Source organism: Janthinobacterium rivuli (genome assembly GCF_029690045.1).
In the GTDB taxonomy this organism is placed as follows: Bacteria; Pseudomonadota; Gammaproteobacteria; order Burkholderiales; family Burkholderiaceae_D; genus Janthinobacterium; species Janthinobacterium rivuli.
In genome coordinates, this window is the sequence record NZ_CP121464.1 from 2,281,456 (window position 1) to 2,337,677 (window position 56,222).

Below are 56,222 nucleotides of genomic sequence, written 5' to 3' on the forward strand. Positions count from 1 at the left end.
AGCGACAGCGTCGGCAAGCTGGCCGATGGCGTGGGCAAGCAGGCCAGCGGCTCCTGGGACAAGCTGGAACAGGTGTTTGAAGAGCGCGTCGCGCGCGCCCTGGCCGCCATCGGCGTGCCCACGCAACAGGATATTGCCGCGCTGCATGCGCAGATCGACGCCTTGAGCCAGCAAGTGGCGGCGCTGTCGGCCAAGGCCGCGCCAGCGCCCAGGCCGAAGGCTGCAGCCAGGCCCGCCGTGAAGGCGGCGCCGAAAGCCGCACCAAAAACTGCGCTGAAAACCGCGCCCAAGGCGGCCGTCGCCAAGGCCCCGGCCAAGCCGGCGGCCAGGACCGCGCCGCGCGCCGCAGCCAGGCCAACGAGCAAGCCGGTGAGCAAACCGGCGGCGAAGAAAAAAGCGCCGGCCGCCTGAGCCGGCGCCGCATCCCTCCAGCCTGCGCGAGCAGGCTTTTTCTTGCCCGCGTTTTTCGCCCGCGCCTGGGGGCGGAGTGTTTCATTACAGCTATCATAGGTGGTATGCTTGAGGCAGAACACAGAGAGATTGCCCGCCATGCTACAAAAAGCACCACGCCGTACCCGCGAACGCATCCTGGAGTTGTCGCTGCGCCTGTTCAATGAGTTTGGTGAGCCGAATATCACGACGACCGTGATTGCGGAAGAGATGAACATTTCGCCCGGCAACCTGTATTACCACTTCCGTAACAAGGACGACATCGTCAACTCGATCTTCGTTCAGTTCGAGGCGGAAATCGAACGCATCCTGACCGTGCCCGACGGGCGCCGTTCGAATATCGAGGACGTCTGGCTGTATTTGCACCTGATGTTCGAACTGATCTGGCGTTACCGTTTTTTCTATCGCGACCTCAACGATTTGCTGTCGCGCAACCGCAAGCTGGAATTGCATTTCAAGCTGATCCTGGCGCACAAGATCAAGGTGGCCACGCAGCTGTGCGAAGACTTGCGCAGCGAACAGTCGCTGGAAGCTTCGGATATGGAAGTGGCCGCGATGGCGACGAATATGGTGGTTGTTGCCACCTACTGGCTGTCGTACGAGTATGTGCGCAATCCACGCAAGTACAGCGAGCAGCAATCGATGTCCGATGCGCTGGCGCGCGGCTGCTACCAGGTGCTGTCCCTGATCGGGCCGTATTTGCGCAATGAAACGCATTTGCTGTTTCGCAAACTGTCGGAAGAGTATGTGACCAAACTCAAGAACGACTGACGCGGCTGCTGGCGCCCCGTCGTCCATTACAGGAGAGATATATGGCTTGGAAACAATTCCCCTATCCAGACGAAGCATATGTCTACACGCCGCAAACCCTGGAAGCGGCCTGGGCGCGCCTGCATGCGGGCGACGTGGAACCGTTTCCCACCCACCCTGCGCTGGTGCAAGCCTGGCTGGCCTTCCATGCGGGCGACTTCGAACGCGCCGTGAAGCTGGGCCTGGCTGTCGGCGTACCCGGCTATGCGGTGGCGCACAAGGCGACCTGCATCTACGCCACGCACCTGGAAGTGGACGACAGCCGCAAACTCGACATGTACGAGGAGGTCGCCGAGCGCTGCGAGCGCCAGCAGAGCGAGCAGCCGGACAATCCGGCCGGCTATTACTGGCATGCCTACAGCCTGGGCCGCTATGCGCTGGGCACGTCCGTCGTCAAGGCGCTGGCACAGGGCATGGGCGCGCGCGTGCGCAACAGCCTGGACCGCACGATGACTGTAGCGCCCATGCATGCGGAAGCGCATATCGCGTTTGGGATTTATCATACGGAAATTATCGACAAGGTCGGCGCCATGATCGGCGGCCTGACTTACGGCGCCAACAAGGAAGACGGCTATCAGCACTTCAAGACGGCGCTGGCCCTGACGCCGTATTCGGCGCTGGCGCACAGCGAATACGCGCGCGCCTTGAACATGCTCGACGGAAAGAAAAAGCTGGCGGAAGCGCTGGCACTGTATGAAAAGGCGGCCGAGTGCGTGGCACTGGACGCCAAGGAACGCCTCGAGGTCGAGGCGGCGATCGATGAATTGAAAGGGTAGGGATTACTGTGATCAAGGCTTTATGTGTGTACTGCGGCGCCAATGCGGGCGTCTCGCCGGACTATGCCGTGGCGGCGCGCGAACTGGCGCGCGTGCTGGTGGCGGAAAATATCTCGCTTGTGTATGGCGGCGGCAAGGTGGGTTTGATGGGCGTGATCGCCGATGAAGTGCTGCGCCTGGGCGGCGAGGTGACGGGCGTGATCCCCACCCAGCTGGTCGAGCGCGAAGTGGGCCATACGGGCTTGACGCGCCAGTTCATCGTGAAGGACATGCATGAGCGCAAGGCGATGATGGCCAGCCTGTCCGACGCCTTCATCGCCATGCCTGGCGGCTATGGCACCCTGGAAGAACTGTTCGAGATGCTCACCTGGGCCCAGCTGGGCTTGCACGCCAAGCCCATCGGCTTGCTCAATGTCGACCGTTTTTATGACGGCTTGATCGCCTTCGTGCAAAACGGCAAGGAGCAGGGTTTTATTCGCCCGCAGCACGCGGCCTTCCTGAATGCCGATGCCGACCCTGCGACCTTGGTGCAGCGCCTGAAAGATTGTGCGCCGTAAAGATTCCTTACGGAACCTTACCCGCAGCCATGCACTGTGAAGTGCATGGCTTTTTTATTTCTGTACGGGAAAATTGATCAAGCTCAACAACTTAATTAATATAAATATGGCCATAATATTTCTTTAAAGGCATGTTTTTTTGAAAATGAAGATGCTTTTTGTATATGAATGTGTTCTACTGCACTTGTTCAAAAGACAGGCATGTCGGACACCCAGCGAGGCACCTCCCGTTTCCCGCGACGACGCCTAAGTATTGCAAGTTGCCACAACCTCGCTACTTCATCATCTTGAAAGGATGCTATTTTGAAAACCATGACCTTCCTGCGCGCGACCGCTGTCGCCGCCATCCTCGCCGCTGGCGGCGCCCAGGCACAAACCACGACCATCGGCTTCGATGCGCTGGAACATCCCGGCATCCTCGGTTCCGTCTTCAACTCCTACTCCGAAGGCGGCTACGATTTCGACAGCAGCTTCCTGGGCCTGTTGAGCTCCGCACATCAAAGCAACTTTGCCTACGCTGGCTCGGCCGGCCTGGGCGCCACGCTCCTGACGACGACAACCTTGAGCCGTACCGACGGCGCCGCTTTCTCGCTGAGCTCGATCAGTCTGGCTGACTTCGTGAGCTTGCCTGGCGCCTACGACGTGACCTTCGTCGGCCATCAGGTGGGCGGCGGCACGGTGAGCCAGACCTTCAGCCTCGATGGCAGCCATACCTTCAGCGATTACACGTTTACGGGTTTTAACAACCTGCTGTCGGCATCGTGGAAGGAAGGCGCCTTGCACACCTTCCAGGTCGACAATATCGCCGCCAGCGTGAGCGCCGTGCCGGAACCTGCCACCTACGGCATGATGCTGGGCGGACTGGGCCTGCTGGCCTTCCTGCGCCGCCGCAAGAACGCCGCCTGAATCTGAACTTGCTGCCGGCCCCGCCGGCGCATACCGAACAATGCCGCCTGGTGGATGCCTGGCGGCATTGTTTCGTGGACTTCAGGATCGGCCCGTTATGGCCAGGACTTCATGACCACAGGCGCTGGCCTGACAGGTCGAGCTGGGTCAGGTACAGGCGCACGTCGAATTCGTACTGGTGGTATTGCGGTTCCATATACGTGCACAGCTTGTAGAACGCCTTGTCGTGCTGCTTTTCCTTCACATGCGCCAGTTCGTGCACGGCGATCATGCGCAGGAATTCCAGCGGCACTTCCTTGAATATGGTGGCCACGCGGATTTCGTGCTTGGCCTTGAGCTTGCCACCCTGCACGCGCGAGATCGAGGTATGCAAGCCCAGCGCATGCTGGATCACATGGATCTTGCTGTCGAACGCCACCTTGTTGATGGGCTCGGCATTGCGCAGAAATTCATTCTTCAAGTCCTGTACATACTGGTATAAAGCCTTGTCGTTGCGTACATCGTGCGCGCTCGGATAGCGTTTCAACAGGACGTCGCCCAGCTTGTCTTGCGCGATCAGTTGCCGCACTTGCGCTTGCGTTTGTTCGGAATAGGCGCTCAGGTATTTCAGGGATGGCTGCATGCGGGGAAGGGCGGGGCGTGGCGCGGAGGTGTCTGTAAGGCGAGAATGTACCATACCGCCGCGCCACGCGCTGCCCCAGCCCTTGCATGGGGCCGCCAGAGCAGCCCCGGATCAGCCCTTGTCGTCCTCCTCCTTGTTGCCCTGCCGGCCAGTGCTGCCGCTGCGTGCCGCCGTGCTGCTGCGGTTTTCATTGGCGCGCTGGGCCGATTGCCGGCTTTCGCCGCCCTTGCGGCCAATTTCCGCCATGTGTTCGCGGTTGCGGCTGACGGCTTCGCCCCCTTTCTGCCCGGCCCGGCGTGCTTCTTCCGAGTCGAATTCATGGGCCGTGCCCTTTTGATGGGCTGCCTGGCCGCCCTTGCTGGCGATTTCGCGTTGCTGCTCCTCGTTCATGGCGGCAAAGCCGCGCTTGCTCGTGCCTTTGCCGCTGCCTGATTCGCCGGCTTTCTGGCTGCTGCCAGTGCCTTTGCCCTGTTCATTACCTTGATTGTTAGCCATGTCGCTCTCCTTGCTGTCGAGTGGGGTCTAGTGTTCAACTCAGGTGTTCAACTCAGGTGTTCAACTCAAGTGCTCAATGCGCCTGATCGGATTGCCTGCTGGTATCGCGGCTGTGGCCCGCGCCATTGCGGTGGCCCGCGGCGTGCATTTTTTCGATCATTTCACGCTGGCGCTGCGTGGCTTTTTCCGTTTCCTCGGCGGTTTTGCGCACCACTTCGTCCGCGAAGGCGACGGCCGTGCGGCTCGCTTCGGGGATATGCGTTTCTGCAGTGCGGTTCATCTCGACATTGGCATTGGCGACCAGATTGCCGAGCTGCTGCTGGTACTGGCGCAGCCTCACGCCGCCTGGTTGCAGCTGGGCCGCTGTCGACAGGAACTCGCCCGTGTCACGTGCGCACAGCAGTTGCTGATTGGTGTCGCTCCATTCCTGGAACAGGTCTTGCGCCAGCCGCACATGAAGCTCGCTCATTTTCTGCGCCGTGTCGAACATCTTGCGTGACAGGTCGGTGGCAAAATTGAGCTGGGCTTCCAGGTGGGACTTCAGCGCGGGGCTAATACTGTTAGGGAACATGTTCTACCTCAATGAAAATCTGGTCCGAAAAACACCCGGTGCACCGGGTGCGGCGTATGTTGAAACGAGCAAAGGGATAGACGCCGGATGGCGCGCCAGGTTCCACGCCAGGTGGTCGTTTAAGGCGCGAATGGCCCCTGGCTGCTTGAAAAATGCGATGGTTTTGCGCCAGATCAAACGAACGCGAATGAGATGGCGCGTCGCGTCCCCCATGATGGCTGTGTGGAAAATGCAGGTTTACAGGCCCGGCCGTGCGACAATAGCCGGCTCGCGGCAGCGCAGCCGATGGCCGGCGCGCGTGGCTGAGCCGAGCATCGCCTTACTTTTTTACCTATTTCCGCGACCATGACGCATCCCGAATACATCCTGACCCTGTCCTGCCTGGACCAGCGCGGCATCGTGCACCGCGTGTCCGGCTTCCTGGCCGAACGCGGCTGCAACATCCTCGATTCCGCCCAGTTCGGCGACCAGGAATCCCAGCTGTTCTTCATGCGCGTGCATTTCGCGCTGGAAGACGGCGCCGTCAGCGACGCCCAGTTGCGCAGCGACTTCGCCGACCTGTCGCAAGCCATGCAGTTGAATGGCCCCTTCCATGGCCAGCTGCACGATGCGCGCGTCAAGCCGCGCGTCATGCTGATGGTGTCGAAGATCGGCCATTGCCTGAACGATTTGCTGTTCCGCTACAAGAGCGGCTTGCTGAACGTGGAAATTCCCGCCATCGTGTCGAACCACATGGAGTTCTACCAGCTGGCGGCCAGCTACAACATTCCCTTCCATCACTTGCCGCTGGCGGCCGGCGCGCCGGAAGCGGCCAAGCTGGCGCAGGAAGCGAAGATCATCGACTTGATGGACACGCACAAGATCGACCTGGTGGTGCTGGCGCGCTACATGCAGATCCTGTCGCCGGGCCTGTGCCAGGCGCTCGATGGCCGCGCCATCAATATCCACCATTCCTTCCTGCCCAGCTTCAAGGGCGCCAAGCCGTATGCGCAGGCGCATCACCGCGGCGTCAAGCTGATCGGCGCGACGGCCCACTTCGTCACGGGCGACCTGGACGAAGGCCCGATCATCGAGCAGGACGTCGAGCGCGTCGACCATGCGATGGATGCGGAAACCCTGACGGCCATCGGCCGCGACGTCGAGTGCGTGGTGCTGGCGCGCGCCGTGAAATGGTTCGTCGAGCACCGCATTCTGAAAAATGGCGACAAGACCGTGGTCTTCCGCTGATACCGATTTCACTCTTCACTTTACCGAGACAGAAACACGATGGCCCTCAAAGCAACAATTTTCAAAGCCGATCTGCAGATCGCCGACATGGACCGCAATTACTACCAGGATCACGCGCTGACCCTGGCGCGCCACCCGTCCGAGACGGACGAGCGCATGATGGTGCGCCTGCTGGCGTTCGCCATCCACGCCGATGAGGCGCTGACGTTCACCAAGGGCCTGTTCGATACGGAAGAGCCCGACCTGTGGCAGAAAGACTTGACGGGCGCCATCCAGCTGTGGATCGAAGTGGGCCAGCCCGACGAAAAGCGCATCCTGAAGGCCTGTGGGCGTTCGGAACAGGTGATCGTCTACAGCTATGGCGCAACCAGCCACATCTGGTGGAAACAGATCGCCAACAAACTGGAACGGGCGAAGAACCTGACCGTGATCAACCTGCCATCGGAAGCGGCGCAGGACATGAGCAAGCTGGCGCAGCGCAACATGCAGCTGCAGTGCACGATCCAGGATGGCCAGATCTGGCTGACGGACAGCGTCAACACGGTTCTGATCGACCGCGAACCGGTCAAGCCGGCCCGCTGATTTGACTGTTGGAAACGCAAAAAGCCCGGAACGCTCCGGGCTTTTGTCATTGCGGGCGCTTAATTCGGCGCGCTGCCCAGGCGGCGGATGCTGCTCGAACGCTGCATGCTGCGGCTGATGCGCGGATCGCCGTAGTAGCTCACTTCGCCAGAACCGCCGATGCTGATGGCCAGGTCGTCCTTGGCCCACACGGTGGCTTCGCCCGAGCCGCCGATGCTCACCTGCACTTCGCGCGCGGCCAGGCGGCCCGCTTCGATATTGCCCGAGCCGCCGATCGAGGCCGTCAGCTGCTCCGTCTTGCCGCTGGCCTTGAAGCTGCCGCTGCCGCCGATGGCGATGGAGACCTGGCGGCTGTCGAGGTCGCGTGCATGGATGGAGCCGGAGCCGCCCACGTCGAAGCGCAGGTTCTCGGCGCGCAAGCCCGTTGCCGTGATGTTGCCCGAGCCGCCCACGCTGACGCGCTCCACCTGGCGCGCCTGGATGACGATGGTCAGGCTGCTCTGGCGGAAGTTGGCGTTGCGCTTGGCGGGGCGGATGCGCAGGGTGCCGTTTTCCACGGCCGTCTCGATCAGCGGCAGGATATTGTCGTCCGCTTCGACGGTGACGCTGTCCGTGTTGCCGATGCGCAGCTCAACCGTGCCCGGCACGTTCAGCGCCACGGCGTGGAAGCTGCCCACGTCGCGCGTCTGCTTTTGCAGCTTGCCGCTGCCCTGGATGCTGTTGCCGGAAATCCAGTCGAGCGGCGACGCCAGCGCCGGCGCGGCCGGAATGGCCAGCGCGCAGGTGGCCAGCAGCAGGGCGATCGCGGCGCTGGCGTGGCGGCGGTGGCGGTGGCGGCGGTGGAAAAGTGGCTGTGTCATTCTTGCTCCCTGTTTTGAATTGGTATACTTGCATGGTATGCCAGCCGGGTGCGCCCGCGTACCGTCCTGCGACAGACTGCGCCAGCGGTGGCATGGAATGCAGGAGGATGCGACAGGATGGCATGAGGTATCATGCCGGTATTGGACATACGACGAGCGGCACGCGCCGCTCACACTACTGGAATTACATGCTGATCATCACCATCAAACAGGGCAAGGAAAAGAGCTTGCTGGGCCAATCGTGGATTTACGCGTCCGCGATTGAAAAAGTCGAAGGCAAGCCGCAGGAAAAAATGAAGCCCGGCTCGACGGCCATCGTGCAAAGCTCGTCGAAGCAATTCATCGCCCGCGCCGCCTACAATTCGAAGTCGCAGATCCGCGCGCGCATCTGGAGCTTCAAGGAAGACGAACCGGTCGACCACGCGCTGATCAAGCGCCGGGTCAAGGCCGCCATCGAGAAAAAACTGCCAGCCATCAAGAAGGCGGGTGAAAACCAGCTGCTGACCCTGATCAAGGGCGAAGACGAGGGCTTGCCGGGCCTGGTGGTGCAGCTGTTCGGCGGCGTGCAAGGCTATCTGATCTGCGAATTCAACGCCGGCGGCGTCGACGCATGGAAAGTGGCCATCGTGCAATCGCTGATGGCCTCCACCGGTTGCGCCAATGTGTACGAGCGCTGCGACGACCTGATGCGCAAGGGCGAAGGCCTGCCCCTGATCGACGGCGCCCTGGCTGGCGAGGAGCCGCCCGATGAAGTCATGCTGACGGACAATGGCGTGCGTTATGCGCTGGATTTGAAGACGGGGCACAAAAGCAAGTTCCGCTGAAAGCGGCTGTTTGAAATGAAAAACCGGCGCCGGTTTTTTTACGAGCTCATGCAATAAAAACACTGGTGGGGACGTCGAAACGTTGCGCCAGAGCCTTGATTTGCCGCACATTCAGGTCCCGTTTGCCGTTGAGCACTTCAGACACGACGCCTTGGGTTCCCACTTCCGGCAGGTCGGATTGTGTCAGCGCCTGTTGCTCCATCAACAGGCGAAGCGTGGCGGCAGGCGAGACGGGGGCGGGCGGAAAATGCTCCTGGTCGTAATCGGCTATCAGCCGGCCGACACTGTCAACCAGCCCGGCCAAAGGGTGCTTTTCATCGGCCGCCCCGGCATCCAATAGCTGATGCAATACGCTGACAGCTTGTTCATAAGCGGCCGCATCAGGAATCGCCTGCAGAGGAACCAGCCTGGACAAGGCTTGATAGTGGACAGTGATTTCTGTAATCATTTCACGATGCATCAAGGCTTCCATGCGTCGTACTCCTTATGCGTCAGCACTTCCCGGATGAACAGCAACTGGCGATTGAAGTGAATCGCGGCGATGATCCGGTACTTGTTACCGCCAATATTAAAAACATAGTAATCGCCAACATGATCGGTGGCGTTAAATGTCGACTTCATCACAGCAAAATTGGCAAATGACCGCGATTCGATGATCTTGCGCCATGCCTGCATGGGTTCGCCCGCCAGCGGATGCCTGCTGGCGAAATCCATCAAAGCTTTGTTGGCGACGATGCGCATATGCATGCCGAAGTAATGCCATGATTCTCAGATTATCTCAATTTGAGATAATCGTCAAACGATCTTACTCCAGCGGCACGCTGCGGTATTTATTCACCTCCAGCGCCGACACCGCCGGCGCATCATTGCCCCACGACGCGCGCAGATACGTGACCACGGCAGCCACTTCCGCATCATCCATGACGGGGCCGAACGGCGGCATGCCGTAGGGGCGCGGGTTGCCGCGGGTGCCGGGCGCGAAACCGCCGTTGAGCACGAGGCGGATGGCGTTCACGGCCGACTCCGTCGTCAGCGCGCGGTTGCCGGCCAGCGGCGGGTAGCCGGGCGGCACGCCCTTGCCATCGGCCTGGTGGCAGCTCGCGCATTGCGCCTCATACAGTTTCGCGCCCAAGGCCAGTTGCTGCGTGGCTTGCTCCGACGTGCCGCGCGGCGCCTTTTTCACCGCTTGTGCCGGGCCTGGCAGGCTCTTCAGGTAGACGGCCATCGCCTGCACGTCGGCGTGGCTCATGTGCTGCAAGCTTTGCCGCACGACTTCCGCCATGGGGCCGAAGACGGTGGCGCGCGGCGACACGCCTGTTTGCAGCAATTCCACGATATGCGCCGTGTCCCAGTCGCCCAGGCCCGCTTCCGCGTCCGACGTCAGCGACGGCGCGTACCAGCCCAGCACGGGGATCAGGCCGCCCGACAGGCCGTCGTCGCTGCCGCCCAGGGTGGTACGGCTGCTATGGCAGGCGCTGCAGTGGCCCAGGCCCTGCACCAGGTAGGCGCCGCGGTTCCATTCCATGCTTTTGTTTGTGAGCGGCTGGTACACGCCCGGCTTGAAATACAGGGCGCGCCAGGCGGCCAGCGCGACCTGCTGGTTGTAGGGGAAGCGCAGCGCATGCGGCGCGTTCGCCTGCCTGTGCGGCGGCACGCTCTGGAAATACGCGTACAGTGCGTCGCTGTCTTCGCGCTGCACCTTGGTGTAGTTGGTGTAGGGAAAGGCCGGATACAGCAGCCGGCCATCCTTCGACTTGCCGTTGTGGATGGCGCGCCAGAAATCGTCGGCCGTCCAGCTGCCGATGCCCGTTTCCTTGTCGGCCGTGATGTTGGGCGAGAGCACCTTGCCGAACGGCGTCTGCAAGGCCCGGCCACCCGCGTAGGGCACGCCGCCGCGCGTCGTGTGGCAGGCCATGCAGTCGCCCGCCTTGGCCAGATAGGCGCCGCGCGCGACCAGCTGTTCCTGGCTCAGGGGGCTGGCCACGGGTGCCGGGCCCAGGTCGTCGGCTGGATACAGCAGGAATGTGGCGCTGCCGCCGGCAATCAGCAGCAAACCGGCCGCGATCATCCATTTTTTCATGGCGCCACCTGCGCGCTGGAGCCCGGTACGCCGCCGCAATGCAGCGGCAAGGGCAGGGCGATGCTGCTGGCGGGACGCGCGTCGGCGCTGGCCACCTGCGTGCCCAGCCAGGCCGAGACGGCGCCCACGTCCGCGTCCGACAGGCGCTGCGCCACTTGCGCCATGCAGTCGGGAGAGTGGGCGCGGCGGATACCGTTTTTCCAGGCGCCCAGCTGGGCGTTGATATAGTCGCGGGGCAAGCCCAGCAAGCCGGGGATGGCGGGCGCCACGCCGGCCAGTTGCTGGCCGTGGCAGGCTATACAGGCGGGAATCTTTTTGCCGGCGTCGCCGTGCAGCACCAGTTCCTTGCCACGCGCCAGGGCCGTCGTGCCGGCGCTGCTGGGCTGTGCCGGCGGCGGGGCCGGGTGCTGCGCCGCAAAATAGTCGGCGATTTCGCGCAGATAATCGTCAGGCAAGTGTTCCACCATATAGTTCATCATCGGATACTGGCGCCGTCCCTCGCGAAAGTTCAGCAGCTGGTTGTACAGGTAGCCTGCAGGTTTGCCGGCGATGCGGGGAAAGAAGGCATCGTGCTTTTCCTGCTGCGCATGGCAAGACGTGCACGCCTTGATACGCTGCTCCAGGCTGTCGTGGCTGGCGGAGATGGCAGTGGGCGCGGCGATGGCCAGCACCAGCGCGAGGGGAGAATGCAGTAGCATGGAAAGTCGCATGGAAAGATCACCTGTCTCGTCGGTCTGTGTCGCGTGCCGGTGTTGCTGCCCGGATGTTGTTACCCTAGCATATAACGGGGGCTGTCACTGTGACAGGATCAGTTGTGCAATAAAACTACGGATCAGTTTGAGGAGCAGGGTTGAAACGATATGAGGAATTGGCGGAAGAAGTGGCCGCCATGATCAGCACGCAGCTGTTGTTGCCAGGCGATAAATTGCCTTCCGTGCGCCAGCAGCATGCGCGCCGGGGCGTCAGTCCGTCGACGGTGTTCCAGGCCTATTATTTGCTCGAAGCGCGCGGCATGATCGTCTCGCGGCCCCGCTCCGGCTACTACGTGGCGCCGCAGCGCGCCGCGCTGGCGCCCGAGCCGGACAGTTCCCATCCGCTCGACGCCAGCACCACGGTCGACGTCAGCGACCTCGTGTTCGAGGTGCTGGGCGCCGTGGGGGCGCGCGATATCGTGCCGTTCGGCTCGGCGTTTCCCAGTCCGCACCTGTTCCCGATGGAAAAACTGGCGCGCGCCGTGTCGGCCAGCATGCGCCGCCTCGACCCGTGGAGCACCGTCACGGATTTATCCTTGGGCAATGCCGAGCTGCGCCGCCAGATCGCCCTGCGCTACCAGCAGGACGGCGTGCCCGTTTCCAGCGACGACATCGTCATCACGAATGGCGCGCTGGAAGCGCTGAACCTGTGCCTGCAAGCCGTCACGCGGCCTGGCGACACGGTGCTGATCGAGTCGCCCAGCTTCTATGCGTGCCTGCAGGCGCTGCAGCGGCTGGAACTGAAGGCGGTGGAAATTGCCACCAGCCCGCGCGACGGCGTCGACCTGGCGGCACTGGAAGAATTGCTGCAGCGACACCAGCCCAAGGCGTGCTGGCTGATGACGAATTTCCAGAATCCCCTGGGCAGCCTGATGTCGCCGGAAAAGAAGCGCGCACTGGTCGAATTGCTGGCGCGCCATGGCGTGCCGCTGATCGAGGATGACGTGTATGGCGAGCTGTACTTTGGCAAGCAGCGTCCGGGCCTGACGAAAAGCCATGACGGTGCGGGCCTGGTCATGCATTGCAGCTCGTTTTCCAAGACCCTGGCGCCCGGCTTCAGGCTGGGCTGGGCCATGGCGGGCCGCTACACGCGCCAGGTCGAGCGCCTGAAGCTGACCACCAGCCTGTCGGCGCCGATACCGTTGCAGATGGCGCTGGCCGACTACCTGGCGCAAGGCGGCTATGACCGCCATTTGCGCCAGCTGCGGCTGACCCTGGCGGCGCAGCAAAACACCATGCTGCAAGCCATTGCCGTGCATTTTCCGCCCGGCACGCGGGTGACGCGGCCGCAGGGCGGTTATTTCGTCTGGGTGGAGATGCCTGCCGGTATCGATGCGCTGGCCTTGCACCGCAGCGCGCTGGCGGCCGGCATCAGCATCGCGCCCGGCCCCATCTTTTCCGCCACGCGCGCGTTTCGCCACTGCATCCGCCTCAATTACGGCCATCCGTGGAGCGCGCAGCTGGAGGCGGCCATCGCCGCGCTGGGGCGGCTGGCGGCGCAGCAACTGGCGCCGTAGGGGAAGTCAGCCGGGACGGCCGGGCAGGGCGAGAAAGGCGCTAAAGTCGGGCGCCACCGTGCTGGTGGTTCCCGTTTCGTGCGACCACAGCACGACCACCGGCTCGCCCGATGGTCCAGACTGGGCATAGTCGAAACAATAGTAATCGCCCGTGCCGAATTGCGCGAAGGGCAGCAGGCTGGCGTGATCGATGCCGCTGCCGGCGAAGTTGTCCAGCCATGCCTGCCAGCCTTCGCGGTAGTGGCGGTCTATCGATTCCCAGGTCTTGCGCGGATTGTCCGCGTCATAGACGGGAAACAAGGTCAGTGCGCCCAGTGCGCGGCCATTGTTGTCCAGCAGCCATGCCGCGTACGATGGCGGCAACGGGCGGCCCAGTGCCTGCGCGGCTGCGGCGATGGCTGCGGCGCTGGTACCGGTGCTGTTTTTCTTGCGCATGCGATGGACGGTGGAATCAGGCCGGGGAGGCGGGCGCTGCCGGTGGCGCGGCGGCCGGGCGCGGGGCTTTTTGCGGCGCGACCTTGCCGCCGTCGGCGATCCAGCGGCGGTACACGCGCAGGGCTACTTGCGCATCGTCGGCCGCGTACAGAATCTGCTTTTCCGTCAGGCGCGAGGTGGCCCAGTTGGTGGTGGAGATCTTTTTCGATTTCTGCAGGTGCAGGCCGAAGAACTTGGCCACGGCCGTTTTCGCGCCCAGATCGTTGCGCTGGCCGCCGCGCAGGGCGACGGACAGGTCGAGCACCTGGGCCGGCGCGATGCCCAGCTTGTTGCGCAGGCGCTTGACGTCGTCGGACAGGCCAAAACCCACTTTCAGGGTGGTGGTCGATTCGAGGATGGCTTTGAGTTCCGCCAGGGCCGGCGCCGGCGTGCTGCCCACCTGGAACAGGTAGGCGATGTCGTCGGTGGCCAGCTGGATCAAATGCGGTCCCGTGGAGGACTCGCCTTTGACGAACGTCGGCTTCGATTCCGTATCGAAGCCGATGGCGTCCGCTGCCAGCAGGGCGGCCATGGCCGCCTGTGCATCATCGCTGGTGCGTACCAGCTTGACGTGGTCGAGGGCGATGCCTTGATACGGGGGCAGTGGCGGTGCGGCAGCTGTGTCCATGAAACCGGATCAGCCTTTGCGCGAGAATTTCGCGGTCAGCTGATTCAGTTTTTCCAGGCGCAGACGGTTCGCTTCTTCGGCGGCGGCCGCGTCGCGTTCGGCTTTCTTGCGCTCGGCTTCCTTCTTGAAGCGCTGCTGCAATACTTGCGTGGCGTGGTCGCGGTGGGTTTGCGTCACTTCCGCGCCGGCCGTGCCGTCGAGGTCGTAGCGTACCTTGGCTTTTTCCATCACGCGCAGGTAGCGCAGCGAACCCGTGTGGATGCCCAGCGCCGTGCGCATCAGCTTGCGGTCCAGGTCCGGCAGGCGCGCCAGGATCTGCTTGTCGATACCGATCGACAAGGGCAGGCAATCGCGGAATGGCGGGAATTGCTCCTGGAACTGCTTCAGCAGGGCGCGCGCGGTCAGGCCGGCTGGCGCCGGCGTGGTCGCTGCGGCCGGTGCCGCCGCTGGGGCTGCATCGACTGGCGTGTCAGGAGTGGTGGCTTGCTGGTCTGGCGTGGAGCTGGTCATCGACATCATTGGTTGGGCTATAAAAGGGGAGCATAGCACGCGCCACAGGCAAGTGCATTGTCTTTTTTGGCAACTTGACCTGCAATAAGCGGCTGCGCGCGACAGTCGGCACAGCGCGAAATGCGGGAAATGTGTATAATGTCGGCTTGCGCTGATGACTGGACCCTGTTTTTAAAGGTCTGGCTCAGGTGTGCAGGGGATAGGAGCAGTGCGGTGCAGGCCCCCAATTATTAGTATTTTTGATATCAGATATTTTGTTTATCAATTATCCAGATAACTGGCCGTCGTGCATAATCTTGCTCTCCGCTGTGTCTTCACTGAACAACAATAGATTCAAGCCCGTTCTGGTACGGGCTTTTTTTCATTCCGCAATGTACATCGCTTATTTATCTGACCCGGCTTCGGCCCGCCGCTCCCCATGACGGATGCGCGGGCTTTGAACGTCCCGATAGACAGGCGCCGCTGTCGTTAACACGGCAGCCGCAACAATACGCTCCATCGAGTCCGGTTTCGCAGGCTTAGGTGGAATCATTCACTTCGCGCCGACACCATCTGGTCTCGCATTAAGAGATATCTCATGAAGAATACGCCAAAAACTTTAACGTTGTCCGCCAAGGCGCCACGCCCAGCCGCGGCGCCACTTGCCGTACCCAAAACGACTTTATCTTACTTCATCGATAATGCGCAAGCGAATCCGGAAGCCACCGTCACGACGGCGCCGACCGTCGTCACCGTGGTGAAGAAAAGCCGCTCGCGCCTGGCTGCCGTGCCAGCGGCCGAAACGGCTGCGGAAGCGGCCGTCAGCGCCCCGGCCGCCGAGGCTGTTGCCGACGTGACCGAGGCCGCTGAAGCGGCACCGGCCAAAACGCCGAGCGTGAAGATCGCCCCCGGCGCCAAGGCTCCGGCCGCGCCGCGCAAGGTCAGCGAAAGCGCCGCCACGAATAAAGTGGTGACGGCAGCCCGTTCGAAAGTCGTGCGCGCCAAGCCGGAAGCGGCGCCCGTGACCATCATCACCGGCGCGCAAGTGGTCAGCAAGACCACGGACGCCGATGCCCTGGCCGCCATCGATACCTCGAATTACTTCCTGCCAACCGTCAAGGTGCCAGGCCGCCGTGGCCGCAAGCCTAGCGAATTCACGCCGGAAAACGATGAAGTGGCAGCACTCAACGCCGTCGAACGCGCCGAACTGAAGGCCGTGTCGAAAGCGCGCGACCGCAAGGCCAAAGGTGGCCTGGCGGACGCGCTGGGCGATCCGGAAGCCTCGGCAGCGGACCTGGAACGCCGCCGCAAGCAGATCACGGGCCTGATCAACATGGGCAAGGAACGCGGTTTCCTGACCTATGCCGAGATCAATGACCAATTGCCGGAAAACATCATCGATCCGGAAGCGATCGAAGGCATCATCGCCACCTTCAACGACATGGGCATCGCCGTCTATGAGCGCGCTCCTGACGCGGAAAGCCTGTTGTTGACTGACAACGTCGCCACCGTCACCAGCGACGATGAAGTGGAAGCGGCTGCCGCCACCGCCCTGTCGACCGTCGACTCCGACTTTGGCCGCACCACCGACCCCGTGCGCATGTACATGCGTGAAATGGGCGCCGTGGCGCTGCTGACGCGCGAAGGCGAGATCGAGATCGCCAAGCGCATCGAAGGCGGGCTGAAAGACATGATCCAGGCCATTTCCGCCTGCCCGACCACCATCGGCGAAATCGTTGCGCTGTCGCAAAAAATCGCGCGCGATGAAATCAAGGTCGATGAAGTGGTCGACGGCTTTGTCGACTTGAACGAAAGCAATGCCCCGGCGCCCGCCGCTGCCGCTGCGCCAGCCGCCGCCAGCGGTGACGACGAGGAAGAGGAAGAAGAAGCCGAGGAAGAAGACGGCGACGCCAATGGCGGCGCGGCCGGTTTCTCCAGCGAGCAGCTGGCCCAGCTGAAAAAGAATGCGCTGGAGAAATTCAACGTCATTTCGACGCAGTACGACAAGATGCGCAAGGCGCCCGAGGGTTACAACTCGAAAGCCTACATCAAGGCGCAGGAAGCCATTTCGCAGGAATTGCTGGGCATCCGCTTCACGGCCAAGGTCGTCGAGAAGCTGTGCGACACCCTGCGCGGCCAGATGGAAGAAGTGCGCCACATCGAGCGCGCCGTGCTGGAACTGTGCGTGAACAAATGCGGCATGCCGCGCGCCCACTTCATCAAGGTGTTCCCGGGCAATGAATGCGATCTGGAATGGGTCGACCGCGAAGTCGATTGCAAGTATCCGTACAGCGCCATCCTCAGCCGCAACGTGCCTGCCGTCAAGGAACTGCAAAAGAAGATGATCGACCTGCAAGCGCGCGTGGCCCTGCCGCTGGCTGACTTGCGCAAGATCAACAAGCAGATGGCTGCCGGCGAAAAGCGCGCGCGTCACGCAAAACGCGAAATGACGGTCGCCAACTTGCGCCTGGTCATTTCGATCGCCAAGAAATACATCAACCGCGGCTTGCAATTCCTCGATCTGATCCAGGAAGGCAACATCGGCTTGCTGAAGGCCGTCGACAAGTTCGAATACCGCCGCGGCTACAAGTTCTCGACCTACGCCACCTGGTGGATCCGCCAGGCCATCACGCGTTCGATCGCCGACATGGCCCGCACCATCCGTGTGCCGGTGCACATGATCGAAACGATCAACAAGATGAACCGCATCTCGCGCCAGATCATGCAGGAAACGGGCAGCGAGCCGGACCTGGCGACCCTGGCCGTCAAGATGGAAATGCCGGAAAACAAGGTGCGCGAGATCATGAAGATCGCGAAAGAGCCGATTTCCATGGAAACGCCGATGGGCGAAGATGGCGATTCGCAACTGGGCGACTTCATCGAAGACAACACGACCCTGGCGCCGCTGGACGCCGCGCTGCACGCCTCGATGCGCAACGTGATCAAGGAAGTGCTCGATTCCCTGACGCCGCGCGAAGCGAAAGTGCTGCGCATGCGTTACGGCGTGGAAATGTCGAACGACCACACCCTGGAAGAAGTGGGCAAGCAGTTCGACGTGACGCGCGAGCGCATCCGCCAGATCGAAGCGAAAGCCATGAGCAAGCTGCGCCAGCCTTCGCGCTCGGACAAGCTGAAAACCTTCCTGACGCAAAACTAAGCGTAGGGCAAGCAAACAAAAAAAGAGGCGCAAGCCTCTTTTTTTTCGTCCATCCCTAGCGTTGGCTTACATGAAATACGTGCGCTGGCCACGCAGGCCGGCGCGGAGCTGGTACAGTGCCACGCCGCTGGCGCCGAGGATGAAGGTGAGGAACAGCCAGTCCAATGGATTGCTGCGCTGCGGTGCGGGCGCCGCTTGCGACGGCACGGCGAAGGCCTGGAATTTATGTCCCGTGTAGACGGCGCCGACCACCAGCCCGGCGTCCGTGATCTTGTTGGTCAGGTACAGGCCGTCGTCGCGGCGGCGCACCGTCATCACGCCTTCCTTGTAGACAAAGGTCATCGGTTCAAAGCCGTTGATGTTGACGCTGCCGACGACGTGGCCGGCCGCGTTGACCGCCGTGGCGTAGCTGTCGCCCTGGCCGATCATGGCGCCCAGGTCGAGCATGCGTTTGCCGTCCCAGGCAAAGGCGTGCCAGCGGCGCTTTTCCGTTTCCGAGGCGCCCACGATCAGGCCTGCATCATTGATGGCGGTGGCTGAACTGATGCGTCCGCCGGGCAGGGTGCCGATTTCCTGCATGCCCGTGCCGGGGCGGTAGACGAAGGCGCGGCGGTAGCCGTCGCCGCGCTGCGCCGTGCCCACCACCATGCCATGTGTGTTCAGGCCGCTGGCATAGCTGCTGGCGCCGCCCAGGGTGCCCAGGTCTTGCAGGCTGAGGTCGGCTTTCGTCACAAAGGCGTGGAAATCGCCGGCGCTGGTATCGGCATAGCCGGCGATCATGCCGTCGCGCGTGATGGCCGTGGCATAGCTGCTGTTGCCGCCCAGGGTGCCCAGGTCGCGCATGCCGCCTGCTGCTTCAAAGCGGAAGGCATGCCAGGCGCCGCTGGCCGTCTGCGCCGAGCCCACCACCACGCCATGGGTATTGATGGCTTTGGTGAAACCTTCATTGCCACCCAGGGTGCCCAGTTCGCGGAGGCGGCCATGCTGATAGGTCACGGCGCGGCGCCGTCCTTCCTCTTCCATGATGATGCCGGCCACCAGCCCTGCCGGGTTCAGGTCGGACGCGATGCTGCCATTGCCATCCTTTTCACCAAAGCCCCGTTCGGCATAGATGGTGGCGCTGGCGGTGGGGATAGCGGCCAGCAGGAGCAGACTGAGCAGTGGGGCGGGGAAGCAGGAGAACCGTGGCAGCATGATAGTTTCCTCAAGAAAAAACTTACTATACTTTTTAATGCTGCCAATGCATACTCAATTAGCTACTATTTTTGATAATTTTTGTATTTCGTCATGCCCGGCCGGCGCGCTTTTCCTGGCCCGCGGCAAGCGGATGGCCAGCGCCGTGCCCTGGCCCGCCTGGCTGTCGATGCGCAGCTCGCCGCCCAGGGCGTGGACGCGTTCGCGGATGCTTTTCAGGCCGAAGGCGGCTTTCTTGCCGTGGGCGTCCGGCTGCATGCCGATGCCGTTGTCGCTGATGCGCAGCACGATGGCGTCCGTATCCTGCGCCAGCGCCACTTCCACTTCGCTGGCCTGGGCGTGGCGCACGATGTTCGACAGCGATTCCTGCAGCACGCGGAAGATGGCCGACGTCTGGCGCTGGTCCAGGCCCAGGTCGGGCGCCTCGCTGTCGAGCTTGAGCCGGTAGCGGATGGCGCCGCGGCTTTCCATCTGGCGTATCAGCCATTCCGCCGCCGGACCCAGTCCCAGCTCCAGGGTGCTGGGATGCAAGTCATTGATGATGGTGCGCACCGAACGGATGGTGGCGTCGATGGTGTCGAGCACGCGCTGGGTGTGGCGGTGCAGGCGCGGGTGGGTCCTGGCCGTGCGCGCGTGCAGCAGCGACACGTCGATGCGCAGCACCATCAGGTTCTGGCCCAGGTCGTCATGGATGTCGAGCGCGATGCGGCGCCTCTCTTCTTCCTTGATGGTTTGCTGGTGGTCGCTCAGTTCGCGCAGCTGGGCCAGGGTGCGCTGCAGGTTCTCCTCGTTGCGCTTGCTTTCCGTGATGTCGATGGCCATGGCGATGATCATCTGCGGCTGGCCATCGTCGTCAAATACGGGTTTCTTGTGCGTCTGCACCAGGCGGTTTTCCTGCATCTGCGCATTCCATACCAGTTCTTCGCGGATCACCACCTTGCGGCTGGCAAAGGCTTCCTGGTCCGCCGCGTGGAATCCCATGTTCTGTTCCTTGGGGAAATGTTGCAAGTCGCGTCCTTCGGCGATGTCTTGCTGGCACACGCCCCATTGCTGCTCGCAGGCCTGGTTCATCAGCACGATGCGCGAATCGGCATCTTTCAGGAACAGCGACAGGGGCATCATGGAAATGATGTCCTGCAGCCGCTCTTCGCTGCGCGCCAGGGCCGCTTCCGTTTGCGCGCGCATGGCGATTTCCGCGGAGAGCTGGAGATTGACATCGAGCAGCTGGGCCGTGCGCAGTGCCACGCGGCTTTCCAGCTCCGCATGGGCGACGGTCAAAGCGTGTTCGGCCCGCTTGTGTTCCGTGATGTCGCTGGCCAGCACGAGGGCGCCCGTCAGGCTGCCTTGCGGGTCGTACAGGCAGCGGCCGCTGATCATGGCCCAGCGCTCCGAGCCGTCGCTGTGCCGGTAACGCAGTTCTCCCATGCAGCTATCCGTGGCTGTCTGGCGCAGCGGACACAGGCGCAGCAAGGTCGCCTCGTCGTGGAATTCCTCCATGGAATGGTTCAGCAGCAGCTCGGCGGGGATGCCCAGCATGTCGCACAGGCGCTGGTTGACGTGCAGGATGCGACCGTGCGCATCCGTTTGCCACATGCCGTCCTGCGCCGTTTCGCTCAGGTCGCGGTAGCGCATGGCGCTGGCGTCGAGCTGCTGGCGCGTGCTGGCGAGGCGGGCGCGCAGCCTGCGCATCAGCCACATGGCCGTGCCGGCGGACGCCGCCAGCAGCAGCGACAGCCAGATGTGTTCCCAGAAGTCGAGTTGCTGCCAGGCCGCGCCCGCCAGCCAGCCCAGCATGATCAGGATGAGGGCGGCGCATGCCGCACTCAGCGTTTCAATCGACCATTTGCTCATCCGCGTTCCTGGCGTCATGGTTGGCCGCTGCGGTGCGCCTGGCGCCGCAGAGGGGGAGTATCAACCGCTAGTGTAATACCAATTGTTGTTTTCTTGAGAATATTTTTCCATTGGGCAAGCAAAAGGGCCGGCCCTTGCGGCGCCGGCCCTGTTTGCCGATGGCAAGGTGACGCGATCAGCCCGTATTGCGCAGACCGGCCGCCACGCCATTGATCGACAGCTGGATGCCGCGGTGCACCCGTTCGTCGACTTTGCTGGCGCTGGACAGGGCGCGGTTGCGCTTGATCAATTCCACCTGCAAGTGGTTCAGCGGGTCGAGATAGGCGAAGCGGTTCTGAATCGAGCGGGCCAGCAGCGGGTTGCCCGCCAGGCGCTCGGTATTGCCGGTGATCAGCTCCAGGCAGCGCAAGGTGTTGCCATGCTCATCCGTGATGCGCTTGTAGATGCGTTCGCGCAAGCCCTGGTCCGCCACCAGTTCCGCATAGCGCGAGGCGATCGCCAGGTCCGTCTTGGCCAGCACCATGTCCATGTTCGACAGCAGGGTGGCAAAGAATGGCCATTCGGCGTACATGGCGCGCAGGGTGGCGATCCTGTCGTCCTGCGCGGCGCCGTCGGCCTGCTTGATCCACGCTTCGATGGCGCTGCCGAAGCCGAACCAGCCCGGCAGCAGCAAGCGGCACTGGCCCCAGGAAAAGCCCCAGGGAATGGCGCGCAAGTCTTCGATGCGCTGGTTGGCCTTGCGCGAGGCGGGGCGCGAACCGAGGTTCAATTCGGCAATTTCCGCAATCGGCGTGGCCGAGAAGAAATACTCCGTAAAACCCGGCGTTTCATACACGAGGTGGCGGTAGGCGTGATAGGCCAGGTCCGACAGCTGCGCCATCACCGCTTCGAACTGCGCCAGCTCGCTTGCGTGCGCGGGATTGGCCGCCTGCGGCGCCAGGCTCGCTTCCAGGGTGGCGGCGACCAGCAATTCCAGGTTGCGCCGGCCGATTTCCGCGTTGGAAAACTTCGAGGCGATGATTTCGCCTTGCTCCGTCAGGCGGATCTGGCCGTTGACGGTGCCCGGCGGCTGGGCCAGGATGGCTTCGTAGCTGGGTCCGCCGCCGCGGCCCACCGTGCCGCCACGGCCATGGAACAGGCGCAGCTTGACGCCGGCCTTCTGGAAGTCGGAGACCAGCGCCAGTTCGGCCTTGTACAGTTCCCAGTTCGACGTCAGGAAGCCGCCATCCTTGTTCGAATCGGAATAGCCGAGCATGACTTCCTGCAACTGTCCCTGCTTGGCGATCAATTGTTTTACCAGGGGCAAGGCCATCACCTCGCTCATGATGCCGGCCGCGCGCTGCAGGTCGGGGATCGTTTCGAACAGGGGGATGACCATCAGCTCGCAGCTGCTGTCACCGTCGCCGCCGGCTTTCCAGTCGGTGCGCAGCAAGCCCGTTTCCTTTTGCAGCAGCAACACTTCCAGCAGGTCGGAGACGGTTTCCGTGTGCGAAATGATGTAGTTGCGGATGGCCCGCGCGCCGTAGCGCTGGCGGATGTCGCGCGCCGCGCGCAAAATCGCCAGCTCGGAATCCGTTTCCGTGGCGTAGGCGATGTAAGGCGAGTACAGCAAACGCGGCTGGGCCAGTTCGCTCAGCAGCAGCGCCTGCTTGTCTTCCTCGGACAGGGACGTGTAATCGGCGGCCACGCCGCTTTGCGCGAACAGGTCGGCCAGCACGCGCTCGTGCACGTCGGACGTCTGGCGCATGTCCAGCGAGGCCAGGTGGAAACCGAAGATGTCGGCCGCGCGCGCCAGCGTGGCCAGGCGCGGACGCACGAGGGCCGCGCCGTGGTGCGATTCGAGCGAGGCGACGATGGTGCGCAAGTCGGTGACAAACGCGGCCGCGTCAGGGTAGGGCGCGGCCGCGCCCACTTCCTTGCGCAGGATATTGGTGGCGCCCAGCGCGCGGGCCGTGGCGGCCAGGCGCGCATAGATGCCGATCAGGGCGCGGCGGTACGGCTCGTCGCTGCGGTGCGGCGAGGCGTCCGGCGACTGGTCGGCCAGCGCTTGCAGTTCGGCGCTGACGCCCACCATCAGGGTCGAGACGGACAATTCCGCGCCCAGCGCGTGCACTTCGTCGAGGTAAAAGTCGAGGATGGTGGTGGCGTGGCGCGCCAGCGCGTGCTGCATGGTGCCCGCGTTGACGTTCGGGTTGCCGTCACGGTCGCCGCCGATCCAGCTGCCCATCTGCACGTAGGCGGCATTGATCGGTACTATCGTGCCGTCGCCGTTCGGGTACTCGGCGGCGATGTCATCCTCGATGTCGTCATACAGGCCCGGCAGTTCGCGCAAAAAGGTAATGCGGTAGTAGGACAGGGCGTTTTCGATTTCGTCGGCCACCGTCAGCTTCGAGTAGCGCAGCATGCGCGTCTGCCACAGGGTGGAGACGCGCGAGCGCAGCAGCTGCAGGTTGGCTTGCCGCTCTTTCGGCGTCTGCGGCAGGTCGCGCTCGGCCAGCAGGCGGGCGATGTCGTGCTCGGCGTCGAGGATGCTCTTGCGCTGCACTTCCGTCGGGTGGGCCGTCAGCACGGGCGCGATCAGGGCGTCCTGGAAAAAGGTGTCGACGGTCTTGCGCGGCACGCCGGCCATGCGCAGTTTTTTCAGGGCGAAGCTGACGCTGCCCTTTTGCGCGCTGGACCCTGCCAGCAGGTGGGCGCGGCGGCGGCGGATGTGGTGCTGGTCTTCCGCGATGTTGGCCAGGTGCGAGAAATAGGAAAAGGCGCGCACGACGGAAATCGTCTGTTCGCGGCTCAGTTCCTTGAGCATGGCGTCGAGCTCCAGGGCCGCGCCCGCGTCCGCTTCGCGGCGGAAGCGCACGGACGTCTGGCGTATGGTTTCCACCACATTGAAGACGGCGTCGCCCTCTTGTTCGCGCAGCACGTCGCCCAGCAGGCGGCCCAGCAGGCGGATGTCTTCTTTCAGCGGCGCGTCCTTGTCGGAGCCGGCCGCTGGAACTATTTCTGGTGCTACTGCGTCATTGAGCATAATAAAGAACCAAAGTAAGTGTAAAAGCAAGGGAATGTGGATCGCACCGGGCGTTTGGCCGCAGAGGGGAGGGGGCGCATGATAAAATTTGTGGTCTTCAACATGGACGCTAGCCTGACTTGGCCGTTTAGGCCAAGGGATAACGATTATAGCGACGCCGGGCGCCATTCCGATACAAATTGATATCGGACGGGCGAATTGGCAACGATAATGACAACGACAGCCACAGCGAAAGAACTTGTTTTGAAAGCATCCGAATTGACCCCGAACGAATTGACTATTCCCGCCCGCCTGGTGATCGCCACGCGCGAGAGCCGTCTTGCCATGTGGCAAGCTGAACACGTGCGTGCGCGTCTGGCCGCCCTGTATCCGCAGTGTAGCGTTGAAATTCTCGGCATGACCACACGCGGCGACCAGATTCTGGACCGCGCCCTGTCCAAGGTAGGCGGCAAGGGCCTGTTCGTCAAGGAGCTGGAAGTGGCGATGGAAGAAGGCCGCGCCGACCTGGCCGTGCATTCGCTCAAAGACGTGCCGATGGAGTTGCCGGAAGGCTTTGCCCTGGCCGCCATCCTCGAGCGCGAAGACCCGCGCGACGCGTTCGTGTCGAACGATTACGCCAGCCTGGCCGAGCTGCCGCATGGCGCCGTGGTCGGCACCAGCAGCCTGCGCCGCCAGTCGCTGATCGCCGCGCGCTATCCGCACCTGACGATTTTGCCCCTGCGCGGCAATCTCGATACGCGCTTGGGCAAGCTGGACCGTGGCGATTACGCCGCCATCATCCTGGCCGCCGCCGGCCTGAAACGCCTGGGCCTGGCGTCGCGCATCCGCGCCGTACTGGCGCCGGAAGACAGCCTGCCGGCGGCAGGCCAGGGCGCCATGGCGATCGAAATCCGCAGCGGCCGTGCTGACGGCGCCGACCTGGTGCGCTTGCTGGCGCCGCTGAACCATGCCGACACGGCGCAGGCCGTCACGGCCGAGCGCAAGGTATCGAAGATTTTCGGCGGCAGCTGCCAGATTCCGCTGGCCGCGTTCGCCACCGTCGAGGGCGAACAGATGCGGTTGCGCGCCATGGTCGCCACGCCGGACGGCGCGCGCATGGCCAGCGCAGACGTCAGTGGCCCGGCCAGCGCGCCGGAACAGCTGGGCGAGCAAGTGGCTGAACTGCTGCGCGGGCAAGATGCAGCCGGCATCCTCGCCTCGTGTGCCGTCACGCCCGACAACCATGAAGGCCTGGCGCCGCATGCCTGACACCGTGGTGATCACGCGGCCCGCGCAACAAGCGGGGCCGCTGGCCGCCAGGATCGCGGCGCTGGGCTTGCCCGTGCAGCTGCTGCCGCTGCTGGAAATCCACGCGCTTGACGGCGCGGACGAATGCGCGCAGTTGCAAGCCGTGCTGGCGCACCTGGCGGAATATGACCTGGTGGCCTTCGTCTCGCCCAACGCCATCGACTGCGTCTTTGCGCACCTGCCCGCCTGGCCGGCAGGCTTGCCGCTGGCGGTGGTGGGCGAGGGCAGCAAGATGGCCCTGGCCGCGCATGGCGTCACGGATGCGAATGCCAGCATCACGAGTCCGCTGGACACGGCGCGCAGCGATTCCGAACATTTATTGCTGGCGCTGGACTTGCCGGCCCTGCGCGGCAAGCGCGTGCTGATCGTGCGCGGCGATGGCGGACGCGATTACCTGGCCGACGGCTTGCGCGCGGCCGGCGCCGAGGTCGAGTTCATCACGGCTTATCGGCGCAAGGTGCCGACGCTGACGCCGGCCTTGCGGGCGACCCTGGAAAATCTGTTGCAGCATAATAATGACTGGATCATCACCAGCTCGGAAGCGCTGCGCGGTTTGCTGGCGCTGCTGGGCCAAATGGATGCTGAAAAGACGGCTGTTGTGAAAATGCAACAGCAGCATCTGATCGTGCCGCACGCCCGCATTGCACAAACGGCGGCGGCCCTGGGTTTCGCCCGTGTCACCCTGACAGGATCAGGCGACGCAGGAGTGCTCGCCGCGTTACAATCACGACCATGAACGAAATGCCTACACTCTCCGAACCGAATGCAACGCCTGGCAGCGCCGTGAAGACGGCGCCGCAGGCGGCCGACCAACCTGCCGGCCGCGCGCCGACCCTGCTGGAACAGCTGCAAAAGCCCATGAGCATCGCCGTCATCGTGCTGGCCGTGCTGCTGGCTGCGCAAAGCTGGTCGACCAGCAAGCAGATCCGCAACCTGCGCGAAGAAGTGGCCAAGCGCCTGCAAAAGGGCGACGTCAGCAACGCCGAAACGGGCGTGCTGGCGCGCAACGTGCAAGAAGGCACGAAAGAGCTGGAAATCAAGGTGGGTGCGCTGGAAAACCGCCAGAGCGAAACGCAAAGCCAGCAGTTGGCCCTGGAACAACTGTATAACGACTTGTCGAAAAACCGCGACGAGTGGGCGCTGACGGAAATCGAGCAAGTGCTGTCGACGGCCAGCCAGCAGCTGCAACTGGCCGGCAACGTGCCCGGCGCGCTGATCGCCCTGCAAAACGCGGACCGCAGCCTGTCGCGTTCCGACAAGCCGCAATTCATCACCATCCGCCGCGCCATCGGGCGCGACATGGAAAAACTCAAGGCCCTGCCCAGCGTCGATTCGACGGGCGTGGCCCTGCGCCTCGACGCCGTGATCGCCCAGGTCGATTCCCTGCCGATGCTGTCCGACGAAACGCCGGCCTTGCCGGCCGCGCCGGAAAAAACCGGCAAGGCCAAGCCTGTGCGCGACGCCGCCGGCAAGCTGGTGGGACCGCCGGCGCCGGAACCGCTGCTGCAAAAAGTGCGCGACGGCTTCAATACCTGGAGCGGCGACATGTGGGCCGACGTGCGCCAATTGATCCGCATCCGCCGTGTCGATACGCCGGAAGCGCTGATGCTGTCGCCGACGCAGTCGTATTTCTTGCGTGAAAACGTCAAGCTGCGCCTGCTCAACGCCCGCATGGCTTTGTTGTCGCGCAATGAAACGGCTTTCCGCAACGACTTGATCGCTGCGCAGGATGCGCTGGCCAAGTATTTCGACACCCGCGCCAAGAGCACGCAGACGGCGCAAGCCCTGCTGCGCCAAGTGCAGGGCAGCAACCTGGCCATCGAAATGCCAACCTTGTCCGACAGCCTGACGGCTGTGCGCAACTACAAAGCGAAGTCCTGAGCCCATGCGTCTATTTCTCTGGTTACTCGCCCTGATGGCCGCGGCGATCGGTATCGCCGTGACGGCCCGTTTCAATCCCGGCAACGTGGTGCTGTTCTATCCGCCGTACCGCATCGACTTGTCGCTGAACTTCTTCCTGCTGCTGCAGGTCGTGCTGTTCGTGCTGCTGTACCTGTTGGTGCGCGCCGTGCGCGCCACCGTGCGCATGCCGGCGCAAGTGGCGGCCTACCGCCAGCGCAAGCGTGAGCGCGACGGCAACAAGGGCTTGCGCGAAGCCTTGAAAGCCCTGTTCGAAGGCCGTTTCGGCCATGCCGAGAAGGCCGCCTTGCGCGCCGCCGAGTTGGAAGAAAACGCCGGCCTGGCGGCACTGATCGGCGCGCGCGCCGCGCACCGCATGCGCCAGTCCGAACGCCGCGACAGCTGGCTGTCCCGCGTCGAAGGCGATGCCAGCCTGAAGACGGCCCGTTTGATGACGGTGACGGAATTGCTGGTCGACGACCACCAGCCGGAAGCGGCCCTGGCCGCCGTGCGCGAACTCAATGCCAGCGGCACGCGCCACATCCACGCGCTGCAATGGTCGCTCAAGGCCGAGCAGCAGGCAAAGAACTGGCCGGAAGTGCTGCGCCTCGTGCGTTCGCTCGACAAGCACCGCGCCCTGCATCCGGCCCTGTCGTCGCGCTTGCGCGAACTGGCTTACGAGCATTTGCTGTCCGACCCGTCGCATGACGCCGAATCCCTGATGCGCGTGTGGTCCACCGTGCCGAGCGCGGACCGGGTCAAGCCGTACATCGCCTGCCGCGCCGCCACGGCCCTGAATGCGCGCGGCCTGCACGATGAAGCGCGCCTCGTGTGCGAAGAGTCGCTGGCCGCCGACTGGGACGAGCGCGTCGTGCGCGCCTACCGCGAAGCGGCGGCGCCAAGCGGCACGCCGGCCCTGCTGCTGCAGATCGAGCATTGCGAGCAATGGATGAAACAGCGTCCGCTGGACGCGGAACTGGCGCTGACCCTGGGTACCCTGTGCCTCAAGCAAAAACTGTGGGGCAAGGCCCAGCGCCACCTGGAGCAGGCTTTGTCGGACGCGAACGAGCCGCAGATGGTGCGCGACGCCCACCTGAAGCTGGCGCAGATGCACGACGCCTTGCAGCAGACGGAACAGGCTGCCGCGCATTACCGGCAGTGCGCACTGGCTACTATCCTGTAAGCCACTTGTTTCTTCAGACGTAAAAAAGCCGTTCAGTGCAGACTGAACGGCTTTTTTTTGCGCTGCTACTTTGCTACTTTACTTCTTCGGTACTGATGCAGTGCCTTCCGGCAAGGCATATGCGACCAAGGTGTCGCTCATCTTCGTGCCCAGCGAACCGTGGCCGCCGGCCATGACGACGACGAACTGGCGTCCCGACTTGTTCGACACATAGCTCATCGGCGTAGCCTGGCCGCCGGCTGGCAAGCGGGCTTTCCAGATGACTTTACCGTTGCTGACGTCGTAGCCGCGGATGTAGTAGTCGAGCGTGCTGCTGAGGAAGGTCACGCCGCCACCCGTGGTGACCATGCCGCCCAGGCTAGGGACGCCCAGTGGCAATGGAATCGGCACGGGACCGCTGTCGCGCGTGGTGCCGTTCTTGTGCATCCACACTTTTTTCATGGTGCGCAGGTCGACGGCGGCCACATAGCCCCACGGCGGTGCCTGGCATGGGAAGCCCAGCGGCGACAAAAAGGCCTTGATTTCCACGGCGAACGGGACGCCCGTCTGCGGCTGCAAGCCCATTTCGCCACCGGTGCCACCCTTGGCCGTCGTTTCGGCGCGCGGCACGAGTTTTTCCAGGAAGCCCATGTAGTCAGGGTTGACGATCAACAACTGGCGCACGGGGTCGATGGCCGCGCCACCCCATTCGAAGATGCCGAGCGGGCCAGGGGAGATGACGGCGCCCTTGCCAGCCGTTTGCGGCGTGAACGGGCCTTCATAGCGGCGTTCCTTGAAGATGATGCGGCAGGCGAGCTGGTCGAACGGCGTCGTGCCCCACATGTCCGCTTCGCTGATATTGCGCTCAGGTAAGAAGGTCAGGGCAGAGAACGGCTGCGTGGGCGACAGGGTGTCGCCAGCGGCAGGATTGCTCGTCGGCACGGGTTTTTCCGGCGCCGGCACGACCAGGCTGCCGTCGCGGCGGTCGATCACATAGATGTCGCCGCGCTTGGTGGTGGCGACCACGGATGGGATTTTGCCTTTCGGCGTGTCGATGTCGACCAGCGACGGCTGGCCGCCGATGTCCATGTCCCAGATATCGTGGTGCACGGTCTGGTACACCCAGCGCACTTTGCCGGTCGCCAGGTCCAGCGCGACGATGGCGCTGTTGAATTTCTCGCCATTCTTGTTGCGGTTGCCGCCCCAGGTATCGGGGGTTTCATTGCCCATCGGAATGTAGACCATGCCCAGCTTTTCATCGATGCTGGCCACGCCCCAGGAATTGGGCGAGTTGTTGGTGTAGTTCTTGCCTTCAGGGAAAGGCGCCGTATCTTCCGGCATGGCCGGGTCCCAGTTCCACATCAGCTTGCCGGTGACGGGATCGTAGCCGCGGATCACGCCCGATGGCTCTTCCGTCGAATGGTTGTCCGTCACGCTGGCGGCGATCACGGCCATTTTCTGCGATACGGCCGGCGGCGAAGTCGGCATCAGGAAACCGCGCTTGATCATGGCCATGTTTTTATACAGGTTGACGACGCCGTTGTTGCCAAAGCTCTTGCACGACTCGCCCGTATCGGCGTTGACGGCGATCATGGTGCCATCCATGGTGGGCGCCAGTATGCGGCGCGGGCATTCCATGCTGGCAGCTTCGGGGGCTGGATTGTTCTTCGCGCGGCCCGCGTTCACGTCCCAGTAGGCCACGCCGCGGCAGATCATGTGCTGGTAGCTGGCCGCATCGCGGTTGATCTTCGGATCGTGGCGCCAGATTTCCTTGCCCGTGTCCGGGTTCAGGGCGATGACGATGTTGTGCGGCGTGCACAGGTACAGCATGTCATTGACCTTCAGCGGCGTGACTTCGTTGGCGATCTCGCCCGGGTCGTTCGGACCCTTGAAGTCGCCCGTATGATAGGTCCAGGCTTCTTTCAAGCCGGAAATATTTGCCGGGGTGATTTGCGCGGCCGGGGCATAGCGGTCGCCATAGCCGGAGCGGCCATAGGCGGACCAGTCGTTGTGCTCGACGCCGGGCGCCAGGTCGCCGGTGGCGGTGGCGGCCATGTTTTCGGCTGGCACCTCGCCATGCAGGTCATGGTAGTCCTGGAACAGGGCGATGACGCCGGCGATGACGGTCAGGGCCACGGCGGCGGAGAGCGCCGTCTTGCCCGCTTGCCCTTGTTTCGCCGCGGCGGCTGGCGCCAGGCGGCGGTTGACGAAGGGCAGCAGCAGCCAGACGGCGGCGGCAAACCAGATGTCCAGGCGCGGCAGCAATTGCCACCAGTCGAACTTCACTTCAATGAGGGACCAGATCAGGGTGGCGAGCAGCAGGAAGGCCATGAACGGCTGCGCGCTGCGCTTGCCTTTGAAGACGAGCACGCCTGCGATCAGCATGCCTATGCCGGCCAGCAAGTAGTACCAGGAGCCGCCAAGCGATGCCAGCCAGATGCCGCCGCCCAGCAGGGCGAGGCCAAACAGAATGAAAATAACGCCGGTGACCTTTAATAAAGGCCCGGACCGGAAAGAGGGAATCATCATATTCCTTTTTGCAAGGATTTATCGGTGGCGCGTGATGCGCCATATTGAATCTAGCGAAGGCTTTGTTTGCAGAGTATGCGAAGTTTTGGAAACACCAGAATGTGACAGTTTATCAGAATTGATGATTGTCTTCTGGTCGCGCCGTTTTTTGGCAGGGCCGCCATTTGAATAAATAAATGCTTCAAATAAGCGCAAATATTATGCTGGAAGAGGAAATTCCCGGGCTGGAGTAGTGTGTTGAAGCGGCGGCGTCGTCATGCGCCCGCATTGCGGGGAGAATAAGATTGACGCTGTTGTTATAAGTGGCTGCATAAAATGCAATATCAAATATAATAACCATGTTTGCCGCATGGTGATATTGAAATGAAAATAGGCGGACATTGACGGTATTAACTCGGGACTGACCGTAGTAATGCTTAAGTGTTTCTACTTATTATTTTCGGTGGCCTGTTTATTGTCCCGGTGGCAGGCTGCGGGGTTCAGTGAGCCGGGCGCGCCACTGTTGCTGGCAGGACGCGCAAAACGCCGGCGGGCCGCTGCTGCATCGCACAAGCGGCCTGTACTTCGCTATAATTGCGCGGTTAAAACACCACCCGCTAATGAGGAATCCCATGAGTTTGAATAACGTCTCTTCCGGCCGCGACCTGCCGAACGATTTCAACGTCGTCATCGAAATCCCGATGAATGCCGATCCGATCAAGTACGAAGTCGACAAGGAAAGCGGCGCGATCTTCGTCGATCGCTTCATGGGTACCGCCATGCATTACCCGTGCAACTACGGCTACGTGCCAAACACCCTGTCGCCGGACGGCGACCCGGTTGACGTGCTGGTCATCACCCCGTTCCCGCTGATCCCGGGCGTGGTCGTGCGCTGCCGTCCTATCGGCGTGCTGAAAATGACCGACGAGTCGGGCGAAGACGCGAAAGTGCTGGCCGTGCCAGTCGACAAGGTTCTGTCGATCTACAGCCACTGGCAAAAGCCGGAAGATCTGAACGAACTGCGCTTGCGCCAGATCCAGCATTTCTTTGAGCACTACAAAGATCTGGAAAAAGGCAAATGGGTCAAGATCGACGGCTGGTATGGTCCGGAAATCGCCAAGGAAGAAATCCTGAACGGCGTCGCCGCGTTCAAGGCCGATGCCGCCAAAGCCTAAGTACACGCAGTAAAATAAAACGCTCCCCGCCAGTCATGGCCGGGAGCGTTTTTTTATGCGCGAAACGGGCTGTGCTCGTTCAATTCATCGAGATAGGCGTCGATGCCGCCCCGTTCGCGCTCGAGGAAGCGCTGCACGGCGTCCGCGAAGGCCGGGTGCGCCAGCCAGTGGGCGGACCAGGTCTTTTGCGGCAGGAAGCCGCGCGCCATCTTGTGCTCGCCTTGCGCGCCCCCTTCGAAGGTGGCGATGCCGTTGGCGATGCAAAACTCCAGCGGCTGGTAATACGCCGTCTCGAAATGCAGGCAGGGCACGTGCTCGAGCGCGCCCCAGTAGCGGCCATATAAAGTGTCCGCCGTGTGTATCACCAGCGAGGCGGCAATGGCCCGCCCTTCGCGCTCGGCGATCACGAGCAAGATGTTTTGCTGCATGCTGGCACCGATGCGCTGGAAGAACTCCAGGCTTAAGTACGGCGACGAGCGGTGTTCCGCATAGGTATTGCTGTAGCAGCGGTGGAACAGCTGCCAGTCCGCGTCCGTCGTTTCCGTCCCGCGTACCTGGCGCAGGGTGACGCCCGCGTCAATCACCTTGCGCCGCTCGGCGCGGATATTCTTGCGCTTCTTGTGTTCCAGGGTGGCGAGGAATTGCTCGAAATCCGTGTAGCCGGGATTGAGCCAGTGAAACTGCACGCCACTACGCATCAGGTAGCCAGCTTCCTCCAACTGGCGCGCTTCGCTTTCTGGAGGGAACAGGATGTGGCAGGACGACACGTCGGCCGCTTGCTGCTGTGCCTGCAGAAAGGCCAGCAGTGCGGCGCGCGCCTCGCCATCGCGGGCCAGCAGGCGCGTGCCGCTCACGGGCGTAAATGGGATCGCCGACAACAGTTTCGGGTAATATTCGAGACCATGTTGCCGATACGCGTCGGCCCAGGCCCAGTCGAACACGTATTCGCCATACGAGTGCATTTTGAGGTACAGGGGCAGGGCGGCGGCCAGCACCTCGCCTTGCCACAGCACCAGGTAATTCGGCTGCCAGCCCGTGTCCGCGCTGGCGCAGCCGGACTCGTGCAGCGCGTGCAAAAAGGCGTAGGAAAGGAAGGGAGTGGCCTCCGCCTGGCTTGCCAGCAGTTCGGACCAGGCCGCTTCGCCAATTTCAGCCAGGGTAGTGACGATAGCCGTGCGATAATTCATTGTTGTAGTGTGCATTCATCACTCTCGGGGCGCCGCCACCGGCCTGCGCGCCCCTGTCTTGTTTAATAGAACGAAAATATCCATCATCATCATGACAGTCAAAGTCGCAATTGCTCAAATGAATAGTACGGTCGGCGATCTGGCCGGCAACCGTGCCAAGATCTTCGACCTTTCCCGCCGTGCATTTGAAGCGGGCGCCGATATCGTGCTCACGCCGGAACTGTCGCTGGTCGGCTATCCACCCGAGGACTTATTGCTGCGCAATGCATTCTACGCAAAAACGCAGGAAGCGTTTGCGGGACTGGCTGCCGACCTGGCCCAGTTCACCGATTTGCACGTGGTGGTGGGCTTGCCCCTGCAGGACGAGAAGGGCGTGCGCCACAATGCCGCCTCCGTGCTGCTGAACGGCGAAGTGCTGGGCACCTACCGCAAGCACGATTTGCCGAACACGACTGTATTCGATGAAAAGCGTTATTTCACGTCGTCGGACCAGGCTTTCGTCTTCGGCGTAAAAGGCGTGCGTTTCGGCATCAATATCTGCGAAGACACGTGGTTCGAGCATGCACCTGCGCGCGCCCGCGCGGCCGGCGCGCAAGTGCTGCTGGTGCCGAACGGCTCGCCCTACCACATGAACAAGCAGCATCTGCGCTATGAAACCATGCGCAAGAATGTCAGCGCGCAAGGCATGGCCCTGGTGTACGCCAACCTGGTCGGCGGCCAGGATGAACTGATTTTCGACGGCGACTCGTTTGTCATGGATGCGGCCGGCACGATTTGCGCCCAGCTGCGCCACTTCGAGGAAGACTTGCAACTGGTCGAGTTCGACGGCGCCTCGCCCGTGCCGCAGCCGCTGGCCACGCCATTGACCACCGAAGCGCAGGTGTACCAGGCGCTGGTGCTGGGCGTGCGCGACTATATCGGCAAGAACGGTTTCCCTGGTGTGCTGATCGGCATGTCGGGCGGCGTCGATTCCGCGCTGACGCTGGCCATCGCCGTCGATGCGCTGGGCGCCGACAAGGTGCGCGCCGTGATGATGCCGTCGCAATTTACGGCCGATATCTCGTGGATCGATTCGCGCGACATGGTAAAACGCCTCAATGTGCGCTACGATGAAATTCCGATCAAGCAAACCTTCGACGCCTTCCGCGCCACCCTGGCCGGCGAGTTCGCGGGGCTGGCGGAAGACGCGACGGAAGAGAACATCCAGGCGCGCATCCGCGGCACCTTGCTGATGGCCCTGTCGAACAAGCATGGCAGCATCGTCTTGACGACGGGCAACAAGAGCGAGATGGCGGTCGGTTATTGCACCCTGTACGGCGACATGGCGGGCGGCTTTGCCGTGATCAAGGATATTGCCAAGACGCTCGTGTACCGTTTGTGTGCGTACCGCAACAGCATCTCAAGCGTGATCCCCGAGCGCATCCTGACGCGCGGACCGTCGGCCGAATTGCGCGCCGACCAGCTGGACCAGGATTCCTTGCCAGCGTATGAAATACTCGATGGCATCATGCAGATGTATATGGAAGAAAACCGGCCGATCGCCGACATTATCGAGGCAGGCTACCCGCCGGCCGACGTGGCGAAAATCACGCGCCTGATCAAGATCAATGAATACAAGCGGCGCCAGTCGCCGGTGGGCATCCGCGTCACGCACCGTGGCTTCGGCCGCGACTGGCGCTACCCCATTACGTCGAAGTTCTACGAATAAGCAGCCATCTGTCCACAATCCAACAATTTTAAGGAGTAGCCATGAAACAGATTACCGCCATCATCAAACCATTCAAGCTCGACGAAGTACGCGAGGCGCTGGCCGATGTGAACGTGACGGGCTTGACCGTGACGGAAGTGAAGGGCTTTGGCCGCCAGAAGGGGCATACCGAGCTGTACCGTGGCGCCGAGTACGTGGTCGACTTCTTGCCGAAAGTCAAAGTCGAGGTGGTGGTGGACGACAGCGTGTCGGAACTGGTGGTCGACGCCATCATCAAGGCAGCTCGCACGGGCAAGATCGGCGACGGCAAGATCTTCGTGCGCGATGTGGAGCAAGTCATCCGCATCCGTACCGGTGAGACGGGTCCGGACGCGGTGTAAGACTGGGTCAATAATGTTGTCGGATTACGGCTCTTTGAGCCTGATCCGACCTACGCGATGTATCGCTTATCTGGCCGTAGGTCGGCTTAGCGCGCCAGCGCGTAAGCCGACATGCTCCGCCAACAATGTTGCCGCTTGGCGCTTCAGCGCCCCAGCCGCATATCGAATTTCCAGCATATCAGGCGCAGAATCGTGATGCCGCTGGCGCTGGTCCACAGCGCGAAGTCGTGCTCGGCGCCGAAGTGCATCTGCAATAAATAAGCCCAGCAGCCGAAAAATGCGCAGATCGCGTACGGTTTGCCGTCGCGGAACACCATCGGCACTTCGTTGCAGACGATGTCGCGCATCACGCCGCCAAAAATTCCCGTAATCACCCCCATCATCGACGCGATGAAGAGCGGCATGCCGGCGCGCGTCGCTTCGGCCACGCCCGCGATGGCGAACATGCCCAGGCCGATGGCGTCGGCGATGACGATCAGGCGTTCCGAGACGATCTGGCGCAAGTGCTGGATCAGGGGCGCGGCCGTCAGGGCCAGCACGAAGATGAGGATCGCGTATTCCTGGTGCGAAACCCAGAACAAAGGCCGCTTGTCGAGCAGGATGTCGCGCAAAGTCCCCCCGCCGAATGCCGTGATGAACGCCACGACGAACACGCCGACCAGGTCCATGCGCTTGCGGCGCGCTTCGATGAAGCCGGAAAACGCGCCCACCAGGATGGCGATGACCTCAATGATCTTGATCAGCGAGCCAGGCGGCAATTGGGGTGGCATCATGGGTGGAGCGCGTGCACGAGACGCTAAGCAGGAAATAATTGTCACAGGTTAACATGACACGGCCCCGAATGGTGACAAACGGGGCCGTGTGCGAGAGCTAACTTGTTACTGAATTGTAATTTCTTGCTGCTGTGCTCAGCGGATGGGCTGCAGGGCGGAAGAAAGCAATACGACCAGCGCGCCATCGCCCCCTTCGGAGCGGCGCGCCTGGCAAAAGGCGATGACTTCATCCTTTTGCACGAGCCAGCTGTGCACCATCGATTTCAAGACCGGTTCCTGGCCTTTCGAGCCAAAACCCTTGCCGTGGATGACGCGCACGCAACGCAGCTTGCGCCGCGTCGCCTGGTTCAGGAAGGCGCCGATGCCGTCGCGTGCCTCGTCGCGGCGCAAGCCGTGCAAGTCCAGCTCATCCTGGATGGGCCAGTGGCCCTTGCGCATCTTCTTGACCACGTCCGTTCCCACGCCGGGGCGGGCGTAGTTCAGGGCCGGATCGTTTTCCAGGTAATGGTCGACTTCGAACAAGTCCGACAGCGATTCGCGCAACACGGCCGCATCGTCCTCTTCCGGAGACAATTTGCGCGCCGGCTGCTGGGCCGCCATGGCGCCCGCCTTGGGCAGGCTGGGCACGTAGCGGTCCGACTCGGGCAGGCGCTTGACGCCGCCGATGCTGGCCTTGAACAGATTGCTCTCCACGGCCTGCACCTTGACCTGCTGGGCGCGCTTAGCGGCGGCTTGCGCGCGCGCATCGGCCTGCTCCTTGAGCTGCTTGCTGACCGCTTTCAGGTCGGCAAAGTCTTTCATCGACGCCATGCGACGCTTACTCCTGGCCTTCCAGGTAGCGCTGGGCATCCAGTGCTGCCATGCAACCCGTGCCGGCGCTGGTGATGGCCTGGCGGTAGATATGGTCTTGCACGTCGCCGGCGGCGAACACGCCCGGTGCGCTGGTGGCGGTGGCCATGCCTTCCAGGCCCGTCTTGGTCTTGATGTAGCCGTTGTGCATGTCCAGCTGGCCTTCGAAGATGCCCGTGTTCGGCTTGTGGCCGATGGCGATGAACACGCCGTGCACGGAGAGCGCTTCAACCTTGCCGTCGATGGTCGACTTGATGTTCAGGCCCGTCACGCCGCCTTCGTTGCCCGTCACTTCATCCAGAGTGTGGTTATATTTCAACACAATCTTGCCCTCGGCAACCTTGGCGTTCAGGCGGTCGATCAAAATCGCTTCCGCGCGGAACTTGTCGCGGCGGTGGATCAGGGTGACTTTATTGGCGATGTTCGACAGGTACAGCGCTTCTTCGACGGCCGTGTTGCCGCCGCCGACGACGGCCACTTCCTGGTTGCGGTAGAAGAAGCCATCGCAGGTGGCGCAGGCGGATACGCCCTTGCCCATGAATTCCGCTTCCGATGGCAGGCCCAGGTATTGCGCGGATGCGCCCGTGGCGATGATCAAGGTGTCGCACGTGTATTCGTGGCTGTCGCCCTTCAGGCGGATCGGCTTTTCATTGAGGAAAGTAGTGTGGATGTGGTCAAACACGATTTCCGTATTGAAACGCTCGGCGTGCTGCAGCAAGCGCTGCATCAGGTCCGGGCCTTGCACGCCCATCGGGTCGCCTGGCCAGTTTTCCACGTCGGTGGTGGTCATCAACTGGCCGCCCTGTTCCACGCCGGTGACCAGCATCGGGTTCAGGTTGGCGCGGGCGGCGTAGACGGCGGCGCTGTAGCCGGCTGGGCCGGAGCCGAGGATCAAAACGCGGGCGTGTTTGGTAGTGGTCATGGGAAGCTTCTCTATGAGTGGGGTCTATCCGAATTGGGGGCATACGCGCGAAGAACAAGGACGTATTGCGCTTGCGCAAGCAATCCACGATTATAGACCAAGCCGCCTGTAGCGACGAATCGTGGGGCCGTCCGGGGCATATATGGCTTAGAATACTTCCTTATTATGGGAAATTCCCTTTCAGAAACATTTATCACCTTGCAGCGCTTCCCAGAATGACTAAACCAGCCCAGGCCAATCAAAATAGCTACACCCGAAAACCGGTCGAACGCCGGCCCCTGCCCAACCGGCTGGTGCGGCTGCTGTCCGAAGCGCGCTGGTTCGCGCTGGCCGCGTTTGCCCTGTATTTCGTGCTGATACTGGCCAGCTTCAACAAGCTCGACCCTGGCTGGTCGCACGCCACCAACGTCGACAAGGTCGCCAACCTGGGCGGCAAGCTCGGTGCGACCTTCTCCGATCTGTTGCTGTATATCTTCGGTTTTTCCGCCTGGTGGTGGTGCGTGTGGCTGCTGCGCACGGTGTGGCATGGCTATCGCCGCCTGAGTAAGCGCTTCCTGCTGGAGGAGGAAGAGGTGGAGCGCGAGCACCACGTCGAGATGCTGATCCGCATCGTCGGCTTCTCCATCATGCTGATCGGCAGCATGGGCCTGGAATACCTGCGCATGGCGAAAAGCCTGCACGTGCAGCTGCCGCGCGATCCGGGCGGCGTGCTGGGCCAGTTGGTGGGCCATTCGGCCCACGTGGCCTTCGGCTTCACGGGCGCGACCTTGCTGCTGTTGCTGCTGTTCGGCCTGGGCTTTTCCCTGTTCTTCCATGTGTCGTGGTTGCAAGTGGCCGAGCGCATCGGCGGCGCCATCGAAGACGCCTTCAACTGGTTCGTGCTGCGCTACCAGGACCGCGAAGACCGCCGCCAGGGCGAAGTGGCTGCCGTGCGCCGCGACGAAGTCGTGGTCATCGAGCGGGCCAAGCATGTGGAAAAACATGTGGCCGCGCCGCCCGTCAAGATCGAGCCGCAAGTGGTCACTGTAGTGAAATCCGAGCGCGTGGAAAAGGAGCGCCAGGCGCATCTGTTTGAAACCCCCGGCGACGGCAAGCTGCCGCCGCTGTCCCTGCTCGATGAAGCGCCACCCGTGGTGGAAACGGTGTCCGTGGAAACCCTGGAATTCACGAGCCGCCTGATCGAAAAGAAATTATCGGACTTTGGCGTGGATGCCAAGGTAGTGGCCGCTTACCCCGGCCCTGTGGTGACGCGCTATGAAATCGAGCCGGCCACGGGCGTCAAAGGCAGCCAGATCGTCGGCCTGGCGCGCGACCTGGCCCGTTCACTGTCGCTGACTTCCATCCGTGTGGTGGAAACCATTCCCGGCAAGAATTACATGGCCTTGGAGCTGCCGAACAGCAAGCGCCAGATCGTGCGCCTGACGGAAATCCTCGGCTCCAAGGTCTACAACGATGGCGTATCCAGCCTGACGATTGCGCTGGGCAAGGATATTGCCGGCAAGCCCGTCGTGGCCGACCTGGCCAAGATGCCCCATTTGCTGGTGGCCGGTACTACCGGTTCCGGTAAATCCGTGGGCATCAATGCGACGATTTTGTCGCTGCTGTACAAATCCGACCCGCTCGACGTACGGCTGATTTTGATCGATCCGAAGATGCTGGAAATGTCCGTCTACGAAGGCATTCCCCACTTGCTGGCGCCCGTCGTGACCGACATGCGCCAGGCCGGCCACGCGCTGAACTGGGCCGTGAACGAGATGGAACGCCGCTACAAGCTGATGAGCAAGATGGGCGTGCGCAACCTGGCCGGCTACAACGCGAAGATTGCTGACGCGAAAAAGCGCGAAGAACACATCCCGAATCCGTTCAGCCTGACGCCGGATTCGCCCGAGCCGCTCGATAAACTGCCGACCATCGTCATCATCATCGACGAGCTGGCCGATTTGATGATGGTGGTGGGCAAAAAAGTCGAGGAATTGATCGCGCGTATCGCGCAAAAGGCGCGCGCCGCCGGTTTGCACTTGATTCTGGCCACGCAGCGCCCATCTGTAGACGTGATCACGGGCTTGATCAAGGCGAATATCCCGACGCGTATCGCCTTCCAGGTCTCGTCGAAGATCGACTCGCGCACCATTCTCGACCAGATGGGCGCGGAAACCCTGCTGGGCATGGGCGACATGCTGTACATGCCGCCCGGCACCGGTTTGCCGATGCGCGTGCACGGCGCGTTCGTGTCGGATGAAGAAGTGCACAGGGTCGTCAGCCATTTGAAGCTGCAGGGCGAACCGAATTACATCGAGGGCATCCTCGAAGGCGGCACCCTGGAAGGCGATGGCGCCGAAGGCGGTGCGCCGGGCGAGGGCGGCGGCGAGGCCGATGCCCTGTACGACCAGGCGGTGGCGGTGGTGCTGAAAAACCGCCGCGCCTCGATTTCGCTGGTGCAGCGTCATTTGCGCATCGGCTATAACCGCGCCGCCCGTCTGCTCGAGCAGATGGAGCAGAGCGGGGTGGTATCAACCATGCAATCCAATGGCAATCGGGAAATCCTGGTGCCGGCGGCAAGTGCCGAACAAGGGTAACGGAATGAAAAGCAATACTTTTGCAGCAAAAATGATGATCGGCGCGGCCAGCGTTGCCTGCAGCCTGCTGTTCGCGGCCAGCGCCTCGGCCAGCGCGTTGGAACAGTTCAAGAGCTTTGCGGCCGGCACCAAGTCGGCCAAGGGCGAGTTCGTGCAGCGGCAAGTCAAGAAGGCTGACGCCAGCGGCAAGGCGAAAGTGTCGACACCGGCCAGTGGCACGTTCGAGTTTGCCCGTCCGGGCAAGTTCATCTGGACGTACTTGAAGCCGTACGAGCAGCTGCTGCAAGCCGATGGCGACAAACTGTATATCTACGACAAGGACCTGAGCCAGGTAACGGTCAAGAAACTGGGCGACGCGCTCGGTTCCTCGCCAGCAGCCATCCTGTTCGGCAGCAACGACCTGGAAAAGAATTTCACCCTGGCTGAAGCGGGCACGCGCGATGGCCTGGAATGGCTGAAAGCGACGCCGAAAGCCAAGGACACGACCTTCGACGAAATCACCATCGGCCTGCGCAATGGCGTGCCGGAAGCGATGGAATTGCGCGATTCGTTCGGGCAGACGTCGGTGCTGGCGTTCAAGAATTTCCAGAAGAATCCGGCGCTGGCCGCGAACCATTTCAAATTCGTGATGCCAAAAGGCGCGGACGTCATTAATAACTGATTGTTGACGTCTTGCTGTTGACCAGCCTCGCAGCAATGCGGGGCTTTTGCATTCTTATTAGGTAACTCATTATGGCGGATCTCTTTTCCACCGCACCGCGCCAGCCGCTGGCCGAAGCCTTGCGGCCGGCCACCCTCAACGAAGTCATCGGCCAAACGCACCTGCTGGGCGTGGGCAAGCCGCTGCGCCTCGCGTTCGAGGCGGGCAAGGCCCACTCGATGATCTTGTGGGGGCCGCCCGGCGTGGGCAAGACCACCCTGGCGCGCCTGATGGCGAATGCCTTCGACAGTGAATTCATCGCCTTGTCGGCAGTGTTTGCCGGTGTAAAAGATATCCGCGCAGCCATGGACCAGGCGCGTCACAGCCTGGACCAGTTCGGCAAGCACACCTTGCTGTTCGTCGACGAGATTCACAGGTTTAATAAATCGCAGCAGGACGCCTTGCTGCCCTTCGTTGAATCGGGCCTGGTGACGTTCATCGGCGCGACGACGGAAAACCCCAGCTTTGAAGTCAATTCGGCGCTGCTGTCGCGCGCGCAAGTGTATGTGTTGAAATCGCTCAACGAAGACGAGATGAAACAGTTGCTGGCCAAGGCGCAATCGACGGCCCTGACGCACTTGAGCTTTGATGAGGCGGCAGCCGATACTCTGATCGGCTATGCGGACGGCGATGCGCGGCGTTTCCTGAATTTGCTGGAACAGGCCGAGACGGCCGCCAGTTCGACGGGCACGACCAGGATCGACGCGGCCTTCGTCGATAATGCACTGACCTTGAATTCACGCCGTTTCGACAAGGGCGGCGACAATTTCTATGACCAGATTTCCGCGCTGCATAAATCCGTTCGGGGTTCGAACCCTGATGCGGCCCTGTACTGGTTTTGCCGCATGATCGACGGCGGCGCGGACCCGCGCTATCTGTCGCGGCGCATCGTGCGCATGGCCTGGGAAGATATCGGCCTGGCCGACCCCCGCGCCTTGACCATGGTCAATGACGCAGCGGAAACGTATGAGCGGCTCGGTTCGCCCGAAGGCGAGCTGGCGCTGGGCCAGGCCGTCATCTACCTGGCGATTGCCGCGAAAAGCAATGCCGGCTACAACGCCTTCAATACGGCCATGGCGTTTGTCAAGAAGGACAAGTCGAAGGAAGTGCCCGTGCACTTGCGCAATGCGCCGACGAAATTGATGAAGGAACTGGGCTACGGCCACGCTTACCGCTATGCGCACGACGAACCCGATGCGTATGCGGCTGGCGAAACCTACTTCCCGGACGGCATGGCGGAACCAGGCTGGTACCAGCCCGTGCCGCGCGGCCTGGAAAGTAAAATTGCCGATAAATTGGCCTGGCTGCGCGAGCTGGACAGGAAAGCAGGGAAGGGCTGAGGTTATAGCCCCAGCAGGGTAAAACCGTCGTCTTGCGGAGAGTAGCCGACCAGCTGGCGCGTCGCCGCAATCGACAGGCGCTTGTAGCGGTTGTCCGACACGCCATGCACGACATGGTAGCCGGCCGGCACGTCAGCAGTCACGCATCGGGCCAGCAGCTGCACCACGTCGCGCTCGCTGATGAAGGCGGCGATGTCGCGCGCGCTGTGCTCTTGCCCTGGCGCAAAGTTGGCCACGTTGGCGATGCGCACGGCGATTGCCGTCATGCCATGCTGGTGGGCGAACGCAGAAGCGACGCCTTCACCGAAGGCCTTGCTGGCGCCATACATGTTCGCCGGACGGGCCGGCATGTTTTCCTGCACTTGCACGTCCAGCGGATAGCCCTCGATGGCTTGCGCGCTGCTGGCAAACACCACTCTTTTCACGCCTTGCGCCTGTGCCGCGCGGAAGATGTTGTGCGTGCCGACAATGTTCGGCTGCAGCAATTGCGCATCGAAATCGGCGCCGGCGTGCGGCACGCCGGCCAGGTGCAACACCACATCGATATCGGCACAGGTGGCCAGGCAGGCCGCATAGTCGCTGACGTCGAGCTCGATGGATGGGCAGGGCGCTTCGGCCAGCTTGCCTGTGTGCAGGTCGGCCAGGCGCAGGGAGAATTCCCCGTGCCGGCGCTTCCAGAAAGCGGTGCCGATGATGCCGGCGGCGCCCGTGACGAGGACGCGCAGTGGTTCTTGGCTCATGTATTCCTTGTATTCAGTGTGTGAGGCAGTGCCAGGTGCAGCCAGCGCAGCAGGGTGGGCCGGGGTGTGGTTGTGCCATGCACGCGGATGTGTCCGCTGCCTACGGCTTCGACCAGCACCAGGCCGTCATTCGGTATCGTATAGCGTTCGCCGCTGCGCAGCACGCAATCCTCGAACTGGGCGTAGGCCGTGATCCACGCCGTGCCGGACAGGCATTCGATGACCCTGGCATGCGCTTTTTCCAGACGCAAGGGCCGTTCGCTGCGTAATTCATGGTCGGTATGCATGGCATCGCTCCTGTTTTGCTGACAGGAACAGCTTAGGCCCTTGCGGTGAAGCATGACAGATGCAGAAAAACGAAATTGTGATGCATACAGTGCCCCTTGCCGTACACTGTGCTTGTCAAAAAAATCGGCAACTGTATCTGTGCCGGCCCCGCGCGGCAGCCGCATACTGAAGGGATGAACATGAGCGCGCATTTGAATCTGTACGAGCACCTGGCCAACGAGCTGGGCGCGCTGATCGACTCGCGCGTGTTTGCGCCCGGCGACCGCCTGCCGTCGATCCGCCACCTGGCGCAGCAAAAGCGCATCTCCATCAGCACCGTGATGCAAGCCTTGCGCCTGATGGAAGACCGGGGGCAAGTCGATGCGCGGCCACAGTCCGGCTATTTCGTGCGCCACCGCGCGCCGCGCCGCCCGTGCAGCGCGGACGCGCAGCACTTGAAGGAGCCGGCCTTTGTTGGCATCAACAATCTGTTGATGCGCGTGCTGAAGGACAACGAGACGGCGAATATCGTGCAGCTGGGCACGGCCTGGCCGCCCGACGAGATCCTGCCGATCAAGCGCATGCAGCGCACCATCAGCGCCGTGGCGCGGCGCGAACCCGCGTTATTGAGCAAGGTCAGCTGTTACGACGTCAGCGAAGGCAATTTTTTGCGCCAGGTGACGCGCCGCGCGCTGGACTGGGGCAAGCTCGATCCGCACGAGATCGTCGTGACGAATTCCTGCACGGAAGCGATCAGCCTGTGCCTGCGCGCCGTCGCCAGGCCGGGAGACACCATCGCCATCGAGTCGGCCACGTATTTCGTGCTGCTGCAGATGATCGAAAGCCTGGGCATGAAGGCGCTGGAAATTCCCACCGACCCGAAGACGGGGCCGTCGCTCGACGCGCTGGAACTGGCCTTGCGCGCCGGCCTCGTGCAAGCCTGCCTGTTCGTGCCGAACGCAAATAATCCTTTGGGTTGCGTCATGCCGGAGGAAAACAAGAAGCGGCTGGCGGGGTTGCTGTCTGAATTCAATATTCCATTGGTGGAAGACGATGTCTATGGCGACCTGTGCTTTGCCCCGCAGCGGCCGTGGCCCGTGAAAGCCTACGATACGAGCGGCAATGTGTTGCTGTGCTCCTCGTTTTCCAAGGCGATTACCCCTGCGTCGCGCGTCGGTTACGTGCTGGCCGGGCGTTTCGCGCAGGAAGTGGCCTTGCTGAAAACCGTGTCGAGCGGCGCCACCAGCCATTTCTTCCAGGCCGTGCTGGCCGATTTTCTGGAAGGCAGCAGCTACGACCAGCAGCTGCGCAAGATGCGGCGCACCTTGGTGCAGCGTATCGCGCGCATGTCCGACGCCGTGGCGGCCAGCTTTCCGGCAGACTGCATGCTGTCCGAGCCGCAGGGCGGTTTCGTGCTGTGGGTGCAGATGCCGCCGCAAGTCGATGCGCTGGCCTTGCATGGCCCGGCCATCGCGGACGGCGTGGCGTATATGCCGGGCCAGCTGTTCTCGGCCTCGGGCAAGTTTGGCAATTATCTGCGCCTCAATTGCGGCAATGCATGGACGCCGCGCATCGAGCAGGCTATCAGCCGGTTAGGGCGTCTGGTCAAGGACGCCTTGTAGAACGCCTGTCAAAACCTACTGCGCGGCGCGCTTTGCGGCCTGCGATGCTCACCGTGCTCTAGCACGGTTGCGCTTCTTAGCCACAAATCACTGCCGCTCGCTACGGTTTTGTCAGGCGTTGTTCATTCCCTTGTTTTCCCTTCAGTCCCCGTTTTTCACCGTTCGCTCCCTGTTTTTCGCTGCTGGTCGCAAGCCGGTGGCGTTGTTCGTGGCCATTGGCTAAAGTACCACCATACCAGCAGCAGTCAACGAAACAAACCAACCAGGAGTCACATCATGAACGCACTGAAAAACATGGAAATCACCTTTGTCGCCGCCGCCATCATCGCCATCGGCGCCAGCTTCGCCACCGCCGGCGCGAATACCGTGGAAGTGAGCGCCAGCAGCACCGTGATCGCCCAGGCTGCCGACAGCACGATGCCCGTCGTTACCGTCAGCGCTCGCCGCCTGACCGCTGCCGAAAAAGCCGCCTTTATCTAAGCACTAAACTAAGCAGCAGCCGCAAAGCGGGCGCGAGTGCCCAGCCATGCCGCCATGACGATGGCCGGCCATGTGCAAAACTCCTAAAGAACTGAACGGGTCTTGGTACAATGAGTGCTTTCGATACATCGGCACCGCCATCCACCCATGATAGATATCCAACTTCTCCGTAAAGACATCGCCACCGTCGCAGAACGCCTGGCGACGCGCAAATTCCAGCTCGACGTGGCAGGTTTTACCGCCCTCGAAGCCGAACGCAAGGCGATCCAGACGCGCACCGAAGAGCTGCAGGGCAAGCGCAATGCGCTGTCCAAGCAAATCGGCATGCTGAAAGGCAAGGGGGAAGACACCTCGGCCGTGATGGCGCAAGTGGCTGGCCTGGGCGATGAACTGAAAGCCGATGAAACGGCCCTGACCCTGGTGCAAGCCAAGCTGAGCGATTTCATCATGGCCGTGCCGAACCTGCCGCATGAATCGTCGCCCCTGGGTACGGACGAGTCGGGCAATGTGGAAGTGCGCAAGGTCGGCACGCCACGCACGTTCGACTTTGAAGTCAAGGATCACGTCGACGTGGGCGCCCCGCTGGGCCTCGATTTCGAAGTGGCCACCAAGCTGACCGGTTCGCGCTTCTCCGTCATGAAGGGCGGCATCGCCCGCCTGCACCGCGCGCTGGCGCAATTCATGCTCAACACCCACGTGGACGAGCATGGCTACACGGAATGCTATACGCCGTACATGGTCAACGCCGATTCGCTGCGCGGCACGGGCCAGCTGCCGAAATTCGAAGCCGACCTGTTCTCGGTGAAAAAAGGCGGCGCGGAAGGCGAGGGCGAGACCTTCTACCTGATCCCTACCTCGGAAGTGTCGCTGACCAACATCGCGCGCGATGAAATCCTCGCGCTCGATCAACTGCCCCTGAAAATGACGGCCCATACGCCATGCTTCCGCTCGGAAGCGGGCAGCTATGGCCGCGACACGCGCGGCATGATCCGCCAGCACCAGTTCGATAAAGTCGAAATGGTGCAAGTGGTGCATCCGGACACCTCGTACCAGGTGCTGGACGAGATGGTCGGCCATGCGGAAGCCATCTTGCAACGCCTGGGCCTGCCATACCGCGTGATGTCGCTGTGCACGGGCGACATGGGTTTCGGCGCCACCAAGACCTTCGACCTGGAAGTGTGGCTGCCGGCGCAAAACACCTACCGCGAGATTTCGTCGCTGTCGAACTGCGAAGCCTTCCAGGCCCGCCGCATGCAAGCGCGTTTCCGCAACGCCGCCGGCAAGCCGGAACTGGCGCACACCCTGAACGGCTCCGGCCTGGCAGTGGGCCGCACCCTGGTGGCCGTGCTGGAAAACTACCAGCAAGCAGACGGCAGCGTCGAGATCCCGCCAGTGCTGCGCCCGTACATGGGCGGCCTGACGCATCTGACGGCTTAAAATAGTCCTTTTCTTTTCGCTGCGGGCTGCTATAATCTTGCCTTCCCGCAGCAATGCAGGAAAAGACCGCAGTAAATGGAGAGGTGGCAGAGTGGTCGAATGTACTTGACTCGAAATCAAGCGTACGTTAAATCGTACCGTGGGTTCGAATCCCACCCTCTCCGCCAGAACAAATAGAGAAAGCTCCCGCAAGGGAGCTTTTTTTATTTGTGGCGGCGGAAAGGAGTACGCCCCCTGCGGGGCGTACGCGTGGGATTCGAAGACGAGCGCGTACGCGCGCGAGGCTCCCCGAATCGTCCAAATGGTTTTTGCTTTTCAAAAGCAAGATCAGCAACAAACCCCTACCCAACCCAACAACACCCATGCTAAAATAGCGCCTCGTTCAAACCGGCACGCCAGTTTGAATGAATAGACCGCAGTAAACGGAGAGGTGGCAGAGTGGTCGAATGTACTTGACTCGAAATCAAGCGTACGTTAAATCGTACCGTGGGTTCGAATCCCACCCTCTCCGCCAGAATACATAGAAGAAGCTCCCGCAAGGGAGCTTTTTTTATACCCACCACATATGCAAGCCACCAGATCAAAGTCCAGGTAGAAAAACCGCCCAAAGCGCGCAGCGCAAGGCGTTTTTTCCTCCATTCAAGCTCCAATAACTAGCGCCGCCTCTAACGCAACAAGCTAGTGCACAAACCTAGCCACCGCAAACGCCACGCCCGACAGTGCAATCATTGTGCCCACACACGACAGGATGACAGCCGACTTCGCCTCAGCTACATCGGATGTGGTCGCATAATTGGAGCGCACCACTGCCAAGTCCAGTTTCAAGTTGCCGACATCCGTCTTGAGAACGGCAATATCCGCTTTTACACCAGCCATGTCTTTTGCGAGTGCGTTGACCTGCTCGTCCATGGTGCAATCCTCTGTGCTTTTCATCCCATGCTCCTCGCTTTTTTCACCCCTGTCAAACAGTGTCCCAAGGGTATCGTGCATGGCCTTGCTATTCCTTGCCAAGCGTTGCGCCAGTGCTGTCGCGCGCTGCAGGTCGGCCATTCCTTCACCCTGTAGCTGGTCCGTGGCAGTCTGCAATTCGGTAGCGATCTGTTCGCTGAGGCTGGCCGCAACCTGCAGCCATGCATCGATCTTGCGCTGGCGTGCCTGTCGCTCCGGCGCATCAGGCCGCGCCTGTGTATCGTTCAGCTTGTGCATGCTGTTCATGCCGCGTCCTCTCCAGCCTGGGGCCGATGCCGATGCAGTCCACGCTACCCCTCGCCGCTGCCGCCCACCTTGACCCCGCTCAGCCTATGGTAATCTACCTCCTCCCCATCCCGACCCCACCAATAAAAGCAATGAGCCGATTCTGGAGCAACATCGTCAGCGAGCTGACCCCCTACGTCCCGGGCGAGCAACCGAAACTGCCCGACCTGGTGAAACTCAACACCAATGAAAACCCCTACGGTCCATCGCCCCAAGTGCTGGCTGCGCTGCGCGACGCCAGCAACGACAGCCTGCGCCTCTACCCGGACCCCACGGCCAGCGAACTGAAGCAAACCCTGGCCGACTACCACGGCCTGAACAGCGCGCAAGTGTTCGTCGGCAACGGTTCCGACGAAGTGCTGGCGCTGGCTTTCATGGCCTTGCTCAAGCACGATGCGCCGCTGCTGTTTCCGGACATCAGTTACAGCTTTTATCCCGTGTATTGCAAGCTGTACGGCATCGATTACCGCACGGTAGCGCTCGACGAGGCCATGCGCATCCGCCCGCAAGACTATCAGGGGCCGTGCGGCGCCATCATCTTCCCCAATCCCAATGCGCCGACTGGCGTCGACTTGCCGCTGGCCGGCGTGGAAACTTTGCTGCGCGCCCATCCAGACGCCGTGGTGGTGGTCGATGAGGCGTATGTGGATTTCGGCGGAGAAAGCGCCGTGGCCCTGGTCGAGCGGTATCCAAACTTGCTGGTGGTGCAGACGTTCTCGAAATCGCGTTCGCTGGCCGGCTTGCGCGTCGGCTGCGCGTTCGGGCATGCTGACCTGATCGAGGCGCTGGAAAGAGTGAAGAACAGTTTCAATTCGTATCCGCTGGATCGGCTGGCGCTGGCTGGCGCCGTGGCCTCGCTGCACGACGAAGCGTATTTCCAGCAGACGCGTCAGGCCGTCATTGCCACCCGTGAACAGCTGACGGCTGACCTGGCGGCGCTGGGCTTCGAAGTGCTGCCGTCGGTGGCCAACTTTGTTTTTGCCTGCCACCCGCGGCATGACGCGGCGCAACTGGCGGCCGGCTTGCGCGCCCGTTCTGTGATCGTGCGCCACTTCAATGCGCCCCGCATCAGCCAGTATTTGCGCATCAGCATCGGCAACCCGGCCGAGTGTGCCGCCCTGATGGCGGCGTTGCGCGAAGTGCTGTGACACCATGCTGACCTTCGTTCCTGCCAGCCTGGCCGATGGCGAGGCACTGGCCAGCCTGCGCGTGGCCGCCATGCGCGAAAGCCTGGAGCGCATCGGCCGCTATGATACGCAGCGTGCGCGCCAGCGCTTCCTGGCCACGTTCGACCCCGACTGCACCTGGCAGCTGCGCCATGGCGGCGCGCTGGCAGGCTTTTATGTGTTGCGCCCGCAAGCGGAGTATTTGCTGCTCGATCACCTCTACCTGGCGCCAGAATGCCAGCGGCAAGGCCTGGGCGCGGCCGTGCTGGCGCGCGTGTTTGCCGAGGCCGATGCGGCTGGCAAGAGCGTGCGCGTGGGAGCCTTGCGCGGCAGCGAGGCGAACCGTTTCTATGTGCGTCACGGCTTCGTGCCCGATGGCGAGGAAGAGTTCGACCTGTATTATCGGCGCGTCCCCAAACCTTGATGCTGCCGGCGGCGACTGTTTGTGCAACAATAATCGGATTCATTCATCGACAGGACGGACAATATGGCAAAAGTGGCATTCATCGGTTTGGGCGTCATGGGTTTCCCCATGGCAGGTCACCTGGCGGCGGGCGGGCACGACGTCACCGTGTACAACCGCAACCCGGCCCGCGCGGCCGCCTGGCTCGAGCAGCACAAGGGCCACAGCGCCGCCACGCCGGCCGCCGCTGCTGCCGGCGCCGAGTTCGTCTTTACCTGCATCGGCAACGATAACGACCTGTACCAGGTCATCCTGGAAGAGGGCGGCTTGCTGTCCGCCATGGCGCCGGGCAGCATCCTGATCGACCATACGACGGCCTCGGCCGAAGCGGCGCGCACCATTCATGCTGCGGCAAAAGAGCAGGGCGTGTTCTTCCTCGACGCGCCCGTGTCCGGCGGCCAGGCGGGTGCGGAAAACGGCAAGCTGACGGTGATGGTGGGCGGCGACGCGGAAGCGTATGCGCGCGCCGAGCCTGTCATCGCCCTGTTCTCGCGCGCCGTCACCTACATGGGCGCCTCCGGTTCCGGCCAGCTCACAAAAATGGTCAACCAGATCTGCATCGCGGGTCTCGTGCAAGCCTTGAGCGAAGGCATCGCCTTTGCGGAAAACGCTGGCCTCGACGCGGCCCTGGTGGTCGACGTGATCTCGAAGGGCGCGGCGCAGTCGTGGCAGCTGGAAAACCGGGGCAAGACCATGATCGAGCGCAAGTTCGACTTCGGTTTCGCCGTCGACCTGATGCGCAAGGACCTCGGCATTTGCCTGGCCGAAGCCAAGCGCAACGGCAGCGACCTGCCCGTGACGACCTTGACGGACCAGTTCTATGGCGAAGTGCAGCAGGCGGGCGGCAACCGTTTTGATACGTCCAGCCTGATCACCCGCTTGAACAAAAAGTAAAGTTTAACTCGTCAGTAGCGAGCGGCGCGTCCCTGCAAAGGGCCGCGCCGCTCGTCGTTTACGGGAGTAAAAAGTAAAAAACGTCATTTTCCGGAACATCCAGTTTCGATTTTCATGGAAAAGAATGGACTTCGCTAGCTCATCGTGTATTATTAAAAAACGAGATGAAATGTCCCAATTTTTAAAACATTATGAGCGGACCCGCATGAAAACCAACTCCTCAGCGATAACACGCGTTGTCGACAAGAACATTCCCTACCTGTCTTCCGCCGTTGCCATCTGGCGCCCCCGCGCCGTGCTGCGCAGCTGGCCCGGCGTGGCCATCGCGCTGGTGATCGCCCTGTCGGCCACCTTTATTTCCAGCAATTACGGCGGCCCGCAACTGCTGTACGCGCTGTTCTTCGGCCTGGCTTTCCACTTCCTCGCGTCCGACCCCACCTGCAAGCCCGGCATCGAGTTTTGCAGCAAGGTGCTGCTGCGCACGGGCGTGGCCCTGCTGGGCGCGCGCATCACCTTTAATCAGATCGCCTCGGTAGGTGTGACGCCGTTATTGATCGTCGTCGGCGGCCTGGTGGCGACTTTGGGCTTCGGCTATCTGCTGGCCAGGTGGCTGAAACGTCCCATCACGGAAGGCATTCTGTCGGGCGGTTCCGTCGCCATCTGCGGCGCGTCGGCCGCGCTGGCCATCTCCGCCGTGCTGCCGCAAACCAAGGAAAACGAAAAATTCACCCTGCTGACGGTGGTGGGCGTGACGTCGCTGTCGACCCTGGCCATGATCGTCTACCCGCTGCTGGTCAAGCTGCTGGGCTTTGATCCGACGGAAGCGGGCGTGTTCATCGGCGGCACGATTCATGACGTGGCGCAAGTGGTGGGTGCCGGCTACCTGGTCAGCAACCATACGGGCGACGTGGCCACCTTCGTCAAACTGACGCGCGTCGCCTGCCTCGTGCCTGTCGTGCTGGGCCTGTCGATCATGTTCAAGCGCAAGGATGGCAAGAGCGAAGTCGATGCGCCGCCGCTGGTGCCGTTCTTCCTGATCGGCTTTGTCTGGCTCGTCATCACGAACAGCCTGGGCTTGATTCCGCAGGAAGTGAATGGCTGGATCAACAATGCCTCGCGCGCCTGTCTCGTCATCGCCATCGCGGCCCTGGGCGTGAAAACGTCGTTCCAGTCGCTGGCCTCGCTGGGCTGGCGTCCCGTGATCATGCTGGTGATGGAAACCGTGTGGATCGCCGCCTTTGTCGCCATCGCCGTCCTGCTGACGCGCTAAGCGAGCCGGGTCCGCCATGAAGATCCTAGTCCTCGGCGCCGGCGTGGTCGGCACGGCATCGGCCTGGTACTTGCGCCAGGCGGGCCACGACGTGCGCGTGCTTGAACGTCAGGCGGGCGCGGCGCAGGAAACCAGTTTTGCCAACGGCGGGCAGATTTCCGTCTCGCATGCGGAACCGTGGGCCAATCCCGCCACCCTGCGCAAGGTCGTGCGCTGGCTGGGCAAGGACGATGCGCCGCTGCTGTTCCGTCCCCGTCTTGATACGCTGCAATGGCAATGGGCGCTGCATTATTTGCGCGAATGTTTGCCCTCCAGAGTGTCGCGCAATATGCGCCAGATCGTCGCCCTAGCCGAGTACAGCAGGCAGAGTTTGCAAGCCTTGCGGCACGAAACGGGCATAGCCTATGACCACCTCGAACGGGGCATTTTGCATTTCTATACGGACCAGCAGGAGTTTGATAAATCACAAGCGGGCGCCGCGCTCTTGCGCGAACTGGGCTGCCCGCGCAATACGGTCAGCGCCGATGAAGTGATCCGCATCGAGCCGGCCCTGGCCCATGCGCGCCAGCACATCGTCGGCGGCGACTTCACGGCCAGCGACGAGTCGGGCGACGTGCATTTGTTTACCACGGCCTTGGCGGCCCGCGCGGCCGCGGCCGGCGTGGATTTCTGCTTTGGCACGACAGTGACCCGCTTGCTGTTGGACGGCGAAAGAGTGACTGGCGTGGAATGCATCGATGCGCATGGCCGCCACCGCAGTGAATACGCGGACGCCGTGGTGGTGGCCATGGGCAGTTTTTCCGCACCGCTGCTGCAGCCGCTGGGCATCCGGTTGATGTTGTATCCAGGCAAGGGTTATTCGGCCACCTATCCGATACTTGACCCCGCCAGCGCGCCGACCGTATCGCTGACGGACGACGGCCACAAACTGGTATTTTCGCGCCTGGGCGAGCGCCTGCGCGTGGCCGGAACGTGCGAGCTGAACGGCTACACGCGCGAACTGAACCCCGTGCGCTGCGCCGCCATCACGCGCAGAGTGCAAGCGCTGTTCCCTGATGCCTGTGATTACAGCGACCCCGTCTACTGGGCCGGCTTGCGCCCCCTGACACCCTCGAACGTGCCCTACATCGGCGCCACGCGCTACCGCCAGCTCTTCCTCAACACGGGCCACGGCACCCTGGGCTGGACCATGGGCTGCGGCGCGGGCAAGGCGATCGCCGAGCTCGTATCCGGGCGGCGGCCTGAAGTCGATTTTGCGTTTTGCGGGGAACGCTTGGCGCCGCAGTCTGCGGTAGAGGAATTCCGGGGTCAGACCCGCCGGGTCTGACCCCAGCTTTAACTTAGGAGATCACGATGAGAGACGCCACCACCCCCAGCCAGCCACCGACCGGCCTGACCCTGGCCGGCACCACTTACCAGTCGCGTCTGCTGGTGGGCACCGGTAAATACAAGGATTTCGAGGAAACGCGTCTGGCCATCGAAGAGAGCGGCGCCGAGATCGTCACCGTCACGATACGGCGCGTGAATATCGGCCAGGAAAAGGGCGAGCCGAACTTGCTCGACTTCATCCCGCCGTCGAAATACACGATCTTGCCCAACACGGGAGGCTGCTACAACGCGCGCGACGCTGTCTACACCCTGCAACTGGCGCGTGAGCTGCTGGGTGGGCACCCGCTGTGCAAGCTGGAAGTATTGGGCGACGAAAAGACCCTGTTCCCGAATATGCCGGAAACGTTAAAGGCGGCCGGGGAGCTGGTGCGCGACGGCTTCCAGGTGATGGTGTATTGCAGCGACGATCCCATCCAGGCGCGCATGCTGGAAGACCTCGGCTGCATCGCCGTCATGCCGCTGGCGTCATTGATCGGCTCGGGCATGGGCATTCTGAATCCGTGGAATCTGTCGCTGATCATCGAGCAAGCCAGGGTTCCCGTGCTGGTCGATGCCGGTGTCGGCACGGCGTCGGACGCGGCCATCGCCATGGAGCTCGGTTGCGACGGCATCCTGATGAATACCGCCATCGCGGCGGCGCGCGAACCCATCCGCATGGCGCGCGCCATGAAACTGGCAGTGCAGGGCGGACGCGAGGCCTATCTGGCCGGACGCATGCCCCGGAGAGCAGGCGTCATGAGCGCCTCGCCCTCGTCGCCGATGGCCGGGCTGATCGCCTGAGCCAGATTTGTAGCAAGGCAGTTGATTATCGTTTCAAGCGTTTATAAAAACCACAATACCTGGAGATGACATGAAACACACACTCGTAGCGGCAGCCGTCCTGGCCACCTTCTTCGCAGGCAACGCCAGCGCCCAATCGTCCGTCACCGTGTACGGCTTGCTCGACGCGGGCCTGACGTCCGAACATGGCGGCGCGGACGGTTCCGTCACCAAGCTGGCCACCGGCGTGCAGTCGGGCAGCCGCATCGGCTTCAAGGGCACGGAAGACCTGGGCAACAATTTGAAAGCCAATTTCTTGCTGGAAAATGGCCTTGACGTGGATACGGGCGCCAACCGCCAGGGCGCCTTGTTCGGACGCAAGGCTTACGTGGGCCTGTCGGGCGGTTTCGGCGCCGTGAACCTGGGCTTGCAGCACAATCCGCTGTTCACCGCGCTGGACAATATCGATCCGTTCGAGACGGGCATGACGGGCGCCTCGATCAACCTGATGAGCGTGGCCAGCCTGCGCACGAAAAACTCCATCATGTACGAGACGCCGAAGGTAAACGGCTTGTCGGCCGCCGTGATGGTCGGCCTCGGCGAAAAGCCGGACAGCAACACCTTGGGCCGCACCATCGACTTTTCCATCGATTACGCCAACGGCCCGCTGGTGCTGACCCTGGCGCACGACAACCGCAAGGACACGCCGCTGAACACGGCCAAGGTCACCTTGCTGGGCGGCACCTACGACTTCGGCCCTGCCAAGCTGCACGCCGCGTATGAAACGGACAAGGACGATGCGGGCACGGATTTCCGCAGCTACATGCTGGGCGCCTCGGCCCCCGTGGGCGCGGCAGGCAGCGTGATGGCGTCCTACATCAAGAAGGATGACCGCACGAATGCGCGCCGCGGCGGGCGCCAGCTGGCCATCGGCTACACCTATGCCTTGTCCAAGCGCACGAATCTGTACACCTCGTACGGCCGTATCAACAACGATGGCGCGGGCAGCAATTTTGTGGGCGATGCATCGAGCGGCGGCAGCGTGCCCTTGCCTGGGCATAACTCGAGCGCCTTCACGGCCGGCATGCGTTTGAAGTTCTAAACACGGCGACGCGGGTAGAGATGGCGGCTTGTCTGTTGCGGATAAGCCGCCATTGCTGTTTCAGCAGCGGTGCACATGCATGGATTCCGGATTCAGGAATGAAACAGTCCGATTTTTCATGAATTTTCATTGACAGCGCATTTCGCAACCGTTAAATTGAACACGTATTTCAAATATCGGAACAAAATATACCGATTTTTCATAAAACCGTAAGGAGACTGAGCCATGACCGATTTGTCCGACCAAAAAGCCGCCGCCGCAGCGATACCTGTGGGCCCGCAAAAGATGACGCCTTCCGAAGCGTTCGTGGAAACCCTGGCCGCCAATGGCGTGACCGACATGTTCGGCATCATGGGCTCGGCCTTCATGGACCCGATGGACATTTTTGCCCCGGCCGGCATCCGTTTGATTCCCGTCGTGCACGAGCAGGGCGCTGGCCACATGGCCGACGGCTATGCCCGCGTCTCGGGCCGCCATGGCGTGGTCATCGGCCAGAACGGCCCCGGCATCAGCAATTGCGTCACGGCCATTGCCGCCGCCTACTGGGCGCATACCCCCGTCGTGATCATTACCCCTGAGACGGGCACGATGAGCATGGGCCTGGGCGGCTTCCAGGAAGCGAACCAGCTGCCGATGTTCGAAGAATTTACGAAGTACCAGGGCCACGTGACCAATCCCGCCCGCATGGCCGAATTCACGGGCCGTTGTTTTGACCGCGCCATGTCGGAAATGGGCCCGACGCAACTGAATATCCCGCGCGACTATTTCTATGGCGAAATCAAGGCCGAGATTCCAAAGCCGAACCGTCTGGACCGCGGCGCCGGCGGCGAGCAAAGCCTCAACGACGCGGCCGAATTGCTGGCCAAGGCCAAGTTCCCCGTGATCATCTCGGGCGGCGGCGTCGTCATGGGCGAAGCGATCGAGGAATGCAAGGCGCTGGCCGAGCGCCTCGGCGCACCCGTCGTCAATAGCTATCTGCATAACGATTCCTTCCCCGCCAGCCACCCGCTGTGGTGCGGTCCGCTCGGCTATCAAGGATCGAAAGCAGCCATGAAACTGATCGCCA

Annotated in this window: 53 protein-coding genes and 2 tRNA genes (2 of these 55 only partly in view); 33 read left to right on the forward strand and 22 right to left on the reverse strand. The window is 62.2% G+C overall.

Annotation, left to right across the window (positions count from 1 at the left end):
• The 5 genes from P9875_RS10485 to P9875_RS10505 all read left to right on the forward strand — a co-directional run.
• A protein-coding gene (locus tag P9875_RS10485; RefSeq protein WP_278318331.1) for a phasin family protein crosses the window boundary here: on the forward strand, positions 1-411 show its 3' portion. Its footprint begins 195 nt before the window's first position; the window shows 411 of its 606 coding nt (coding positions 196-606); the start codon falls outside the window, past its left edge; the stop codon is at positions 409-411.
• Positions 412-549: 138 nt separating this feature from the next.
• Positions 550-1,221: a TetR/AcrR family transcriptional regulator gene (locus P9875_RS10490; protein WP_034758777.1), complete on the forward strand. Its 672-nt coding sequence runs from the start codon at positions 550-552 to the stop codon at positions 1,219-1,221.
• A 41-nt stretch (positions 1,222-1,262) separates the two neighbouring features.
• Entirely contained in the window at positions 1,263-2,036 is a 774-nt protein-coding gene (locus P9875_RS10495; protein ID WP_099664834.1) for a hypothetical protein, read from the forward strand.
• Positions 2,037-2,047: 11 nt separating this feature from the next.
• Complete coding sequence (locus P9875_RS10500; protein WP_176389510.1) at positions 2,048-2,593, forward strand: TIGR00730 family Rossman fold protein; 546 nt, start codon at positions 2,048-2,050, stop codon at positions 2,591-2,593.
• A 312-nt stretch (positions 2,594-2,905) separates the two neighbouring features.
• Positions 2,906-3,499: a PEP-CTERM sorting domain-containing protein gene (locus P9875_RS10505; RefSeq protein WP_278318812.1), complete on the forward strand. Its 594-nt coding sequence runs from the start codon at positions 2,906-2,908 to the stop codon at positions 3,497-3,499.
• A 109-nt stretch (positions 3,500-3,608) separates the two neighbouring features.
• Here P9875_RS10505 and P9875_RS10510 read toward each other — a convergent pair whose 3' ends face one another.
• From P9875_RS10510 to P9875_RS10520, 3 genes are all read right to left on the reverse strand, one after another.
• Positions 3,609-4,121 (reverse strand): YgjP-like metallopeptidase domain-containing protein, encoded by a 513-nt coding sequence (locus P9875_RS10510; protein WP_278318332.1) that lies wholly within the window; start codon positions 4,119-4,121, stop codon positions 3,609-3,611.
• A 111-nt stretch (positions 4,122-4,232) separates the two neighbouring features.
• Entirely contained in the window at positions 4,233-4,616 is a 384-nt protein-coding gene (locus P9875_RS10515; RefSeq protein ID WP_278318333.1) for a KGG domain-containing protein, read from the reverse strand.
• Between the two features lie 73 nt (positions 4,617-4,689).
• Positions 4,690-5,187, reverse strand: coding sequence for a phasin family protein (locus P9875_RS10520; RefSeq protein ID WP_278318334.1), 498 nt, complete (start codon positions 5,185-5,187; stop codon positions 4,690-4,692).
• Between the two features lie 345 nt (positions 5,188-5,532).
• On the opposite strand from P9875_RS10520, the gene purU reads away from it, so the two are divergent.
• Both purU and P9875_RS10530 read left to right on the forward strand, forming a co-directional pair.
• The gene (gene purU / locus P9875_RS10525; protein ID WP_034786194.1) at positions 5,533-6,414 is read left to right on the forward strand and encodes a formyltetrahydrofolate deformylase; all 882 of its coding nucleotides are present in this window, start codon (positions 5,533-5,535) and stop codon (positions 6,412-6,414) included.
• A 39-nt stretch (positions 6,415-6,453) separates the two neighbouring features.
• A complete protein-coding gene (locus P9875_RS10530) occupies positions 6,454-6,996 on the forward strand; it encodes a YaeQ family protein (RefSeq protein WP_034758748.1) in 543 nt (180 codons plus the stop codon).
• Positions 6,997-7,055: 59 nt separating this feature from the next.
• Here P9875_RS10530 and P9875_RS10535 read toward each other — a convergent pair whose 3' ends face one another.
• Positions 7,056-7,856, reverse strand: coding sequence for a head GIN domain-containing protein (locus P9875_RS10535; protein WP_278318335.1), 801 nt, complete (start codon positions 7,854-7,856; stop codon positions 7,056-7,058).
• A 188-nt stretch (positions 7,857-8,044) separates the two neighbouring features.
• Between P9875_RS10535 and P9875_RS10540 the strand changes: the two genes are divergently transcribed.
• Positions 8,045-8,680: an SAM-dependent methyltransferase gene (locus P9875_RS10540; protein ID WP_034758744.1), complete on the forward strand. Its 636-nt coding sequence runs from the start codon at positions 8,045-8,047 to the stop codon at positions 8,678-8,680.
• Positions 8,681-8,726: 46 nt separating this feature from the next.
• On the opposite strand, the gene P9875_RS10545 is transcribed toward P9875_RS10540, so the two are convergent.
• The 4 genes from P9875_RS10545 to P9875_RS10560 all read right to left on the reverse strand — a co-directional run bounded on the left by P9875_RS10545 (position 8,727) and on the right by P9875_RS10560 (position 11,458).
• Entirely contained in the window at positions 8,727-9,152 is a 426-nt protein-coding gene (locus P9875_RS10545; protein WP_278318336.1) for a helix-turn-helix domain-containing protein, read from the reverse strand.
• On the reverse strand, positions 9,140-9,421 hold the full coding sequence (locus tag P9875_RS10550; RefSeq protein ID WP_035828903.1) for a type II toxin-antitoxin system HigB family toxin: 282 nt from the start codon (positions 9,419-9,421) through the stop codon (positions 9,140-9,142). The genes P9875_RS10545 and P9875_RS10550 overlap by 13 nt, the downstream gene beginning before the upstream one ends.
• A gap of 64 nt (positions 9,422-9,485) precedes the next feature.
• Entirely contained in the window at positions 9,486-10,760 is a 1,275-nt protein-coding gene (locus P9875_RS10555) for a c-type cytochrome (protein WP_278318337.1), read from the reverse strand.
• Positions 10,757-11,458 (reverse strand): c-type cytochrome, encoded by a 702-nt coding sequence (locus tag P9875_RS10560; protein WP_278318338.1) that lies wholly within the window; start codon positions 11,456-11,458, stop codon positions 10,757-10,759. Before P9875_RS10560 ends, P9875_RS10555 begins: the two co-directional genes overlap by 4 nt.
• A 152-nt stretch (positions 11,459-11,610) precedes the next feature.
• Here P9875_RS10560 and P9875_RS10565 point away from each other — a divergent pair, with 152 nt between their 5' ends.
• Positions 11,611-13,029: a PLP-dependent aminotransferase family protein gene (locus tag P9875_RS10565; RefSeq protein ID WP_278318339.1), complete on the forward strand. Its 1,419-nt coding sequence runs from the start codon at positions 11,611-11,613 to the stop codon at positions 13,027-13,029.
• 6 nt (positions 13,030-13,035) lie between these two features.
• Here P9875_RS10565 and P9875_RS10570 read toward each other — a convergent pair whose 3' ends face one another.
• From P9875_RS10570 to P9875_RS10580, 3 genes are read right to left on the reverse strand one after another with little or no spacing between them, the layout of a single operon-like run.
• Complete coding sequence (locus P9875_RS10570) at positions 13,036-13,464, reverse strand: SMI1/KNR4 family protein (RefSeq protein ID WP_278318340.1); 429 nt, start codon at positions 13,462-13,464, stop codon at positions 13,036-13,038.
• Between the two features lie 16 nt (positions 13,465-13,480).
• A complete protein-coding gene (locus tag P9875_RS10575; protein ID WP_219310863.1) occupies positions 13,481-14,131 on the reverse strand; it encodes a 3'-5' exonuclease in 651 nt (216 codons plus the stop codon).
• Positions 14,132-14,140: 9 nt separating this feature from the next.
• Complete coding sequence (locus P9875_RS10580; protein WP_034758713.1) at positions 14,141-14,650, reverse strand: ProQ/FINO family protein; 510 nt, start codon at positions 14,648-14,650, stop codon at positions 14,141-14,143.
• A gap of 568 nt (positions 14,651-15,218) precedes the next feature.
• Between P9875_RS10580 and rpoD the strand changes: the two genes are divergently transcribed.
• Positions 15,219-17,777 carry an RNA polymerase sigma factor RpoD gene (gene rpoD / locus P9875_RS10585; protein WP_035826456.1) on the forward strand — a complete coding sequence of 853 codons (2,559 nt, stop codon included), beginning with the start codon at positions 15,219-15,221 and terminating at the stop codon, positions 17,775-17,777.
• A 66-nt stretch (positions 17,778-17,843) separates the two neighbouring features.
• Here rpoD and P9875_RS10590 read toward each other — a convergent pair whose 3' ends face one another.
• From P9875_RS10590 to ppc, 3 genes are all read right to left on the reverse strand, one after another.
• Positions 17,844-18,971 carry an HAF repeat-containing protein gene (locus tag P9875_RS10590; RefSeq protein WP_278318341.1) on the reverse strand — a complete coding sequence of 376 codons (1,128 nt, stop codon included), beginning with the start codon at positions 18,969-18,971 and terminating at the stop codon, positions 17,844-17,846.
• Between the two features lie 54 nt (positions 18,972-19,025).
• Entirely contained in the window at positions 19,026-20,822 is a 1,797-nt protein-coding gene (locus tag P9875_RS10595) for a PAS domain-containing sensor histidine kinase (protein ID WP_278318342.1), read from the reverse strand.
• 175 nt (positions 20,823-20,997) lie between these two features.
• Positions 20,998-23,847 (reverse strand): phosphoenolpyruvate carboxylase, encoded by a 2,850-nt coding sequence (gene ppc, locus P9875_RS10600; RefSeq protein ID WP_278318343.1) that lies wholly within the window; start codon positions 23,845-23,847, stop codon positions 20,998-21,000.
• Positions 23,848-24,090: 243 nt separating this feature from the next.
• Between ppc and hemC the strand changes: the two genes are divergently transcribed.
• The 4 genes from hemC to P9875_RS10620 are packed head-to-tail and all read left to right on the forward strand — an operon-like array spanning position 24,091 to position 28,216.
• Complete coding sequence (hemC, locus tag P9875_RS10605; RefSeq protein ID WP_278318344.1) at positions 24,091-25,095, forward strand: hydroxymethylbilane synthase; 1,005 nt, start codon at positions 24,091-24,093, stop codon at positions 25,093-25,095.
• Entirely contained in the window at positions 25,088-25,870 is a 783-nt protein-coding gene (locus tag P9875_RS10610) for a uroporphyrinogen-III synthase (protein ID WP_278318345.1), read from the forward strand. The genes hemC and P9875_RS10610 overlap by 8 nt, the downstream gene beginning before the upstream one ends.
• Positions 25,867-27,015: a uroporphyrinogen-III C-methyltransferase gene (locus P9875_RS10615; protein ID WP_035826462.1), complete on the forward strand. Its 1,149-nt coding sequence runs from the start codon at positions 25,867-25,869 to the stop codon at positions 27,013-27,015. Before P9875_RS10610 ends, P9875_RS10615 begins: the two co-directional genes overlap by 4 nt.
• Positions 27,016-27,049: 34 nt before the next feature.
• A complete protein-coding gene (locus P9875_RS10620; RefSeq protein WP_035826463.1) occupies positions 27,050-28,216 on the forward strand; it encodes a heme biosynthesis protein HemY in 1,167 nt (388 codons plus the stop codon).
• A gap of 78 nt (positions 28,217-28,294) precedes the next feature.
• Here the strand turns inward: P9875_RS10620 and P9875_RS10625 are convergent, their stop codons facing one another.
• On the reverse strand, positions 28,295-30,724 hold the full coding sequence (locus P9875_RS10625; protein ID WP_278318346.1) for a membrane-bound PQQ-dependent dehydrogenase, glucose/quinate/shikimate family: 2,430 nt from the start codon (positions 30,722-30,724) through the stop codon (positions 28,295-28,297).
• 611 nt (positions 30,725-31,335) lie between these two features.
• Here P9875_RS10625 and ppa point away from each other — a divergent pair.
• Positions 31,336-31,878 carry an inorganic diphosphatase gene (gene ppa, locus P9875_RS10630; RefSeq protein WP_035826464.1) on the forward strand — a complete coding sequence of 181 codons (543 nt, stop codon included), beginning with the start codon at positions 31,336-31,338 and terminating at the stop codon, positions 31,876-31,878.
• A gap of 53 nt (positions 31,879-31,931) precedes the next feature.
• On the opposite strand, the gene P9875_RS10635 is transcribed toward ppa, so the two are convergent.
• Positions 31,932-33,065: a GNAT family N-acetyltransferase gene (locus P9875_RS10635; RefSeq protein WP_278318813.1), complete on the reverse strand. Its 1,134-nt coding sequence runs from the start codon at positions 33,063-33,065 to the stop codon at positions 31,932-31,934.
• Between the two features lie 91 nt (positions 33,066-33,156).
• On the opposite strand from P9875_RS10635, the gene P9875_RS10640 reads away from it, so the two are divergent.
• On the forward strand, positions 33,157-34,773 hold the full coding sequence (locus P9875_RS10640; RefSeq protein ID WP_278318347.1) for an NAD+ synthase: 1,617 nt from the start codon (positions 33,157-33,159) through the stop codon (positions 34,771-34,773).
• A 41-nt stretch (positions 34,774-34,814) separates the two neighbouring features.
• Entirely contained in the window at positions 34,815-35,153 is a 339-nt protein-coding gene (locus P9875_RS10645) for a P-II family nitrogen regulator (RefSeq protein WP_034758685.1), read from the forward strand.
• 143 nt (positions 35,154-35,296) lie between these two features.
• Here P9875_RS10645 and P9875_RS10650 read toward each other — a convergent pair whose 3' ends face one another.
• From P9875_RS10650 to trxB, 3 genes are all read right to left on the reverse strand, one after another.
• Positions 35,297-35,926: a trimeric intracellular cation channel family protein gene (locus P9875_RS10650; protein ID WP_034758680.1), complete on the reverse strand. Its 630-nt coding sequence runs from the start codon at positions 35,924-35,926 to the stop codon at positions 35,297-35,299.
• A 135-nt stretch (positions 35,927-36,061) separates the two neighbouring features.
• A complete protein-coding gene (locus tag P9875_RS10655; protein ID WP_278318348.1) occupies positions 36,062-36,736 on the reverse strand; it encodes a Smr/MutS family protein in 675 nt (224 codons plus the stop codon).
• 7 nt (positions 36,737-36,743) lie between these two features.
• Positions 36,744-37,697: a thioredoxin-disulfide reductase gene (gene trxB, locus P9875_RS10660; RefSeq protein ID WP_034758671.1), complete on the reverse strand. Its 954-nt coding sequence runs from the start codon at positions 37,695-37,697 to the stop codon at positions 36,744-36,746.
• A 215-nt stretch (positions 37,698-37,912) separates the two neighbouring features.
• Between trxB and P9875_RS10665 the strand changes: the two genes are divergently transcribed.
• The 3 genes from P9875_RS10665 (at position 37,913) to P9875_RS10675 (ending at position 42,313) form a co-directional block, all read left to right on the forward strand.
• Positions 37,913-40,273, forward strand: a complete 2,361-nt coding sequence (locus P9875_RS10665; RefSeq protein WP_035826472.1) for a DNA translocase FtsK — start codon at positions 37,913-37,915, stop codon at positions 40,271-40,273.
• Between the two features lie 31 nt (positions 40,274-40,304).
• On the forward strand, positions 40,305-40,934 hold the full coding sequence (lolA, locus tag P9875_RS10670; protein ID WP_138829035.1) for an outer membrane lipoprotein chaperone LolA: 630 nt from the start codon (positions 40,305-40,307) through the stop codon (positions 40,932-40,934).
• A gap of 71 nt (positions 40,935-41,005) precedes the next feature.
• Complete coding sequence (locus P9875_RS10675) at positions 41,006-42,313, forward strand: replication-associated recombination protein A (protein WP_099402655.1); 1,308 nt, start codon at positions 41,006-41,008, stop codon at positions 42,311-42,313.
• A 2-nt stretch (positions 42,314-42,315) separates the two neighbouring features.
• Here the strand turns inward: P9875_RS10675 and P9875_RS10680 are convergent, their stop codons facing one another.
• Both P9875_RS10680 and P9875_RS10685 read right to left on the reverse strand, forming a co-directional pair.
• Complete coding sequence (locus P9875_RS10680; RefSeq protein ID WP_278318349.1) at positions 42,316-43,053, reverse strand: NAD-dependent epimerase/dehydratase family protein; 738 nt, start codon at positions 43,051-43,053, stop codon at positions 42,316-42,318.
• Positions 43,050-43,340, reverse strand: coding sequence for a DUF2917 domain-containing protein (locus P9875_RS10685; RefSeq protein ID WP_158301373.1), 291 nt, complete (start codon positions 43,338-43,340; stop codon positions 43,050-43,052). The genes P9875_RS10680 and P9875_RS10685 overlap by 4 nt, the downstream gene beginning before the upstream one ends.
• Positions 43,341-43,520: 180 nt before the next feature.
• On the opposite strand from P9875_RS10685, the gene P9875_RS10690 reads away from it, so the two are divergent.
• The 5 genes from P9875_RS10690 (at position 43,521) to P9875_RS10710 (ending at position 47,373) form a co-directional block, all read left to right on the forward strand.
• Complete coding sequence (locus tag P9875_RS10690; RefSeq protein ID WP_035828921.1) at positions 43,521-44,942, forward strand: PLP-dependent aminotransferase family protein; 1,422 nt, start codon at positions 43,521-43,523, stop codon at positions 44,940-44,942.
• A gap of 276 nt (positions 44,943-45,218) precedes the next feature.
• Positions 45,219-45,422: a hypothetical protein gene (locus P9875_RS10695; RefSeq protein WP_034786145.1), complete on the forward strand. Its 204-nt coding sequence runs from the start codon at positions 45,219-45,221 to the stop codon at positions 45,420-45,422.
• Between the two features lie 147 nt (positions 45,423-45,569).
• On the forward strand, positions 45,570-46,859 hold the full coding sequence (gene serS, locus P9875_RS10700; RefSeq protein WP_278318350.1) for a serine--tRNA ligase: 1,290 nt from the start codon (positions 45,570-45,572) through the stop codon (positions 46,857-46,859).
• A gap of 77 nt (positions 46,860-46,936) precedes the next feature.
• Positions 46,937-47,026: transfer RNA gene (locus tag P9875_RS10705), tRNA-Ser, on the forward strand.
• Positions 47,027-47,283: 257 nt separating this feature from the next.
• Positions 47,284-47,373: transfer RNA gene (locus P9875_RS10710), tRNA-Ser, on the forward strand.
• A 164-nt stretch (positions 47,374-47,537) separates the two neighbouring features.
• On the opposite strand, the gene P9875_RS10715 is transcribed toward P9875_RS10710, so the two are convergent.
• Positions 47,538-48,074, reverse strand: a complete 537-nt coding sequence (locus tag P9875_RS10715) for a hypothetical protein (RefSeq protein WP_278318351.1) — start codon at positions 48,072-48,074, stop codon at positions 47,538-47,540.
• 131 nt (positions 48,075-48,205) lie between these two features.
• Between P9875_RS10715 and hisC the strand changes: the two genes are divergently transcribed.
• The 8 genes from hisC to xsc all read left to right on the forward strand — a co-directional run.
• Positions 48,206-49,261 (forward strand): histidinol-phosphate transaminase, encoded by a 1,056-nt coding sequence (gene hisC / locus P9875_RS10720; protein WP_278318352.1) that lies wholly within the window; start codon positions 48,206-48,208, stop codon positions 49,259-49,261.
• Positions 49,262-49,265: 4 nt separating this feature from the next.
• Complete coding sequence (locus P9875_RS10725) at positions 49,266-49,703, forward strand: GNAT family N-acetyltransferase (RefSeq protein WP_278318353.1); 438 nt, start codon at positions 49,266-49,268, stop codon at positions 49,701-49,703.
• Positions 49,704-49,766: 63 nt separating this feature from the next.
• Positions 49,767-50,636 carry an NAD(P)-dependent oxidoreductase gene (locus P9875_RS10730; protein ID WP_278318354.1) on the forward strand — a complete coding sequence of 290 codons (870 nt, stop codon included), beginning with the start codon at positions 49,767-49,769 and terminating at the stop codon, positions 50,634-50,636.
• Positions 50,637-50,841: 205 nt separating this feature from the next.
• Positions 50,842-51,906 carry a YeiH family protein gene (locus P9875_RS10735; RefSeq protein ID WP_081922749.1) on the forward strand — a complete coding sequence of 355 codons (1,065 nt, stop codon included), beginning with the start codon at positions 50,842-50,844 and terminating at the stop codon, positions 51,904-51,906.
• A 16-nt stretch (positions 51,907-51,922) separates the two neighbouring features.
• On the forward strand, positions 51,923-53,233 hold the full coding sequence (locus P9875_RS10740) for a D-amino acid dehydrogenase (RefSeq protein ID WP_278318355.1): 1,311 nt from the start codon (positions 51,923-51,925) through the stop codon (positions 53,231-53,233).
• A 26-nt stretch (positions 53,234-53,259) separates the two neighbouring features.
• Entirely contained in the window at positions 53,260-54,075 is an 816-nt protein-coding gene (locus P9875_RS10745; RefSeq protein WP_278318356.1) for a thiazole synthase, read from the forward strand.
• A gap of 70 nt (positions 54,076-54,145) precedes the next feature.
• Positions 54,146-55,156, forward strand: coding sequence for a porin (locus P9875_RS10750; RefSeq protein WP_278318357.1), 1,011 nt, complete (start codon positions 54,146-54,148; stop codon positions 55,154-55,156).
• 225 nt (positions 55,157-55,381) lie between these two features.
• Positions 55,382-56,222: the 5' end (the start) of a sulfoacetaldehyde acetyltransferase gene (gene xsc / locus P9875_RS10755; protein WP_278318358.1), read on the forward strand. It continues 974 nt past the right edge of the window; the window shows 841 of its 1,815 coding nt (coding positions 1-841); its start codon is at positions 55,382-55,384; its stop codon lies beyond the right edge, outside the window.

Excerpts from the sequence above, each read along its gene's own strand:
- P9875_RS10490 (WP_034758777.1), top strand. The coding sequence starts at position 550 with ATGCTACAAAAAGCACCACGCCGTACCCGCGAACGCATCCTGGAGTTG.
- P9875_RS10495 (WP_099664834.1), top strand. The coding sequence starts at position 1,263 with ATGGCTTGGAAACAATTCCCCTATCCAGACGAAGCATATGTCTACACG.
- P9875_RS10505 (WP_278318812.1), top strand. The coding sequence starts at position 2,906 with ATGACCTTCCTGCGCGCGACCGCTGTCGCCGCCATCCTCGCCGCTGGC.
- P9875_RS10510 (WP_278318332.1), bottom strand. The coding sequence starts at position 4,121 with ATGCAGCCATCCCTGAAATACCTGAGCGCCTATTCCGAACAAACGCAA.
- P9875_RS10515 (WP_278318333.1), bottom strand. The coding sequence starts at position 4,616 with ATGGCTAACAATCAAGGTAATGAACAGGGCAAAGGCACTGGCAGCAGC.
- P9875_RS10520 (WP_278318334.1), bottom strand. The coding sequence starts at position 5,187 with ATGTTCCCTAACAGTATTAGCCCCGCGCTGAAGTCCCACCTGGAAGCC.
- purU (WP_034786194.1), top strand. The coding sequence starts at position 5,533 with ATGACGCATCCCGAATACATCCTGACCCTGTCCTGCCTGGACCAGCGC.
- P9875_RS10530 (WP_034758748.1), top strand. The coding sequence starts at position 6,454 with ATGGCCCTCAAAGCAACAATTTTCAAAGCCGATCTGCAGATCGCCGAC.
- P9875_RS10535 (WP_278318335.1), bottom strand. The coding sequence starts at position 7,856 with ATGACACAGCCACTTTTCCACCGCCGCCACCGCCACCGCCGCCACGCC.
- P9875_RS10540 (WP_034758744.1), top strand. The coding sequence starts at position 8,045 with ATGCTGATCATCACCATCAAACAGGGCAAGGAAAAGAGCTTGCTGGGC.
- P9875_RS10545 (WP_278318336.1), bottom strand. The coding sequence starts at position 9,152 with ATGGAAGCCTTGATGCATCGTGAAATGATTACAGAAATCACTGTCCAC.
- P9875_RS10550 (WP_035828903.1), bottom strand. The coding sequence starts at position 9,421 with ATGCGCATCGTCGCCAACAAAGCTTTGATGGATTTCGCCAGCAGGCAT.
- P9875_RS10555 (WP_278318337.1), bottom strand. The coding sequence starts at position 10,760 with ATGAAAAAATGGATGATCGCGGCCGGTTTGCTGCTGATTGCCGGCGGC.
- P9875_RS10560 (WP_278318338.1), bottom strand. The coding sequence starts at position 11,458 with ATGCTACTGCATTCTCCCCTCGCGCTGGTGCTGGCCATCGCCGCGCCC.
- P9875_RS10570 (WP_278318340.1), bottom strand. The coding sequence starts at position 13,464 with ATGCGCAAGAAAAACAGCACCGGTACCAGCGCCGCAGCCATCGCCGCA.
- P9875_RS10575 (WP_219310863.1), bottom strand. The coding sequence starts at position 14,131 with ATGGACACAGCTGCCGCACCGCCACTGCCCCCGTATCAAGGCATCGCC.
- P9875_RS10580 (WP_034758713.1), bottom strand. The coding sequence starts at position 14,650 with ATGATGTCGATGACCAGCTCCACGCCAGACCAGCAAGCCACCACTCCT.
- rpoD (WP_035826456.1), top strand. The coding sequence starts at position 15,219 with ATGAAGAATACGCCAAAAACTTTAACGTTGTCCGCCAAGGCGCCACGC.
- P9875_RS10590 (WP_278318341.1), bottom strand. The coding sequence starts at position 18,971 with ATGCTGCCACGGTTCTCCTGCTTCCCCGCCCCACTGCTCAGTCTGCTC.
- P9875_RS10595 (WP_278318342.1), bottom strand. The coding sequence starts at position 20,822 with ATGAGCAAATGGTCGATTGAAACGCTGAGTGCGGCATGCGCCGCCCTC.
- ppc (WP_278318343.1), bottom strand. The coding sequence starts at position 23,847 with ATGCTCAATGACGCAGTAGCACCAGAAATAGTTCCAGCGGCCGGCTCC.
- P9875_RS10610 (WP_278318345.1), top strand. The coding sequence starts at position 25,088 with ATGCCTGACACCGTGGTGATCACGCGGCCCGCGCAACAAGCGGGGCCG.
- P9875_RS10615 (WP_035826462.1), top strand. The coding sequence starts at position 25,867 with ATGAACGAAATGCCTACACTCTCCGAACCGAATGCAACGCCTGGCAGC.
- P9875_RS10620 (WP_035826463.1), top strand. The coding sequence starts at position 27,050 with ATGGCCGCGGCGATCGGTATCGCCGTGACGGCCCGTTTCAATCCCGGC.
- P9875_RS10625 (WP_278318346.1), bottom strand. The coding sequence starts at position 30,724 with ATGATGATTCCCTCTTTCCGGTCCGGGCCTTTATTAAAGGTCACCGGC.
- ppa (WP_035826464.1), top strand. The coding sequence starts at position 31,336 with ATGAGTTTGAATAACGTCTCTTCCGGCCGCGACCTGCCGAACGATTTC.
- P9875_RS10635 (WP_278318813.1), bottom strand. The coding sequence starts at position 33,065 with ATGAATTATCGCACGGCTATCGTCACTACCCTGGCTGAAATTGGCGAA.
- P9875_RS10640 (WP_278318347.1), top strand. The coding sequence starts at position 33,157 with ATGACAGTCAAAGTCGCAATTGCTCAAATGAATAGTACGGTCGGCGAT.
- P9875_RS10645 (WP_034758685.1), top strand. The coding sequence starts at position 34,815 with ATGAAACAGATTACCGCCATCATCAAACCATTCAAGCTCGACGAAGTA.
- P9875_RS10650 (WP_034758680.1), bottom strand. The coding sequence starts at position 35,926 with ATGATGCCACCCCAATTGCCGCCTGGCTCGCTGATCAAGATCATTGAG.
- P9875_RS10655 (WP_278318348.1), bottom strand. The coding sequence starts at position 36,736 with ATGGCGTCGATGAAAGACTTTGCCGACCTGAAAGCGGTCAGCAAGCAG.
- trxB (WP_034758671.1), bottom strand. The coding sequence starts at position 37,697 with ATGACCACTACCAAACACGCCCGCGTTTTGATCCTCGGCTCCGGCCCA.
- P9875_RS10665 (WP_035826472.1), top strand. The coding sequence starts at position 37,913 with ATGACTAAACCAGCCCAGGCCAATCAAAATAGCTACACCCGAAAACCG.
- lolA (WP_138829035.1), top strand. The coding sequence starts at position 40,305 with ATGATGATCGGCGCGGCCAGCGTTGCCTGCAGCCTGCTGTTCGCGGCC.
- P9875_RS10675 (WP_099402655.1), top strand. The coding sequence starts at position 41,006 with ATGGCGGATCTCTTTTCCACCGCACCGCGCCAGCCGCTGGCCGAAGCC.
- P9875_RS10680 (WP_278318349.1), bottom strand. The coding sequence starts at position 43,053 with ATGAGCCAAGAACCACTGCGCGTCCTCGTCACGGGCGCCGCCGGCATC.
- P9875_RS10685 (WP_158301373.1), bottom strand. The coding sequence starts at position 43,340 with ATGCATACCGACCATGAATTACGCAGCGAACGGCCCTTGCGTCTGGAA.
- P9875_RS10690 (WP_035828921.1), top strand. The coding sequence starts at position 43,521 with ATGAGCGCGCATTTGAATCTGTACGAGCACCTGGCCAACGAGCTGGGC.
- P9875_RS10695 (WP_034786145.1), top strand. The coding sequence starts at position 45,219 with ATGAACGCACTGAAAAACATGGAAATCACCTTTGTCGCCGCCGCCATC.
- serS (WP_278318350.1), top strand. The coding sequence starts at position 45,570 with ATGATAGATATCCAACTTCTCCGTAAAGACATCGCCACCGTCGCAGAA.
- P9875_RS10715 (WP_278318351.1), bottom strand. The coding sequence starts at position 48,074 with ATGAACAGCATGCACAAGCTGAACGATACACAGGCGCGGCCTGATGCG.
- hisC (WP_278318352.1), top strand. The coding sequence starts at position 48,206 with ATGAGCCGATTCTGGAGCAACATCGTCAGCGAGCTGACCCCCTACGTC.
- P9875_RS10725 (WP_278318353.1), top strand. The coding sequence starts at position 49,266 with ATGCTGACCTTCGTTCCTGCCAGCCTGGCCGATGGCGAGGCACTGGCC.
- P9875_RS10730 (WP_278318354.1), top strand. The coding sequence starts at position 49,767 with ATGGCAAAAGTGGCATTCATCGGTTTGGGCGTCATGGGTTTCCCCATG.
- P9875_RS10735 (WP_081922749.1), top strand. The coding sequence starts at position 50,842 with ATGAAAACCAACTCCTCAGCGATAACACGCGTTGTCGACAAGAACATT.
- P9875_RS10740 (WP_278318355.1), top strand. The coding sequence starts at position 51,923 with ATGAAGATCCTAGTCCTCGGCGCCGGCGTGGTCGGCACGGCATCGGCC.
- P9875_RS10745 (WP_278318356.1), top strand. The coding sequence starts at position 53,260 with ATGAGAGACGCCACCACCCCCAGCCAGCCACCGACCGGCCTGACCCTG.
- P9875_RS10750 (WP_278318357.1), top strand. The coding sequence starts at position 54,146 with ATGAAACACACACTCGTAGCGGCAGCCGTCCTGGCCACCTTCTTCGCA.